The following is a 41,438-nucleotide window of genomic DNA, read 5'->3' as shown; positions in this document are numbered from 1 at the left end:
TCGCTACCTCCCGTGCAGGCACTTCCCCGCCTGCCGGCTCCCCCTCACCGCATCCCATCTCCGCCAAACCCGACCGGCGACAACACCACCGGCATGGAAAGTGCTTGGCACGGGAGGTAGCGAAGAGATCGACCGCCCCCGACCTCCCAGACCTACTACCTCCAGGCCCTGCGCATTGATGCAGGTCGCCTGTAGTATTCGTGAAAGAAACTCCTCATATCCTTTCAAAGTGGTCCACCCACGTTGATGCAGTCCCGATGAAAACCGCCCGTACGCCCTTCACCTTCCTTCACCGCCCGTCCCTGCTGCACCGCCATGGCCGGCTGGCCAGCCGGATGGCCGCATTCACCCGTCGTGCCGCACGACGGCTGGAGTTGCGCTCCTTCCCCCTGCTGCAGGAACAGTTCAGTGCCGAGGAAGGCTGGCGCGCCTGCCTGGCCATCGCGCTGCCGCTGGCGGCGGCCATGATCAGCGGCCAGCACTGGCTGGCCTGGGCCGTGTTCGCCGCCTTCTGGACCTGCCTGTGCGATGCCCCGGGGCCGCATACCCAGCGGCGGCGCCTGCTGGCCGGCTTTGCGGTGGCCGGCACGGCGGTGGCATTCATCGGTTCCTGGAGCGCCTCCTGGAGCAGTCATGCGGCCCTGCTCGCCGCACCGGTGATGGTGCTGCTCAGCGTCACGTTGACCGGTGCGATCCAGTCCGCAGCGCTGCTGGGGACGCTGCTGGCGGTGGTGGCGGTGGTGGCGGCGGGCTTCCCGCATGCGCCGGCGCTGGCGGCGCTGCAGGCCGCATCTTTCCTGATCGGCGCGCTCTGGGCGTGGCTGCTGATCAATCTTTTCTGGCGTATCGACGAACACACTGCCCTGCGCCAGGCCGCGCAGGCGGCGCTGCTACGCATGCTCGACATGAGCCGCGACCTGCTCGCCGCGCGCGATGGCCAGCATCGGGAACAGCAATGGCACAGCGAACACGGTGAACACCGCCGCGCCGTGCGATTGGCCCTGGAGCGGCTGCGCACCATGCTGCAGCCTCATGAACGCTCCTCCGGCGACAGCGCCCAGTCCTTTCGGCGCCTGCTGGAGGCCTGCGAAATGATCTTCAGCGCCTTGATCGCGCTGGAACACGCCGCCATCCAGCAACTGGGCTCGCCCGCCGAGCGGCGCATCGTGGCACGGGCGGCGCGTATCGTAGTGCTGCGCACCTACCAGAGGCTGACGCTGCCGCCACAGATCCCGCTGCCATCGAACCAGTCCCGCCCCATCGACATACGGCGCGCAAGCCAGCTGGCCGACCCCTTGATGACCGGCTGCCTGTCGGCCTTGATGCAGGCCCACACGCTGCTGCTGTCCGATCCCGCCTGGGCGCAATACCAGGCCGAGCATGACAGCGATGAGCCCTCCCCCGCCGCTGCGTCACCCGACTGGCGCAACGGCCTGGGCCGGGGCCTGCAACAGGGCGCACGCCAGGCCGCTGGCGTGGCGGCGGTGTTCTATGCGGCCCAGGTGTTCCAGCTTGGCTATCCCTACTGGGCCACGATGGCCGTGGTGGTGGTACTGCAAGGTGCGGCACGCCAGACCTGGACGCGATGCCTGGAACGCATCCTGGGCAGCCTGCTGGGCGGTGCATTGGCACTGAGCCTGCTCCATGTGGCTTCCGGCATGACCTGGGTGCTGCCGCTGGTGGCGGTGATGCTGGCCGGCCTGGCCATCGCCCTGCGGCTGGTGAACTACACGGTGTTCGTGGTGTTCCTGACCATGTTGTTCATCTGCGTGACGGAGATGCTGCAACCTGGTGTCGGCATCGCCTCGGCCCGGGCCTTGGACAACCTGATCGGCAGCGCCGTCGCCCTGCTGGCCGCCCTGGCGCTATGGCCCGAACTCGGAGCCTCGCCGCGCGAGCGCATCGCGCTCGGTCTCAAGGCCAATCGTGACTATCTGGAGGCGGTAGTCGCCCACCAGCCGCCAGCGACCTTGCGTCGCCTGCAGCGCCAGGCCGGGCTGGCCAGCATCGACGCCGAGACCGCCCTGCACGACCTGGGTGGCTTGCGCCGCCACAGCGAACGCCTGTCCCATAGCGAGATGGCCCGCCTGCGCGAAGTGCGCGAACTGGCCGGGCAGGCGTCGGTGGCCTGGCATCTTGATCAAGGCAGCCGGCAGGACCCGGCCACGGCGCGGGAGAGCTGATCCGGTATACTTCCGGTTTTACCGAGTCTGCCTGCCCTGCCCACCGACATGTCCGACCAAGCCCCCGAACCGATCTTCCCGGATGACGCCGTTGCCGGTGCCGATTCCATCCCCGCGCCGCGGCGCTGGATCGTCCTGCAGAACGTCCACGAAGTGGAAACCTGGATCGATACCTACAACCGCGAACTGCAAGCAGTGGTGTTCCGCCACAAGATGAACACCGTCAACGCCGGCCAGGGCATCTGCTTCACGCTGGAACTGGGCGGCGAGATCTATCTGCACACCACACCGGAAGGCCAGATCCTGCTGGATGTCAGCGAGGAAGCTGCCTGGGCGGCCCCGGTCATCAGCGCAGCCGCCAATGTCCCCGCCCCTGCCGGCTCGGTCTGGGTACTGCCGCCCGATACGCTCACGCAACTGATCCTGGGGCTATCCGGTCTGATTGCCACCTCACAGTTCGTGCTGCGTCATGAATATCGCCTGGGCAGGTCGCAGCGCCCATACTGAGCCGCCCCGGATACGAAGAAAGCCACCGATGAAAGAACGCACCCTGATCGCCGCCGGCGCCATCAACATGTTCATCGCCGTCGGCTGCGGCGCCTTTGGCGCGCACGGCCTGAAGCGGATGATTTCGGAAGAGATGCTGGCGATCTGGCATACCGCCGTGACCTACCAGGTCATGCACGCGCTGGGCATGATCGCCATCGCCCTGCTCATGCCGCGCATGGCCGGCGCGGCGATGCGCTGGGCCGGCAATCTGATGCTGGCCGGCATCGTCGTCTTCAGCGGCAGCCTCTACCTGCTGGCGCTGACGGGAACGCGCATCCTGGGCGCCATCACGCCCCTGGGTGGAGCGGCCTTCCTGGCCGCCTGGTTGCTGGTGGCATGGGCTGCCTGCAGGCGCGAAGTGTGATGTCCCGCTGAAACGCGCTGAAGCCCCCTGAGACCCACTCAGGCCGCTGCGCCGCTCAGGGCTTCCTTGACCAGTTCATCGATCTCGCCGGTGATGTTGGAGAGCACGCCGGCCACCACCGAGAATTCCTTGCCCGCCTGCCCCGAACGGGCCGCCACGATGCGCGCATTGAAGGCCACCATCTTGGCTTCACGGGCGATGACCTCGATGTCGGTCATGATCCCGCGCAACTGCTCGCGCATGAGTCGCGCATGCTTCCTGGACTGCGCCTCGTAGACCGCCGTGATCTCGTTGAGCACGCCCAGCAGCGGCGTGGTCTCCTGCACCAGTTGCGCCAGCAGCTCGGGGCCGCTCTTGAGACGGTCTTCGATGGCGTTGAGGGTGCGCTGCGCCAGCGCGGCAAATCCGGTGATGCGGGCGTCGCCGGCTGGCCGCCCGTAATAGACCTCTTCCAGCTCGGGGCAGAACACCCCGGGCAAATCACCCGACCGCTTGAGCAGGGCCGCATGGGCATTGCTGAACAGGGCCAGTGCCTCGCGGGCGGTGGCACAGGCCCCCTGCTGCCCTTGCGAGGCCAGCACTGCGTAGAGCACCAGGCGCTGTGAGGTGAAACGGCGGCGCCCGGAAAGATTGATCATGGCGCCGAAGACTTCTCCGGACAACGGCACGGTGGATGCATCCTCGGCCGCGCGGTCGGGTGCGGTATCGATCAAGGCCAGGGTGGACATGGCAGGCTTCCTTCCAACGATGCAACGAAAAGCGCACAGGTGCGCAACACGCTGCGCATCTGCGCGTCTGCGCGAGGGCCGGGGCCAGGGCGGCTCAGGCCGCCTCGCGTGCCGGATGGGCCTGCTTGCGATACAGGAATTCCAGCACCGCGGTGCGGTACAGGCCATACTGCGCGTCCTGCGCCAGCACCACCCGGTCACGCGGCCAGGCCAGCTTCACCTCCAGCACTTCGCCGATGGTGGCAGCCGGGCCGTTGGTCATCATGACGATGCGATCCGACAGCAGCACCGCTTCGTCCACGTCATGGGTCACCATGACCACGGTGGATTCGGTCTTGGCCACGATCTTGAGCAGTTCATCCTGCAGGTGCGCGCGGGTCAGTGCATCGAGGGCGCCGAAAGGCTCGTCCATCAGCAGGACCTTGGGTTCCATCGCCAGGGCGCGGGCAATGCCTACGCGCTGCTTCATGCCGCCGGAGATTTCATTGGGACGCTTGGTCTCGGCCGCGCCCAGACCCACCAGCGCCAGCGCGGCGCGGGTGCGGTCGCGCAGTTGCGTGCGGTTTTCGCTGACACCGAAGACGCGTTCCACGCCCAGGTAGATGTTTTCATAGCAGGTCAGCCAGGGCAGCAGCGAATGGTTCTGGAACACCACCGCCCGCTCCGGGGCCGGGCCACCGATCTCGCGGTTGGCGCACAGGAGCACGCCGTCGCTGGGCTTGAGCAGGCCGGCGATGAGATTGAGCAGGGTCGACTTGCCGCAGCCGGAGTGGCCGATCAGGGTAATGAACTCGCCCTTGGCCACCGTCAGGTTGATCTCGCGCAGCGCGTGGAAGTCCCCCTTCCTGGTATGGAACACCATCTCCACGCCGTGGATGTCGATGAATTTGCCGTTGATGTTATCCATGATGTGCTCCCGCCTGTTCAGTTGTTGACCTGTTCATAGGTAAAGGCCTTGGCCAGCGCCACCAGCAATTGCTCCAGCACCAGCCCCACTACCCCGATGACGACGATGGCGATGATGATGTGCGGCACGTTCAGGTTGTTCCATTCGTCCCACACCCAGAAGCCGATGCCCACGCCTCCGGTCAGCATCTCGGCGGCCACGATGACCAGCCAGGCGGTGCCGATGGACAGACGCACGCCCGTCAGCATGTAGGGCAAAACCGAGGGGAACAGGATCTTGGTCAGCACCTTCCACTCCGACAGGTTCAGCACGCGCGCCACGTTCATGTAATCCTGCGGCACCCGCTGCACGCCCACGGCGGTGTTGATGATCATCGGCCAGATCGAGCAGATGAAGATCGACCAGATCGCCGCCGGATTGGCCGACTTGAACACCAGCAGCCCGATGGGCAGCCAGGCCAGTGGCGAAACCGGGCGCAACAGGCTGATGATGGGGCCAAACATGCGCGAGAGGAATTCCACCCGGCCGATGGCAAACCCCAGCGGGATGCCCACCAGCGCCGCCAGGCCGAAGCCCATGCCGACCCGCTGCAAGGAGGCCAGCACGTTCCAGCCTATGCCCTGGTCATTGGGGCTGTTGCGATAGAAGGGATCGGAAAACATCACGCCGGCCTCCTTCAGGGTGACCCATGGCGTGGGGAAACTTGCGGTCTTCAGCGCAATGATCTGCCACACCAGTACCAGCAGCGCCACACCCAGGACCGGCGGCACCACCCGCATGAACAGTCCGCCTGCGGCCAGGCGCTTCCTGGCGCTGCGTACCCTGGTCGTGGCAGCAGGTGCTACCGATGCCGGCTGCGCCTGGCTGGCCGCGGCCACTGCTGCGACCTGGCTGTTGCCGGCGGGCTTGGCGTTATCGCCCATGATGTTTTCCATGACTGCACTCATCGCTTTCCCCTTGCTGATGACACTTCACTGTGACGGCCAGCGCTTTGGCTGCACTACCGGCGCTGGCCGCCGAGGCTTACACCTTGATCTTGAACGACTGCGCATAGGCAGCCGGATTCTTGCCGTCCCAGACCACGCCATCGACCAGCTTGGAGCTGCGCATGACTTCCTTGGGCAGGGGCGTCTTGGTCATGGCGGCGGCCTCCTTGTAGAGATCGATCTGGTTCACCGACTTGGCCACGGCGAGGTAGTCCGGATCGGTCTTGAGCAGGCCCCAGCGGCGATGCTGGGTCATGAACCACATGCCGTCCGACAGGAAGGGGAAGTTGACCTGGCCTTCGTCGTAGAACTTCATGTAGTTGGGGTCGTCCCAGGTCTTGCCCCGCCCGTTCTGGTAGCGGCCCAGGATGCGCTGGTCGATCACGTCCTTGCTGGTGTTGACATAGGACTTGTCGGCGATGACCTCGGCCATCTTGTTCTTGTTGGCCAGCGAGGCGTCGATCCATTTGCTGGCGTCCAGGATGGCGGCCATCATGGCGCGGCAGGTGTTTGGGTATTTCTGGACGAACTCCAGCGAGGTACCCAGCACCTTTTCCGGGTGGTCCTTCCAGATGTCCTGGGTGGTGATGGCGGTGATGCCCACGCCGTCGACGATGGCGCGATGGCCCCAGGGCTCGCCCACGCAGAAGCCGTCCATGTTGCCCACCCGCATATTGGCCACCATCTGCGGCGGCGGCACGGTGATCACCTTGGCATCCTTCATCGGATGGATGCCGTTGGCGGCCAGCCAGTAATACAGCCACATGGCGTGGGTGCCGGTGGGGAAGGTCTGGGCAAAGGTGTATTCGCGCTTGTCGGTCTGCATCAGCTTGGCCAGCGAAGCGCCATCGACGGCGCCCTTGTCGGCCAGCTTCTTGGATAGCGTGATGGCCTGGCCGTTGTGGTTCAGGCCCATGAGCACGGCCATGTCCTTCTTCTGCCCGCCGATGCCCATCTGCACGCCATAGATCAGGCCATAGAGCACGTGCGCCGCATCCAGCTCGCCATTGGTCAGCTTGTCGCGCACGCCGGCCCAGGAGGCTTCCTTGCTGGGGACGATCTTGATGCCGTACTTCTTGTCGAAGCCCAGTACCGAGGCCATCACCACCGACGCGCAGTCGGTCAGGGGAATGAAGCCGATCTTGACCTCTTCCTTTTCCGGCTTGTCCGAACCGGCGGCCCAGGCGCCGCCGCTGGCCAGTCCCAGCATGCCGGTCCCGGCCGCCAGGCCTGCACCCTGTATCAGCTTGCGGCGCTTGCCGTCCACCATGTCGACCGTCCCTGCCGGGCCGGCTGGTTCGATATCTGCGAGCTTGCCTGCCTGGTCCGCCTGAGCGTTGAATTCCATAGCACCCTTCCCCTTGCGTTGCGAATTGACATTGACGAAAGCCATCAACAAAAAAAAAGGCGTGTCCCGTCATGGATGACCATGTCGGAAGACGCCTTTGTCCGGGACGATGCGACCGCCGTTGGTCACACCTTCACATCTGTTGCGCACTGGCTGCGCTATGTCGTCAATTCAGCAAAGACTGTGCCAGCACATGATAATCGCCCGCAAAGCCGCACCCGGCCTGCACTGACGGCGCCATGACCAAGACTCACGACCGGTCCGGCGAGGGGGTTCGCGCACCGTCAACATGAGCTCGGGCCGCACTTCATTTGTGCTTTGCACCAAGTTGGCGGCAAGGCGGAGCGATCAGCGGCCCATTGGGGCCACCGGTGGGGACGGCCCGAGGCGCCCGCCTACCCGGCATTGCCGGGTTTTCCTACAGCATATTGCGACGGGCGCTGATCGCGGGGACAGCGGGGCCGGGCCTATGATGGCTCGGCATCAACGAGCAACATCAAGCAACAACGAGCAACAACGAACGACCCAGCGCTTGCACCCTGGCGGGCAAGAACGAATTCAATAACAAAGGAGAAACTCCATGACCCTCGGCACCATCCTGCTCATCGTCCTGATCCTGATCCTGCTCGGCGTGATCCCGGCCTGGCCGCACAGCCGCGGTTGGGGCTATGGTCCCAGCGGTATCGCCGGCACCATCGTCATCATCCTGCTGATCCTGTTGCTGCTCGGGAAGATATAAGACGGGGCGGTAGCATGGCGGTTGACTCCGCCCTGCTGCCAGCGCCCCTGACGCTTTTCCCGCGACCCTCCCCTCCCGGATGCAAGCCTGATACCATCGGCCTGCGGAAGGGAACACGGCGCGGTCGGTGCCCTGTCACCGACCGCGCCGTTTGCATTGTGTCCAGCTGGCTTGTCGTACGCTGCGGGCATGGCAGATGGCCCATCCCCATGAAGTTTTCGCGTTTGCGTGATGAGGCCCATAACAGATGAAGAACAAATTCCTCGCGTCCTCCCTCCCCGTTTGCCTGGCGGCATTGACCCTGCTCGCGGCTGCGTCCAGCCATGCCGGCGAGGACAAGCTGGCCAATGGCGATCCAGCCCGGTGGTATCAGAACGCCGATACTCCCAAGGAACGGCTGCGCAATCTCAACCAGGAGACGGCCGCTGCCTACGCCGAGGCACTGGCCGACTGCAAGGCTCAGCGCGGCAAGCAGGCCAGCGCCTGCCGCAAGGAAGCCGCCGCCGCCCGCAAGGACGATGCGGCGCGCGCCCGGCGCATCTATGACGACTACAAGGCGACCGGGGCCAAGCCCGCCTCCTGAGCCAATGCCGGGTTAGCCTGCTGCCTGGCTGCAGGGGTTGCCCCTGCGCCGGCCCCAAGTGCAAGCCACAAATGGAAAACGCCGCAACGATGGACATCGTTGCGGCGTTTGATGCATTCCGTGCGTGCAGGCCTCGATAGCCCGCACGGTGTGGCTGACAGCGCTGCCAGCCTGGTGTTGGCCCGTCTTACTTGCCGTCTTACTTGCCCACCTGGTTACCGATCACGCCACCCACGGCGGCACCGCCGACGGTACCGATGGCGCTACCGCCAGTGAGCACTGCACCGCCCACCGCACCGGCGCCTGCGCCGATGGCTGTGTTCTTGTCGCGCGCGGACATGTTGCTGCAGCCGGTCATCGCGGAAAAGGCAAAGATGGCTACCGAAGTCACTGCCAGTTTTTGAATTGTTTTCATGACTACTCCTTCCTCATTGTCGAATAGAGTCCAACGAACGGATTGCCGGACCGGCATCAGGTCATCGGACGCATGATCACGCGCGCAGCGGGAGCTTGCGGCGCAGCCTTGGCGGCTTCGCGGGCGACGTCCGGGGTGCATGCACCAGCCTCTTGCCCATAGAGCAGGACAGCTTCGCGCATGAACCTGGAACGGCGGCCTTCGGCCATGTCCATGTACCGGAACTTCTTTTGACCTGCCTTCTGCAGGCGGGTCGCGTCGACCGGCATGTGACGATCCATCGTGGGGGCCGACCAGCGCGCTGCGCTGTCATCAGCCTGACGGGGTGCTGCATAAGCGGAGGAGGCAAGTGCCGAGACGGCTACCAGCATGCAAATACCGACTGTTTTTTTCATGGTCTGCCCTTTCAGGGGTCCCTTCTTGGCGGTGAGCAAAAATTTCATGCGGCAATCCGAGAACTCTTTTGCATTTCCCGGCTCTACCAGCACCATGACCACATGGTCGCGGAAATTGCTGCAACACAAAATCAGCCGTTTCCGATTCTGGCGTAGGAAGATTCCTACACTGCCATCCCGCCGGCCACCGCAAATGCCTTGGGCTCCTCAGAACCCGGGCGGCATTCACGGCGACGGCGCGCCCACTTCACTTAGTTCTTTGCAGCTTCCTTGGCGTCGCCATAGGACTTCTGGACATTGCCTTCCACCTGCTTGGCAGCGCCCTTGACCTGCTGGCTGGTATTGCCAGTCAGTTCACCGGTCTTCTCTTGCACCTTGCCTGCCACTTCCTTCAAGCTACCCTTGACTTGATCCTTGTTCATGATGGCTCCTTTGTGGTTGATTGCCTGATAGGTCCCGGCGCAACGTCAGGACATTCCTGCCTGCTTGCCGGCACCGCCGCCTGGTCCGCCCTTCGGGTCAGACTGCGACGATGAGTCCATGGTATCGATGAGCCTGTGGCAGGCCCATAAGAGAGTCGCCCTTTCGCGCGTAGGAAAAAACGAAAAACCGTGCAGGAAAAGCGGCGCTGAAAAATCCTCACCGAAACGCAGAAAGCCGCCCTGGAGGCGGCTTTCGGAACGGTGACGGATGTGCGGGGAAACGCCTCGGTTCGCGCCGCTCAGGGCTCGCTGGGCGCCAGCTCCGGGCGGATCGGCAGGCTGATGCTGATCAAGGCCCCCTTGCCCGGCGTGGAGCGGATATCGACCTCGCCACCGAAGAAGGTAGCCCGCTCGCGCAGGCCGCGCAGGCCGTAGGTCTTGTGGTTGTCGCGCCGCTCTTCGGGGATGCCCACGCCATCGTCGCGCACGGTCAGGGCCACGTGGTCTTCGTCGATATCGAGGATCACATCCACCTTGCTGGCCTTGGCATGCTTGGTGACGTTGTTGAGCATCTCCTGCAGCATGCGGTAGATGGCAATCTCCATCTCGTGGCCCACATCCACGTCTTCGTCCGGCAGGCTGGCATGGCAGGCGATGCCGGTGCGCTCGTGCAGTTCGTCGAGTTGTTCCGAGATCGCTGCCTTCAGACCGAACAGGTCCAGGGTATTGGGTCGCAGTTCAGTCTGGATGCGTCGGGTGGTGGCCACCAGTGACTTCATCAGGCCCTGCATGCGGGTCTTGCGGTCGGCCCATTTTTCATCCGGCGGCAGGATCTGGTAGACCCCTTCCAGGTGCATCGACAGGGCCGTCAGGGAGGCGCCCATGTTGTCGTGCAGCTCGCGGGCGATAGCGCGCTTCTCTTCTTCGCGCACGGTTTCCAGGTGATTGGTCAGTTCGCGCAGCAGGGCGGTACGCTGGATCACGGTCTTTTCCAGCTGGCTCTCGCGCTGGCGCAGTTCATCCTCGGCCTGCTTGCGCTCGGTGATGTCGGTGCTGATGCCGATGACGCCCTGCACGCTGCCATCCTTGCCGAACCAGGGCACCTTGGCGGTCTGGAAGGTGACCACGCCCTCCGGCAAATGGAGGGTCTGTTCCAGCTTCTCGGGCTTGCCCGAGGCCATGACACGACGGTCATCGCGGTCCACCGTATCGGCCTCTTCCTGCACCAGGAAGAGCTCGCGGCTGGAGCGGTACATGGTCTCTTCCCAGGTCTTGCCGAGCTTGTGCAGGGTGGCCGGGTTGGCGAAGATCATCAGGCCCTGGCGATTCTTCACGAAGATCGGGTCGCTGGTGCTTTCGCTCACGGCATTCAGCAAGGCGCTGGTCTCGGCCAGTTTCTGGGCATTGCGGGTACGTTCGCCGTATTCGCTATCCAGCCGACTGGCCGAGCCCCAGAAGATGAAGAGCACGATCGCGCCATTGATCAGGGTCAGCGTCGGCAAGACCAGCTCCGGCACGATCCAGCCGTGTGCCATGCCCCAGTTCAGCAACAGGCTGAAGGCCAGCAGCAGGAACAGCGTCTGCGGCAACAGATGGCGCAACATCTGGCCGCCCGGCGCGATGCGCATGATCACCGCCATCAGGGCATGTGCCGGGCGTGCCATGAGCAAGGCCGCCCCCAAGAGCGCGAACACCAGCGCCGAGAGCAACGACACCGGCAGGGGGAAATCGAGATAGATGAACTGGCTGACGTCGTACAGATAACCCACCAGCGGAATGGCAGACAGCGCGATCAGGGCAAAGGCCAGGTACTCGGCCGGATAGTAGTCGCCGAGCAGGCGCCAGTCATGCAGCAGCAAGGCTGCAGCCATGAGCACAAAGCCCAGCGACAGCAAGGGCGGGATCGCCAGTGGCGAAATCGTGTCGGCGCCCTCCAGCGGCAGCCAGCCCAGCGCGTACATGACACCGTGCGCCAGCGACGCCAGCCCGCCGACCAGCAGCAGCACGGCCAGCCCGACGGCGATGCGCCGCAGCAGGGGCCGACGTACCGCAGAATTCATGCAATTGAGGTAGAGCGCCAGGGCGCCCACGATGAAACCACCGGCAGTGAGTTCACGCACGGCCAGCAGGCCTGACAGCAGTCGCCGATACTCCTCACCCAGAAAACCGGTCAGCAGCACCACGATGCCCAGCAGGATCACGGCCATGGACAGGCCCATGGCCAGCGTCACCATGCCGCTGTAATTGGCGTGCGATGCCGCGAAATACTCGACCGATGCGCTGTTCTGGATGTCGGCGGAGGACGGACGAAGTCCGTCTTGGTTCTTCTGCATCGTCGGGAATCCCTCGTTCGTGTGCGATCCGTGCTGTCCGCGCTGTCCGTACGTTTCGGACATCAAGCCTGCGTCAGGGTCTTTCGGACTCCGGGCAGGCTGCGTGCCATGATCGGTTCTCGTTGTCTGGTGCACCGCGGTCGCGCCGAACAGCCCTGGCGCCGCGATCGTTGGCTGCACAAATCATGCAGCAAAATCCTGCCTATACCCCGCCCGCCTGGGCCGGCCCTTGCGGCGAATTGTTGCTCGACGAGGTCCGCCCGGACTTGCCCCCCTTCTGCTTGGCCAGCTCCTGCAACAGGTCACACAGCAGCGGCAGTTCGGAGGACTTGTCGAAGAAGTGCTGTACGCCGCATTGCACGCCCACGCGCCGATAGGTCGGGCTGACGTGATTGCTGAAGACCACCTTCACCTCGCTCTGGCGGCGCGTATTGGAGCGCGCCAGCGACTGCAAGAGGCTCATGCCGTTGCCCTGCTTCAACTGGATGTCCAGGATGAGCACGTCATAGCTGTTCTGCTGCAGATGACGCAGGGCTTCCAGCTCGGTCTCGGCGTAGCCCACCAGGCGCACGCCGGCAATTTCGGCCAGACTCTCGACGATCAGGTCCCGCACGTCCTCCGAATCTTCCACCAGGAAGAGCCGCAGGATCGTCCCGTCGCCGTCGCGCTGGGGCCTGATGTTGAGAATGTCGTCCATGATGCGATGTACCACTCTTCCTTGCCTGCGCCCCCGTTTGGTTCATGCAGCCTCTGCAGCCTGTGCTGCCTGGCCGGAACCGCCCGGGTCGCCGGATCTCAGTCGATCAGGTTGTTCTTGATCGCGTAATAAATGATGTCCGCGTTGTTGGTCATGCTCATCTTCTGCAGCACGCGCGAACGATAGGTACTGACCGTCTTTACCGACAGGCACAGCTCGTCGGCGATCTGGGTCACGCCCTGCCCTTGACCCAGCTTGTAGAAAATCTCGTATTCCCGCTGCGAAAGCGTCTCGTGCAACGGCTTTTCGGAATCCACCGGCTCGCTGGTCAGCAGCTCGGCCACGCCGTAGCTGATGTACTTGTGACCGCGCAGGATGGTATTGATGGCGTTGACCAGCTCGGTGGCCAGCGCCTCCTTCTGCACGTAGCCGGAAGCACCGCTGCGCAGCACCTGCACCGCATAGCGGCTCTCAGGGTGCATGGACAGCATAAGCACCGGCAACTCCGGCTTTTCCCGCTTGATCTGCTTCAAGACTTCGACGCCACTCTTGTCGGGCATTGCGATGTCGAGCAGGACGATGTCCCAGTCCTGGGTCCGCACCAGACGGATGGCTTCTTCCGCCGTACTGGCCTCGCCGCCGATTTCCATCGACGGTATTTCCGAAATGAAATGATGTACACCTGCCCGTACGACCGCGTGGTCATCGACTACAAGTATTTTTGTCATGGCAATTTTGAGCAGTGAATTGAAACGCCAGCGCCGTGGGCGCTGCTTGGTACGATTTGTAGTTGTACTCTGGTTTTACGCCGTTTTACGCGGTAATCAAGTCCGCGGGATGGTCCCGCTTTCCCGCCGCGCCGCCCTTCCCTGGCCGGCTTCGCGCATGCCCGGCAGCAACGGATTCCAACTATACCCGACTGCACCTGACCTGTCTTCTTGCGGAACGCACCGGATCGTTCCGAGACGCTCTGCAAGCAGCAAGTCCTTAAGCGGGACAAGCGCGGACCGGTCAACAGACCGGTCGCGCGCTCACAAGTTCCCGACCTTACTGCTTCAGACGCAGGTCGTTACGCACCGAGACCACACCCTTGACGCCACGGGCCAGTTCGGTAGCACGGGCAGCCGAGGTGGAGCTGGAGACGAAACCGGACAGCTGGACCACGCCCTTGTAGGTTTCGACATTGATTTCCGAGGACTTCAGGTTCGGCTCGTTGAAGATGGCAGCCTTCACCTTGGTGGTGATGACGGCGTCATCGACGTATTCGCCAGTGCCTTCCTTGCCCGGGCTGGATGCGCAGCCCACCAGGGAAACCATGAACAGGGCCAGGAAGAAACCGAGGAAACGCTTGGTCAGGGACATTTTGGTCAGCGACATGATGAAACTCCTATGTTGTTGGGGGGGTAAGCTTGGTCTGGCGGCCGCGCCACGGACCATCGACCGGGCGCAAACCACATGATCGTCAATCGATCGTTGATCGACGGTTCATTAGCCGGTACGGCCAAAGAACCCGGATTACTTGCCGTACTTGGCCTTGGCGTTGGCCACGCACTTGTCCTTGGCATCGCCGCTCAGGGCGTCGCACTTTTCCTTGGCGACGTCATAGTTGGCATCGTTCTTGTCCTTGCGCGCATCCTTGTCGGCTTCGCTACCCTTGCGCTTGGCCTTGGCATCCGCGATTGCCGATTCGTGGGCGGCCTTGGCTTCCTTCTCGCACACGTCCTGGTCGTTACCCTTCAAAGGACCACATTTCTTCTTGGCTGCCTTGTAGTCGGCATCGGCGCGCGACTTGTCGGCCTTGTATTGTGCGGCGGCCGGGTCAGCTGCGAAGGCTGCGCCGTGCATGCCGATGGCGGCAGCGCCGAAGATCATGGTTGCGATGATTTTTTTCATTGTGTTGTCCTTCCTCATGGTTTGCTTTGATAGCCTGGGTTGCGGCCTGGGGCCGTATTCTTATGCAGGCCGGGTGAGCGGCCTGCGTACTACGATGTCGATGTTGCGGTCCTGCGGTCTTACTTGCGATTGCTGCTCGCGGTCTCACTCACTCCAGTCACTCTCACTCCAACTCCGGTACGGGCGGGTGCGAGGCAGGCGGCTTACTGACGCCAGTCCTTGTTGCGATCCTCGAAATCGCGGACCTGCTTCTCGGCTTCGTCCTTGCTCACGCCATAGGCCTCCTGCACGCGGCCGGCCAGTTGGTCACGCTTGCCGGCGATGACGTCGAGGTCATCGTCGGTCAGCTTGCCCCACTGCTCCTTGGCCTTGCCCTTGAATTGCTTCCAGTTTCCTTCCACGATGTCCCAGTTCATGGTGATCTCCTCGTTGTGGGTTGGGGTTCAGATCGAGGGGCATGGCCCCTCGTTACGTTCTCATTACGTTCTCGCTTGCGCTCTCGCGCCCATGCCTGCCAACGACGCCCGGATCTACAGACCCAGCAGATCGCTCATGTCATCGGCGTGTTCTTCTTCCTGCGCCATGATCTGGATCAGCATGTGCTTGGTGGTCGGATCGTCGTCGCCGATGCGCTCGATCATCTGGCGGTAGGCCTCGATAGCCACACGCTCTTCCACCAGGTTGGCGCGGATCATGTCCTTGATGTCCGAGGACTCGTCATACTGCGCATGGCTGCGTTCGGCGATGGTCTTCGGGTTGAAATCTGGCTCGCCATTGAGCTGCACGATGCGCTCGGCAATCTGGTCAGCGTGGCTCTGCTCTTCCTGCGCATGCTGCAGGAACTCGCCCTTGATGGACTCGATTTCCAGGCCCTTGGCGGTGTAGTAGTGACGCTTGTAGCGCATCACGCACAGCAGCTCGGTGGCCAGCGCGTCGTTGAGCATGGCGACGACTTCCTCGCGGTTGCCGCGATAGCCTTCGGTAACCGCGCCGTCATCGATCTTCTTGGCGGCGGCGCGAATGGCTTCCTTGTCCAGGTGGAAATCGGCTTTTTTCTTGACGTCTGTCTTCGGGGGATTCTTGGTCATGGTGGTCATTCCTTTTCTCCGGTTTCTTGACTAATGCGCTGGGCGTCGGGCGTGTTGTGCTATGTCCCGCATGCAGAGCGCCTGGCTGCAGCCGTGATGCCGCGCGGGCATCGCCACGGCGTGCGGAAATCAGTCATGGTCGGCGCAGCGACCGACGGCCAGACCGACCAGGAGGCCGATACCGGTGCCGATGGCAATGGCACGCCACGGATTGGACTGGACGTAGTCATCGGTGCTGGTGACGATCTGACGACCGGTTTCCACCACGGCGGCCTGTGCATCCTGGGCGGTGCTCAGGGCCTGCTCCAGCAGATCCTGGGCGGTGGCACGCAGGTCATCGGCCTTCTTGCCGGTGGTGTTGGCCGCTTCGGCGAACAGGTCCTGGGCTTGCTGCAGCAGCGATTGCACATCGCTACGGACGGTCTTGAATTTGTTGGCTTGCATACTTGCCCTCCATGTATTCGTTTCGGGTTCAATGGCACGCGCTGATAGCATCGCCAGCGTCGTTCGCGCCTTCAGAATCTGCTCACATCAGGTACTGCAGAACGATCAGCATCAGCACCGGCACACCCAGAAGCCATCCGAGCACGAGCTTGTCCATGATCTCCTCCTCCGTTGTTCTTCATCGTGCCGGCGACTTTCCTGGTGATTGCGATAGTGCGACGCAGTCTCCGGCGCCTTCGTTGCTTGTGAGTTCTTGTGAGCCTTCACTTATCGTTTTCTTACCGTTTTCAATGCATCCGCATTGCTTGCTTTCGTTACGTCTTTCATCACGTCAGCGAGTAGGTTCAAGATACTGAGCCCCTGTTGCGCTCGCTATCGGCGCCAGCCCGATTGCCTTGTAGGACAAAGAGCCAGCCGCCCGGGTGCTGCACTACCGCACGGCGCGGCTACCGCGGCTACCGCGGCTGCCGCGGTTATCGGCGCCACGGCGGCCACGTTGGGCCACGGTGCGGGCGCTGCCGCCCTCGTCTTCCCAGCGCTGCAGTGCCAGGCTCTGCTGGCGCTGGTCACGACGCGCTGCATCACGGGCCAGTACACGCAGGGTGGCGCAGACGGCGACCCCGGCCATGCCGGCAGCCCACAACAATTTTCTGGCAATACTCATCTCGTCTCCCGCAGGTAATAGCTGATGGCTGACACCCGATACCTGATACCTGATGCCTGGTTCACGCAGCCTTCACACCGAACCCGCGCGCTGGCGCAGGGAACGCTTGATCAGATCCTGCGCCTCGCCGACCGCGTGCATGATGCGACCATCCATCTGGCGGCGCTGGGCGGCGCGTTGCAGCTGCACATTGCCCAGCACGCTACCGACGCCTTCCTGGACTTTGCCCAGGGCAAACTGGAATTGGCCGGTGATGGTCTTCTTGTTCATGGTGCGTCTCCTCGTGGTCAGGGTGGTCGGGGATCACATCTTTGGTCCGGACCCGGATCACCCGGGCCTGCGGATCACCGGTCGGGGCAGGCCATCAGGCCTTGCACTGTTGCGCCGGGAAACCTGTACAACATGGGAAAAATGATAGCGAGGCCCTACTGTCGGGCTCTATAGGACGCCTGCCGATTGTCTTGTAGGACAAAGCGCAAAGTCTTGTCGGCATTGGGATTGCGGCATTCCGGCATATTCCGGATACAGGCTTGCGAGCGGATTTTTGCCGGGATGCTTGCGGAAGGGAAAGCAGGGCTGTTTCCTACATGCGCTTGCGCCGCCGTCCGATGGAAATCAGGGGAGTGGGCTCATAGGATGACAGCATGCAATCGAAAAGCAGCGCCGACTCCCAGGCTCCCAGAATCCTCCATCGGGAGCGGCGTCCACCAAACTGAATCCGATAAACAAGAAGGAGAACATCATGGGCAAGTATTTCCTGGCATGGCTGTGTGGCGTTCCGGCTTTCCTGCTGGTGCTGATCTATCTGTTCGTCCACTGACCCATCTGTACCGGCAGCGCCGCCTGCGGGCTGCGGGCCGGTATCGATTGGCGTAAAACAAGCGAGAAAGGAGAGCAACATGACCAACGAACACCTGATTTCCACGCTCAATGACCTGATCCAGATTTCCATCGACGGCGAAAAGGGTTTCCGCGCCTGTGCCGACGACGCACAGGAGCGCTACATCCCCTACAAGGACACCTTCATGGTGCGTGCCACCGAATGTGCGCAGACGGCGCTGGACCTGCAGGACCTGGTACGCCGGCTGGGCGGTGAACCGGCCAGCCACAGCACGCTGGGCGGCACTCTGCACCGCCAGTGGGTGAATCTGAAGAGCGCCATCACCGGGCGCGATGACGAGAGCATCCTGGACGAATGCGAACGCGGCGAGGATGCCGCCGTCAACGCCTACCGCAAGGCCTTGAGCGAAGACCTGCCCACCGATATCCGCCTGATCGTGGAGCGCCAGTATCAAGGTGTGCTGGCCAATCACGACAAGGTGCGCAGCCTGCGCAATCAGGTGAAGGCACGCAAGGCAGCCTGATACCGCACCCGGCCGCTCACTGCCGTGTCATCGGCATGCCGAGCGGATGGATGAAAAAAAAGCGCAGCCAGGCTGCGCTTTTTTTCGTCTACGTTGCCTGCATCTCATGAAGGACGCAGTCAATCATCTCTCGCATCGTCGCCAATGCCAATGATCAACCCTCACCCAGGTAAGCCGCCTTGACCCGGGGATCATCCAGCATCTGTTTGGCCTCGCCTTCCATGGTGATCAGGCCGGACTCCATCACGTAACCGCGATGCGCCGCTTCCAGCGCCAGCTTGGCGTTCTGCTCCACCAGCAGGATGGTGATGCCCTGGGCCGACACATTGCGGATCACTTCAAAGATCTTCTCCACCATGATCGGCGACAGGCCCATCGAGGGCTCGTCCAGCAACAGCAGCTTGGGGTGGCTCATCAGCGCACGCGCCATGGCCAGCATCTGCTGTTCACCGCCCGACAAGGTGCCGGCCATCTGCGCCGCACGCTCCTTCAGTCGCGGGAAGACCTCGAACCAGCGGTCGATGTCGGCCTGGATCTGGCCCTTGTCATTGCTGGTGTAGGCGCCCATCAGCAGGTTTTCCTGAATGCTCATGCGGGTGAAGACGCCCCGCCCTTCCGGCACCATCGCCAGCTTGTCCTTGACCAGCTCGAAGGACTTCTTGCCCTTCAGCGGATTGCCCATGTAATACACGTGGCCATCTACCTTGCTGCTGGGTAGCGTGCCGGTGATGGCCTTCAGGGTGGTGGTCTTGCCGGCGCCGTTGGCACCGATCAGGGTCACCAGTTCGCCTTCGTTGACTTCCAGCGCAATACCCTTGACGGCCTGGATGCCGCCATAGGCCACGCTCAGTTGTTCGACTTTGAGGATGTTCGTTGTCATGTTTTTTGCTCTCGCTAGCTGCTTGGAGGCTGTACTGAAATCAATCCACTACCGTTCGGGCTGAGTAGGCCATTCATGGCCGTATCGAAGACGCGCCTGAGCGCCTTCGATACGCGGCTGCGCCGCTACTCAGGACGAACGGCAAGTGCCAGCACAACCGGTTCAGACCATCTCTTAGTGGCCGGCACCCAGGTAGGCTTCGATCACCGCCGGGTTCTTCTGTACGTCGGCCGGTACGCCCTCGGCAATCGGCTTGCCGTAGTCCAGCACCGTGATGCGGTTGCACAGGCCCATCATCAGCTTCACATCGTGTTCGATGAGCAGGATGGTCCGGCCATCGGCCTGGATCTTCACCAGCAGCTCGCGCAGGCCCAGTTTCTCGGTGGCGTTCATGCCGGCTGCCGGTTCGTCCAGCGCCAGCAGTTGCGGGTCGGTCGCCAGCGCACGGGCAATTTCCAGGCGACGCTGGTCACCATACGAAAGGTGACGCGCCGTGCGCTTGGCGAACTGGCCGATGCCCACGAAGTCCAGCAGTTGCTGCGACTTGGCGCGGATCGCCGCTTCTTCGTCACGGGCTGCCTTGTGGCGGAAGACCGCACCAAACACGTTCTGCTTGGTGCGCACGTGGCAACCGACCATCACGTTTTCCAGCACGGTCATCTCGCCGAAGAGGCGGATGTTCTGGAAGGTGCGGGCGATGCCGGCCTTGGCTACTTCGTGCGGCGCGCTGGGGCTATAGGGCTTGCCGTCCAGTTCGAATCTGCCGGTGTCCGGTTGGTACAGGCCCGTGATGACGTTGAAGAAGGTGGTCTTGCCGGCACCGTTGGGGCCGATCAGGCCATAGATCTGGCCGCGCTCGATGGTGATGCCCACGCCGTTCAAGGCTTGCAGGCCGCCGAAACGCTTGCTGACGTCGCGGATCTTGAGCAGTGTCTGTGTCATGTTCTGTGCTCCAGCTTAGGCTTTGACTTCGCCGGTCGTGCCGACTTTGGTATGGTCCACTTCGGGACGGTCTTCATGGCGCGGCGAGGGCCACAGGCCAGCCGGACGGGTCAGCATGATGATCACCATGGCCAGGCCGTAGAGCAGCTGGCGCAGCACTTCGGCATCGATCCAGACACGGCCGAAAATGGCCATCTGCAGCGGCTCCACCACGTGGCGCAGTACTTCCGGCAATGCGGCCAGGATCACGCCACCCAGCACCACGCCGGGGATGTGACCGATGCCGCCCAGCACCACCATGGCCAGCACGGCGATGGATTCGGTCAGGGAGAAGGATTCCGGCGAGACGAAACCCTGGAAGGCGCCGAACATGGCACCGGCCACGCCACCGAAGGAGGCGCCCATGGCGAAGGCCAGCAGCTTGACGTTGCGGGTGTTGATGCCCATCGCCTTGGCGGCGATCTCGTCTTCGCGGATGGCGACCCAGGCACGGCCCAGGCGCGAGTCCTGCAGGCGCACCGAGAAGAAGATCACGAAGATGCACAGCACCAGGAACAGGTAGTAGTAGGCATTGACCGAGGGCAGGCTCATGCCGAAGACCTTCACCATCGAGCCCGAACCGGGTTCACCGGCCAGCGACACGCCAAAGACGCGGATCGGGTCGATCAGGTTGATCCCCTGCGGGCCGTTGGTGATGTTGACCGGGGCGTTCAGGTTGTTCATGAAGATACGGATGATCTCGCCGAAGCCCAGGGTCACGATGGCCAGGTAATCACCGCGCAGCTTCAGGGTCGGTGCCCCCAGCAGCGCACCGAAGAGGGCCGCCAGCACGCCCGAGATCGGCACGATCAGCCACAGCGAGAGGTGGATGCCGTTCTGCACGATCTGCGGACCATACAGCCAGACCAGGAAGTTGCCGACGTCGGGATAGGTATTGACGAAGGACTCGATCACCGCCGCGAACTGCGGCGAGGCCAACAGGCCTGCGGTATAGGCGCCGATGGCATAGAAGGCGATGTAGCCCAGGTCCAGGAGGCCGGCGAAGCCCACCACCACGTTCAGGCCCAGGGCCAGCATGATGTAGAGCAGTGCCATATCCATGATGCGCACCCAGGAATTGCCGAAATGCTGGGCAATCATGGGGAAGATGATCATCAGCGCCAACAGCGCCAGCAGGCTGATGCGCGCCTGCTGCGGGTTGCGCTTCATGTCGAAGGTCATGAGAGCCATAGTGTTCTCTTCCGATTCTCTAAGTTCTGTTTTTAACTTTTAAGTCTTGAGTCTTAAGTCTTAAGCCCGATCCGCCACGCGCTCGCCCATGATCCCGGAGGGGCGCAGGGTCAGCACGATGATCAGCACGATGAAGGCGAAGATGTCCTGGTAGTTGCTGCCCAGGAAGTTGCCGGTCAGGTCGCCGATGTAGCCGGCGCCCAGGCTTTCGATCAGGCCCAGCAGGATGCCGCCCAGCATGGCGCCGTAGATGTTGCCGATACCGCCCAGCACCGCCGCCGAGAAGGCCTTCAGGCCCGGCACGAAGCCCATGGCGAACTGTGCGGTGGAATAGTTGGCGGCCCACATTACGCCGGCAATGGCGGCCAGCGCAGCACCGATGGCGAAGGTGACGATGATGACGCGGTTGGCGTCCACGCCCATCAAGCCGGCGATGCGCGGGTTCTCGGCGGTGGCGCGCATGGCGCGGCCCATCTTGGTCTTTTCCACGATCAGCACCAGGCCGATCATGGCGGCCAGCGCCAGGATCAGCAACATGATCTGGGTCGGCGAGATCAGGGCACCGGCGATGTGCACCGGGTCGGAGGGCATGACCTGCGGGAATGGCAGGGGGCTACGGCCCCAGATCATCATGGCGAAGGTCTGCAGCAGGATCGACACGCCGATGGCGGTGATCAGCGGCGCCAGGCGCGGCGCATTGCGCAGCGGGCGATAGGCGATGCGTTCGATCAGCAGACTGACCACGATACACACCGGGATCGCCCCGACGATGGCGATGATCAGCTTGACGATGCCCGGCAGGTCCGGTGCCACATGCTGCACCAGTTTGAGCAGCGACAGGCCCACCATGGCCCCCACCATCAGGATGTCGCCGTGGGCAAAGTTGATCAGGTTCAGCACCCCGTACACCATGGTGTAGCCCAGGGCGATCAGTGCGTACATGCTGCCTAGCACCAATCCGTTGATGATCTGCTGGATGAAAATGTCCATGAATAACTCTTCGATCTAAATTGAAACAATAAAAACACGCAGGTCTGCACCAAAGCGGACACCGCGCGAAAGCATGTCGATTAGCAAAATCCGTTCCCGGCGTTCGGGATAGCGTTATCACCCTTCCTATAAAAGGCGATAGCGCACCGTCGAAACAGTCGTCGGATTCGGGAGGAAATGAAGTGGGGATCAGCTGCTGTCGCCGCCAGGGCGGCGGGGGCAGGACCAGGAAGCGCCACGGGAGCGGCAACTGGGCGGCCGGGACCGGATGCACCGGCGCGCGCCGGTAGGCAGATGGACGTGCATGGTGGTGTCTCCCTGTCTCTGGTTGCGCCGCATTTGCGGCGCTCCGCCCTCTTTGGAGAGGGCTTGCGCGGGAGCCGCCTTTTGGGCGGCGTGTCGATAATGGTGCGGAATTATACGCAGAAGCGGCCAACAATCGCGCACAAACAATCGGCTGTTACACAAGAAATCGCGGTAAGACCATTGAACCATGGGGCAAATCTGCCACAGGCTCCGGCAAGGCACATTCCCAATAAAAAAGGCTTGCGTCAGCAAGCCTGGGAGCGGTTGGAGCGGTTGGAGCGATTGTGGCGGCCGCAACAGTCGATACGGCCGCCAGCTCGCAGGTACTCAGTGGGTCTCGGCAGCAGTACCGCGCGCGCCCAGGCCCTTGGGCAGGGGGAAGGTGACGTTTTCCTCGATCCCCTCCAGCACGCGGACGCTGCGGGCACCGATTTCCTTGATGCGATCGATCACGGCCTGCACCAGCACTTCCGGCGCAGAGGCGCCGGCAGTGACGCCGATGCGCTGGCGGCCGCTGATCCATTGCGGATCGATCAGGGCAGCGTTGTCGACCATGAAGGCCGGTACGCCCTTCTTTTCGGCCAGTTCACGCAGGCGGTTGGAGTTGGAGCTGTTGGGACTGCCCACCACGATCACCACATCCACTTGCGGCGCCATGAACTTCACGGCTTCCTGGCGGTTGGTGGTGGCGTAGCAGATATCGCCCTTCTTGGGTTCGGAGATGGCCGGGAAGCGCTCGCGCAGGGCGGCGATGATCTCGGCCGTGTCGTCCACCGATAGCGTGGTCTGGGAGACATAGGCCAGCAGCGCCGGGTCGGCCACCTGCAGGCGCGCGACGTCGTCCACCGTTTCCACCAGATGCATGCCGGCTTCGGTCTGGCCCATGGTGCCTTCGACTTCGGGGTGGCCGGCGTGGCCGATCATGATGATCTCGCGCCCTTCGCGGCGCATCTTGGCCACTTCCATGTGCACCTTGGTGACCAGGGGACAGGTGGCGTCGAACACGGTCAGGCCGCGTTCGGCCGCCTCGGCCTGGATCGCCTTGGACACGCCGTGTGCCGAGAAGATGACAGTGCTGCCGGCCGGCACGTCGGCCAGTTCCTCGATGAACACTGCGCCCTTGGCGCGCAGGTCGCTGACCACATAGGCATTGTGCACGATCTCATGGCGCACATAGATGGGGGCGCCGAACTGCGCCAGGGCGCGTTCGACGATCTCGATGGCGCGGTCCACTCCCGCGCAGAAACCACGGGGCTGGGCCAGCAGGATTTCGGATTCGGCTTTAGCCATGGTCATGGTAATTCCCTTGATTCTTCAAAACATCGCGAGCGCAGTATCGCCAATTATCGAGGCGCTTACAGGATTCCTATGATTTTCACCTCGAACTTCAACGTCTGCCCGGCCAGCGGGTGATTGAAGTCGAAAATTGCGCCATCATCATCCATTGCACGCAGGATGCCGGCGAAGCGGCCGCCACCGGGGGCGGCGAAATCCACCAGGTCACCGATGCGGTACTGCTCGTCCATGGACGAGTTCTCGTCCAGCGTGGCACGCGAGATGCGCTGGACCAGTTCATCGCTGCGCTCGCCGAAGGCCTGGGCCGGCGCCAGTTCGAAGGTCTGGTGCGCACCTTCCGGCAGGCCCAGCAGGCAGGCTTCCAGGAAAGGGGCCAGTTGGCCCTGGCCGAATTGCAGCGTGGCCGGGTTTTCGTTGAAGGTGCTGACGATATCTTCCCCCTCCAGCGAAGCCAGGCGGTAATGCAGTGTGAGGTAGGCGTTTTCGGTGACGACGGGGACGGATGGGCTGGACATGACAGGTATTCGAAGGTGCACAGGAACCCGCTATTGTAAGCCACGTTGGACCGGCGCGCCGCTGGAGGCTTCACGGCGCTGAGGTTCCACATGCAGTTCCCTGCCCTGTCCTTGCGCCTGCGCAAATCCTCTCCCCCGTGATCTTCATTTCATCTTCTTAGAGGAGCACAACGACATGAGCATGACCCTGACAGCCTGGCCCAAGGAACAACGGCCACGCGAACGCCTGATCCAGCATGGGCCGACAGCCCTGTCGGACGCCGAACTGCTGGCGATCATCCTGCAGGTGGGCATCCCCGGCAAGAACGTGATGGACCTGTCCCATGGGCTGCTGCAGCGTTTCGGCACCCTCGATGAACTCTTCGATGCCGCCCACAAGAACAGCGACCTGGGCGACGGCCTGGGTCCGGCCAAATGCAGCCAGTTGCGGGCGGCGCTGGAACTGTCACGGCGGGTGATCCACGAACAGCTGAAGAAACGATCGGTCATGAACTCCAGCCGCGCCGTGGGCGACTACCTGAAGCTGATGTTCAAGGGCAAGGAATATGAATGTTTCGTCGCCCTCTTCCTCAATATACGCGGTCACCTGATCGGTACCGAGGAATTGTTTCGCGGCACGCTCAATCATACGGCGGTGTATCCGCGTGAAGTGGTCAAGGCGGCGCTGCGGCACAATGCGGCCTCGGTGATCGTGGCCCACAACCATCCATCTGGCGATCCCGAGCCCAGCACGCCCGACCTGGAACTCACCAAGGCGCTGGATGAGGCGTTGGACATCATCGGCGTGGATCTGCTGGACCATTTCGTGGTGGCCGAGACACGTCTGTACTCCTTCGCCGACCACGGCCAACTGTGAGCCAAACCGGCCTCATCAGCCGCAAACCCGCATGGAGCAAGGCCGGCAGCCCGATGCTCCAGGCCTGCGCAGCCATGCTGCCGCAAATTGTTAAATAAACACCCAAGATCAAGACACAATTGTTTTATGCAAGTCATTGAAAAACCTGAGTTTTTTCCATATACTCTCGTTTTTCCCAAATTCGGAAATTTTTAAGGAGTCTCACATGGCACGTGTCTGCCAAGTCACCGGGAAGGGGCCGATGGTCGGCAACAACGTTTCCCATGCAAACAACAAGACCAAGCGTCGTTTCCTGCCCAACCTGCAGAATCGCCGCATTTTCGTCGAATCCGAGAACCGTTGGGTTTCGCTGCGTTTGTCCAACGCCGGCCTGCGCGTGATCGACAAGATCGGCATCGATGCCGTTCTGGCCGATCTGCGTGCTCGTGGCGAAAAAGTCTAATTAGCAGAGTAAAGGAAATCTATCATGGCGAAATCCGGCCGCGACAAAATCAAACTGGAGTCGACCGCAGGTACTGGTCACTTCTACACCACCACCAAGAACAAGCGTACTACGCCCGAAAAGATCAGCATCATGAAGTTCGATCCCAAGGCGCGCAAGCACGTCGAATACAAGGAAACCAAGATCAAGTAATTGATCCCGGTCTCTGGATATTCCAGTAAAAAACCCGCAGAGCGATCTGCGGGTTTTTTATTGCCTGGCGCCGGTCGCCCTCCTCCACTTTCTGGAAGGGAGCACCGCTCTTTCTGCTCGGCAGCGGGCGCAAGGCTGCGGGATCAGCCGGCCATCCGTCATTGGACGCTACGTCCACGCTCCCACCTTGCCGGGCTTACCGGCGCGAGCGCCGCTGCAGCCCCTGACCCGGCGCGGACGATTGTTCATATCCCTGACCGGCGCCCAAAGAAAAAATCCCCGCAGATCGCTCTGCGGGGATTTTTCATTCACATCCCGGCCTGACCGGGCTGGAAAATCATGCGTAGCTGCGCAGGCGCAGGGCGAAGTCGCGCAGAGCCTTCACGCCCGAGGCTTCGGCACGTGCACACCAGTCCTGCAGTTGCTGCAGCAGCTGTTCGCGGGTCGAATGCGAACGCTCCCAGATGGCGCTCAGTTCGATGCGCATTTCATGCATGGTCTGCAGCGCCTTGCTGTGGGCGAAGAGCTCGGACAATTGCTGCTTCTGACCATCTTCCAGGCGGCCCGGCTCACGCTGCAGCAGCTTCTTGGAGGATTTCAGGAAGCGCGATTCCAGCTTGGCCTTCTCGATCAAGTGGTCCAGCTCGTCCTGCCAGGCGGTCTTCAGCGAACGGGCATACTTGGCCGTCACGTCGTAACGGTTGGAAATGACCGATTGCAGCGTATCCAGGTCGATCACGGACTTCTGACGATCAAACTTGGGCACCGGAGCCACCTTCTTGACCTTGGCCAGGCCGAAGGTTTCCAGGATGCGGATGTACATCCAGCCGATGTCGAACTCGTACCACTTGGCCGAGAACTTGGCCGAGGTGCCGAAGGTGTGGTGGTTGTTGTGCATTTCCTCGCCGCCGATGATGATGCCGATCGGGAACAGGTTGGTGGCTGCATCATTGCAATCGTAGTTGCGGTAGCCCCAGAAGTGACCCAAGCCGTTGACCACACCGGCTGCCCAGAAGGGAATCCAGGCCATCTGCACGGCCCAGACCGTCAGGCCGATGGCGCCGAAGAGCAGCACGTCGATGATCAGCATGATGCCCACACCCTGCCAGCCGTACTTGCTGTAGATGTTGTGTTCAATCCAGTCGTCCGGAGTGCCGTGACCGAACTTTTCCATGGTCTCGGCATTCTTGGACTCATTGCGGTAGAGCTCGGCACCCTGCCACATCACCTTGTTGATGCCGCGGGTCTGCGGGCTGTGCGGGTCCTCTTCGGTCTCGCACTTGGCGTGGTGCTTGCGGTGGATGGCAGCCCATTCCTTGGTCACCATGCCAGTGGTCATCCACAGCCACAGACGGAAGAAGTGGCTGGGGATCGCGTGCAGTTCGAGCGCGCGGTGCGCCTGGCAACGATGCAGGTAGAGAGTCACGCCCACGATGGTGATGTGGGTCATCACCAGTGTGTAGATGACAATCTGCCAACCGGATGCATGCAGCAGGCCGTTGGCAACAAAGTCGAGGATCGCATCAAGGGTCATCAGTACAACTCCAAATAGAAAACAACTATCGGACTACAAATCGGGATATTACTTGTTCCGTGAAAATGGTTTTATTTTCTTTTAAGTGCCGGGTATTGTACGCGAATTCTTCGGCTCCGGACCATCAGGATTTTCCCGGGGCGTACTTTGGCGGAAGCTCCGCTCATCCATGATGCGAATGTCGCGCTTGGCATGGGCCACCTGGATGCCATGTTGCTTGAAGGCTTTCCAGATCGCACGATTGACGTCGGAAAGGACATTCAGGCGCCCGTTTTCAGGATCGGTGATCCAGAACCCCAGCTCCAGATCCAGCCCATCGACGCCGATCTTGATCAGCAGCGCATGCGGCGCGGTCTGCTGGGAGACTCTCTCTACCCCAAGTGCGGCCTGCTCCATGATGGACAAGACCGTTTCCACATCATCCTGGTACAGAATTGTAACTTGTGTAGACAAACGTACAATGCGATGCGTCAAGGAATAGTTCTGTACTGCATTGGAGACAAAGAGCTCATTGGGCAACACCGTCTCGATACCGTCCAGCCCTTCCAGGATGGTGTAGCGGGAGTTGATCTGGGTGACCCTGCCAAAATATTTCTCCACTGCAACCATATCGCCGATGACCATGCTGCGTTCCAGCAGGATCACGAAACCGGAGACATAACTGCTGGCGATCTTCTGCAGGCCCAGACCGATACCCACGCCGAGCGCACCGCCGAAGACCGACAGCACGGTCAGGTCGATCCCCACCAGCGACAGGCTGACCAGGAAGGCGATCAGGATCAGCAGCGCACGCGCCATGCGAGCCACCACCGTGCGCAGCGAAGAGTGCATGCCGCTGAACTTCATCAGCCGGTTTTCCACCACCGTGCCTATCCAGAGGGCGATGATCAGCGTCACCAGTACCGAGGCCGCGCCCTGCAGCATGGTCAGCAGCGACACCTTGTGGCGCGCCAGCGGCAGCGTGGTGGTATCGAGATAATCGACGAAGTCCGGCCACAGGCCGGTGATCCACAGCACCACGCACAGCCAGACCAGCAGCGCGATCAGCTTTTCCGACAGGTGCAGCAGCGCGCCCACGGTGGCGTCCTTGACGAAGATCCCTCGCAATACATAGAACACGAAGCGCATCGCCACCTGCGCGACGGCCAGCGGGAACATGATTTCCCACAGCGAGACCCCGTGGCCACCGCGCTTGAGGATGAAGTACGCGGCCGTCAGCAGGCCTAGTGCCAGCAGCGGCGAGAGCACACGGGCGAAGCTCTTGACGCCGATCTGCATCACCAGGGATTGCTCTTCCTGGTCGGAGGGCAGCACGAAACGCGCGCGCAGCCAGCGCGACAGGCAGATACCGCCCAGCAGCGAGAGGACGATCACCACCAGCTGGCGCAACAGGTCAACCGGGCTGGGATCAGTGAAAAGGGAGAAGAAATGGTCGGTCATGGGGTCATGAAAGGCCGCTGTCGACGGTCAGCTCAGGCTCGACGCTTCAAGGCGCCGCTTCGGCATCCTGCCGGTGGCGTTGCCAGTTGGCGGCGTAGCGCGCGGCCAGTGGCGGATTCTTGCCCAGGACCAGGATGTTCTCGGCGTTCTTGTGCTGGGCCGACCAGGTGAAGTTATAGCTACCGGTGATCACCGTGGCCGAGGCCAGGCTGGCATCGATGACGATCACCTTGTTATGGGCACTGCGGTAGGCAGTCTCCAGCCAGACCGGGATGCCGGCACCGCGCAGCTGGCGCAGGCGGTCGTTGGCGTTCTTGTCCAGCTGCCCGCCATCCATGAGCACGCGCACATCGATGCCGCGCTTGCGGGCGGCCACCAGGGCATCGGTGATGGGCCGGCTGGTCAGCAGATAGGCTTGCACCAGGATCTGGCGCCGGGCGCTGTCGAGCTGGCTGACGATCAGGGCTTCAATGTCGTCCCAGGGAGCGAAGGCCGACTGGATCGTGCCCTGCGCGGCCACCACCGGCGGTGGCGGCAGGGATTCCCTGGCCTGGGCGCAGGGGATGGCGGCCAGGCCAAGCAGCAGCCCGACCGTCAGGACCGGCACAGAAGCCAGGCGCATCAGGCGCTTCATGCCGCGCGGCGCTCCAGCACGGCCGCAAAGAAGCCGTCGGTCTGATGCAGGTGCGGCAGCAACTTCAGGTAGTCGCCCATGTCCAGCGCAATCTTCTGCTCGGCCAGGACCTCGCTCATCGGACGCAGGATGAAATCCGGGTGCGACTGCAGGAAGTCGGCGATGACTTCGTCGTTCTCTTCTTCCAGGATGCTGCAGGTGCCATACACCAGGCGACCGCCCGGGCGCACCAGGCGGGCCGCGCTGGCCAGGATGGAGCCCTGCTTGGCGCGCATCTCGCCCAGGGTTTCCACGGACTGGCGCCATTTCATGTCGGGGTTGCGACGCAGGGTGCCCAGGCCGCTGCAGGGCGCATCGACCAGCACGCGATCGAGCTTGCCGGCCAGGCGCTTGACCTTGGCGTCGTTCTCGTGGGCGATCACCACCGGGTGCACGTTGGACAGGCCGCTGCGCGCCAGGCGCGGCTTGAGCTTGGCCAGGCGCTTTTCGGACACGTCGAAGGCATACAGGCGACCGGTATTGCGCATCAGCGCACCCAGGGCCAGGGTCTTGCCACCGGCGCCGGCACAGAAATCGACCACCATCTCACCGCGCTTGGCGCCGACGATCTGGGCCAGCAACTGGCTGCCTTCATCCTGTACTTCGATGGCGCCTTCCTTGAACACCGGGATGTTCTGCAGCGCCGGTTTCTTGAACACGCGCAGGCCCAGTGGTGAATACGGGGTCGGCTCACAGGCCACCGGGGCCTTGGCCAGTTCGGCGATGACGGTGTCGCGGTCCGACTTGATGGTGTTCACGCGAAGGTCCAGCGGGGCCGGGCGGTTCATGGCGTCGGCCAGTTCCAGGGTAGCCGCCTCGCCCATGCGGGCCACCAGCTTGTCCCACAGCCAGGGCGGCAGGTTGCTGCGCATCTGCGGCGCCAGCTGGGTACGATCGATCTGGGCCACACGCTCCAGCCATTCGGCCTCGCCTTCCTGCAGGCCGGCGATGGATTCGGCACCGACAGCATCGGCCAGGCCCAGCAGGGCCAGGCGGCGCATCATCGGACCGATGCCGGACTCGGCGAAGTTGGTCAGCACCGTCTTGTTGCGCAGCAGGCCATAGACGGCCTCGGCGATGACGCCGCGTTCGCGGCTGCCCAGACGCGGGTTGTCGCGGAAATAACGCGACAGCGTCACGTCGGCCGGGCCGGTGAAGCGCAGCACTTCGCGCAGCAGTTCTTCGGTATGGGGAATGATCGCGGGAGGCAATCTCATGCTAGGTCCTTCAGTTTCAATTCAAGATAAGTGATGCGCAGGCCGCCACGGCCGGCAGGCAATTCAGGCCGCGCCCGTCAGGCGCACGCGGGCGCCCTCCAGTATCAGGCGGCCGTCGATGAACCAGCGCACGGCGCGCGGGTAGATCGCATGTTCCTGTTCCAGCACGCGCTGGGCCAGCGTTTCCTCGCTGTCCTCTTCCAGCACCGGCACGGCCGCCTGGGCCACGATGGGGCCGTGGTCGAGATCGGGCGTGACGAAATGCACCGTGGCGCCATGCAGCTTCACGCCGGCGGCCAAGGCCTGCCGGTGCGTCGCCAGGCCCGGAAAACTGGGCAGCAGGGACGGATGGATGTTGAGCATGCGGCCCTGGTAATGGTCCACGAAAGGCGCCGTCAAGATGCGCATGAAGCCGGCCAGGACCACCAGGTCAGGGGCAAACGCATCGATGCGATCGCGCAGTGCGGCGTCGAACAGATCACGCGTGGGATAGTCGCGATTGGCGATGACGGCGGTGGCAATACCGTGCCGGGCGGCGAATTCCAGGCCACTGGCATCAGCGCGGTTGCTGATGACGGCGGCGATTCTGGCAGGCCACCGCTCGGCCTGTGCGGCACGGACGATGGCTTCCATATTGCTGCCCCGTCCGGAAATCAGGATGACGATGCTTCTCATGGGGTCGCATTGTACCTGCTGCCGGCCCGGCTGCCGCCGTTTTTCACAATGCGAAAGGCTGAGCGTGGCGTAAATGGTTTATCCGGATGTACCCCGAATGTGCCGGGATGTGCCCGGATTGCTGCGCAATTTACTGGAAGGAATAGAAAACCCGGAACGGCACCTTCTTTTCGGCCCAGTAATCGGCGGCATCGCGGAACACGTCCAGCAGGGTCTCCCGGGCTTCCTTGTCGAACTTCTGGGTATTGGGCAGTTGCTCCAGCACCACGACGAAGCCGATCTGCTTGCCGGCCTTGTGGGTCAGGTCGGTCAGGCAATCATGCAAAGCGTCAAAATTCTTGCCGAAATGCCGGGGAAAATGGAAGGCGCTGGCGATGGTGCTCAACACCTGCTGCTTGGTGACGGCCTCGGCACAATAGGCATAGAGAAAATGCTGCTCCAGATGCGCGGCCTCCTGCTGCAGCTCGTTCACGCGGAAGGCGCGAATGGACTGCACGATATTGGGCGGCACCGTTTTAAACAAACTCATTCTCCCTTCAGTATCCATAGGCGGGGCTGTGTGGCTGTCGTGGTTGATCTGGCTGACCTGGGCTGACACGCGTGCTGCGACAGGGCCCGGTGCCCTGCCCTGCTGCCTGACCGCGATCAATCGCGGATCCGGCGGAAGCTCTTGTAGTGATCGCTCGTGTAATAGTATTCGCCGGAAGACTTGGGATCCCCGCCACTGATGATGCGTCGGGCGCCCCGGTTGCGGGCGCGCGGCGTCTTGACAGTGTATTCGCGATAATACCCGCGCTTCTGCCTGGGTAAAACCCCTTCGTAATTGCCGAAGACGGCACCATCCTTTTCATACGGGAAAGGCCCGCCCTCGCGGATCAGGGCCATGGTCTGCTGGGCCTCGCGCGGCAGCTGGTCGAGGTTCACTTCGGGCAGACCGCCCGGCTCCGGGCCACGTGCATGCACGGGCGCGGCCAGCATCAGGGCGGTGAGCAGCACCAGCCAAAGCTTCATGAATATCGAAGAAATGAATCGAGCTCGCATCTGCGTGGTCCGTGGTTATTCTATGAATTGCAATTTTGTCAATTAAAAACAACAGCACCCGGTAGATTAACTTGTTGCTTTCAGCTAGGCAACCACGGCAGGGCCAGGGCTTGACCGGCAGCAAATCAGGCAGAGGCTTGGAGCAATTGCACCGTGTCCGGTTCAAAAAAGGCCAGCACTTCCTCGCGCTTGGCGTAGGTGTCGCTCTCGCCCAGGGCGATCAACTCGTTGGTGAAGCTCTGTTCGAACAACAGGTAGGACGCCAATGCCGAACCACGGGCCTCGGTCGCGCCGATGCCGCCCAGCATGGTGCGGATCGGGCGCGGCAGGCTGCTCACGTGACGGCTGGCGATGCTGTCGATGCGGTGCGAGGGCGAGATCACCAGGGTGCGGATGGGTTTCAAGGGCGTGTGGCGACGCTGCTCCTCGTTCAACACCGAGAGGGTCTGGTTGACCCGGTTGATGCGTTCGATGTCGGCCGACAGGCCATCCAGGAAGATGCCCGACATCGCATGCCCCGCCACCTGCGCCAGGCTGGGATAGTGGGGCGTATTGGTGGGCGCCTGCTCGCCTTTCTCGCCCATGCGGCCGGCGCCGATGATGAGCACCTTGGTCGCGCCCAGGTGGATGGCCGGCGAGATCGGTGCGATCTGGCGCATGGAACCATCGCCGCAGTATTCGCAGCGCCCGTCGATATACACGGGAATGGCCGGGAAGATGAAGGGAATCGCCGACGAGGCCAACAGATGGTCGATGCCGATCTGGTCGCGGATGGCCAGACGCTGCGTGCGCCGCCAGGGCTCGATTTCCTCGGCGCATTGATAGAAGGTGATGTGCTGGCCGCTGGTATAGGACGAGGCGGTCACCGCCAGCGCATGCAGCTGTCCTTCCGCCAGCGCGGCATCCAGACGCGGCAAGTCCAGCAGGCGATGCAGCATGCTCACCAGGGGCGTGTTGTCCAGCAGGGAGTTGGGCGGGTTGGCGCGCCACTTGCGCAGCAGCCAGCCGAACGAGAACAACGACAGCCAGCGCGCCCCGGAGCGGATCACGCCCAGTGAATCGGCGCGGTAGACCTGCTCCACCTGGAAGTTGCTCCATACCGCCATCAGCTCGCGCACGGCCTCGCCGAAATCATCGGCGCGGCAGGCCAGCGCGGTACCGTTGATGGCACCGGCCGACGTGCCGCAGATGATGGGGAAGGGATTGCTGTGTACCGGCCAGCCGGCTTCGAGCAGGATCATCGAGAGCGCATTGAGCACCCCCACCTGATAGGCCGCCCGTGCGCCGCCGCCGGTCAGGATCAAGCCTGTTTTATGTTCCATTGTCTCCATGCGGGCAGCTTATCAGCAGCGCCCGCGCTGTGGACAAGAGAATTGGCAGGGAAATGCGGCCTATTTGGGGGGCATGCGGATGGCCCCATCCAGACGGATGGTCTCGCCGTTCAACATCACGTTCTCGATGATGCTCCTGGCCAGTTGCGCGTATTCGGTGGCGCGCCCCAGACGCGGCGGGAAGGGTACGGCCTGGCCCAGCGAGTCCAGCACTTCCTGCGGCATGGCCAGCATCATCGGCGTTTCGAAGATGCCGGGGGCAATGGTCATGACCCGGATACCGCTGCGCGACAGATCACGCGCCATCGGCAAGGTCATCGCCACGATGGCGCCCTTGGAGGCCGAATAGGCGGTCTGCCCGATCTGGCCGTCATACGCCGCCACCGAGGCGGTGTGGATGATGATGCCGCGCTCGCCCTCCGCCAGCGCCTCGCCCTTGGCCATGGCATCGGCCGCGAAGCGCGCCATGTTGAAGCTGCCGACCAGGTTGATGTTGAGCGTCTTCATGAACAGCGCCATGGTATGCGGACCGTTCTTGCCGATCAGCTTTTCGGCCGGGGCGATACCGGCACAATTGATCAGGCCGCGCAGGCTGCCCAGCCCTTGCGCGGCCTGCACCACCGCCTGCGCATCGTCCTCGGAACTGACATCGCAGCGCACGAAGACGCCGCCCAGTTCCTGCGCCAGCGCGCTGCCGGTTTCCTGGTTCAGGTCGGCCAGCACCGGCTTGCCGCCGGCGGCGGCGATCATGCGCGCAGTGGCCGCGCCCAGACCGGATGCTGCGCCGGTGACGATGAAAACATTTCCTTCGATACGCATGGAGTCTCCTGTTTTTTATCTCGCTGACCCGGACGGATGGCCCGGGTCGCCGTGGCCTGATGATGAGGTGATGCCTCAGGCCGCATTATTTGACGGATCGGCCGGCCTGGCAATGTCTGCCGGGCATGGCGATTCCGTGGTGGCGGAGATTATGCGCAGGCCGCCGCGCCCCGACTATCGGCGCGGCGACAATTGCACGACTGCAGACCGGCTCAGTTAGGGATGTTCGGCAACAGCGGCACCAGCAGCAGCGCTACGATGTTGATGATCTTGATCAGCGGATTGACCGCCGGTCCCGCCGTGTCCTTGTAGGGATCGCCCACGGTGTCACCCGTGACCGCCGCCTTGTGGGCATCGGAACCCTTGCCGCCGTGATGACCGTCTTCGATGTATTTCTTGGCGTTGTCCCAGGCGCCGCCACCGGTGGTCATCGAGATCGCCACGAACAGGCCGGTGACGATGGTGCCCATCAGCAGGCCGCCCAGCGCCGAGGCCCCCAGCAGCAGGCCCACCAGGATCGGCACGATCACCGGCAGGAGTGACGGCAGGATCATCTCGCGGATGGCCGAGGAGGTCAGCATGTCGACCGCTTTGTCGTATTCCGGCCGTCCGCTGCCATCCATGATGCCCTTGATCTCGCAGAACTGGCGCCGCACCTCGACCACCACCGCGCCGGCCGCCCGCCCCACCGCTTCCATCGCCATCGCGCCGAACAGGTAGGGAATCAGGCCGCCGATGAACAGCCCGATGATCACCGCCGGACTGGAGAGGTCGAAGCTGGCCGTCTTGCCCACCGATTCCAGCGCATGCGTGTAATCGGCGAACAGCACCAGCGCCGCCAGCCCGGCCGAACCGATGGCATAGCCCTTGGTAACGGCCTTGGTGGTATTGCCCACCGCATCCAGCGGATCGGTGATGGCCCGCACCGAGTCAGGCAGGCCGGACATCTCGGCAATGCCGCCGGCATTGTCGGTGATGGGGCCATAGGCATCCAGCGCCACCACGATGCCGGCCATGGACAGCATGGCGGTTGCCGCGATGGCGATGCCATACAGGCCCGCCAGCCAGTACGACACCAGGATCGCCGCGCACACCGCCAGCACCGGATAGGCGGTCGACTTCATCGACACACCCAGCCCGGCGATGATGTTGGTGCCATGACCGGTGGTGGAGGCCTCGGCGATATGGCGCACCGGCTTGAAGTCGGTGCCGGTGTAGTACTCGGTGATATAGACCATCAGGCCGGTCAGCACGATGCCAACCACCGCCGCGCCCATCAGCGGCACGCGCAATTCGGGCGGCAGCAGCAGCCAGGTGACCAGCGCGAAGCCTACCAGCGACAGCCCGGCCGACCACCACAAGCCGGTATAGAGCGCCGACATGATCTTCTTGCCCGGCTGCGCCTTGACCATCGCGCAGCCGACGATGGAGGCCAGGATCGACACCCCGCCCAGCGCCAGCGGATACAGCACGGCCAGCGTCTCCATGCCCTGCAGCACCAGGGTACCCAGCAGCATGGTGGCGATCAGCGTGACCACGTAGGTCTCGAACAGATCGGCCGCCATCCCGGCACAGTCGCCCACGTTGTCGCCGACGTTATCGGCGATCACCGCCGGATTGCGCGGATCGTCCTCGGGAATGCCGGCCTCGACCTTGCCCACCAGGTCGGCGCCCACATCGGCACCCTTGGTGAAGATCCCCCCGCCCAGGCGGGCAAAGATGGAAATGAGCGAGGCCCCGAAAGCCAGCCCGATCAACGGCTGGATGGCGTCGTGCAGACTGGCCGCGCGCCCCTGTCCATAGACATACAGGACCCAGAAGAACAGCGACACTCCCAGCAGCCCCAGTCCCACCACCAGCATCCCGGTGATCGCCCCGCCACGAAATGCCACGGCGAGCGCCTCGTTCATGCCCCGCGTGGCTGCCTGGGCGGTGCGCACATTGGCCCGCACCGAGACATTCATGCCGATGAAACCGCAGGCGCCCGACAGCACCGCCCCCAGCAGGAAGCCGACGGCGGTCAGCCAGCCCAGTCCGGGGATGAGGGCAATGACGATCAGCAGCACCACGCCGACCATGGCGATGGTGCGGTACTGCCGCGCCAGATAGGCCGCCGCGCCCTGCTGGATGGCCAGTGCGATTTCCTGCATGCGGGGGTTGCCGGGGTCCTGCTTGAGAATCCAGCTACGCGAGACGAGGCCATAGATCACCGCGACAATGCCGCAGGCAATGGCAAACCACAGGGCAAGTGCCATCTTTATCTCCTTTTGTTATCACGACTCATCAACAATCACGAACATCCGCCGTGGCGCCCGGGTCGGGCATCGCTGCCCTGTCACCCACGCATCACCGCCGATACTGCGCCTGCAAATTACGTCGCCCTTCTTATTGGAGTTGTTGTGCTTGCCGGGGCTGCGACCGCCACACCCTCGGGCGGGTGCGGACGGCGACCAATTCCGATTGACCTCGCCGATTGACCGCGATCTGCCGCGATCTATCGATTTATTAGTTTTCGAGCTCTTCCGCTCTTTGTGTCAGCCTTCAAAAGGCTAAAAAAAAAGCGGACCGTAGTCCGCTTTACTTTACTCCGCCAGGGCGGCAAATGCACGATCCCTGATTTCTTCCACCGGACCCACGCCGGCGATCTTGCGATACTTCGGCGCACCCGGCTGGCCCGATTCGGCCCACTTGCCGTAGTAGCCCAGCAGCACTTCGGTCTGGTCATGGTAGACCGACAGGCGCTTCTTGACGGTTTCTTCCTTGTCGTCGTCGCGCTGGACGAGCGCTTCGCCGGTGATGTCATCCTTGCCCTCGACCTTGGGCGGGTTGAACTTGACGTGGTAGCTGCGGCCCGAACCCGGGTGCACGCGACGGCCGCTCATGCGCTCGACGATGGCGCTGTCGGGGACGTCGATTTCCAGCACGTAGTCGATGGCCACGCCGGCTTCCTTCATGGCGTCAGCCTGACGGGTGGTGCGCGGGAAGCCGTCGAACAGGTAGCCATTGGCGCAATCCGGCTGTTGCAGACGGTCCTTGACCAGGCCGATGATGATGTCGTCGGAAACCAGACCACCCGCATCCATCACCTTCTTGGCGGCGATACCCAGCTCGGTACCCGCCGCCACCGCAGCACGCAGCATGTCGCCGGTGGAGATCTGCGGAATGTTGAATTTTTCCTTGATAAAAGTGGCTTGCGTGCCTTTACCGGCACCAGGCGCTCCTAAAAGGATGAGGCGCATAGGGTTTCCTAAATTGAGGTTTTTGAAAATTTGAATGCTTGAATTCTTTTGCGACGGGATGACAGAGGATGCCTGCCATCTACACGGTTATGCAGCTTGTTTGCGCGCCGTTTGCGTCAGCTCCGGGACGAAACTTACCACAAAATCTTACCGAACCATGACAAACGCCTGATTTTTAAGCAGTCTCCTGGCCCTGATTGTGTCCTGTCAGCTTGACAGGGAACTTACAGCAAGCGGCACCGGCCGGCCTTGCGCCGGATCATGCCAGGATGGCTGCCCATCTGCCTATCAGAGTGCGGAGATGCTTTGCACCAGGGCACTGTCGGGCGGGGCCTCGAAATGCTTGCGCACGCGCAACAGGTCCTCGAGCGTATCGACACCGGCTTCCGGCACCAGCGAAGTGACATGCACGGCAATCGCATGGCCGTGCCACAGTACGCGCAGCTGTTCCAGCGCCTCGATGCGTTCCAGCGGGGCCGGCGTGAGCGTGGGATAGAGCTGCAGGAAACGGTTGCTGTAGGCATACAGTCCGATATGGCGCAGCGGTACGTATTCGTTGGCGTGATCGGGGCCACTGGCGTCCGGCAACACCTCGCGTGATTGGGCGAAGGCATCGCGATGCCAGGGAATGGTGGCCCGCGAAAAATACATGGCGCAGCCTTCCTTGTTCAGCACCACCTTGACCACATTGGGATTGAAGGCATCGGCCGCGCTCTCGATGGCATGCGCAGCCGTTGCCATGGGCACGCCGGACTTGATGTGAGCGGCGGTGGCGGCGATCAGGCCGGGGTCGATCAGCGGTTCGTCACCCTGCACGTTGACCACCACGGCATCCTCGGCCAGATCCATGGCGGCGGCCACCTCGGCGATGCGGTCGGTGCCGGAGGGATGGTCGGCGCGGGTCATGGCCACCTCCACGCCATGCGCCTGGCAGGCGGCATGGATGTCGTGGTGATCGGTGGCCACGATGATGCGTGCGGCACCGGACAGGGCCGCACGCTCGGCCACCCGCACGATCATCGGCTTGCCGCCGAGGTCGGCCAGGGGCTTGTTGGGCAGGCGCGTGGAAGCCAGGCGCGCCGGGATGATGACGGTGAAGGTCATGGGATCAGCCGCAGCAGGAAGGGAAAATCGGGGTCAGGCTGCCGGAGCCGGCGGCACGGAAGTACCTGAAGCAGCCGCAGGCGCAGCGCCCAGTTCACGGGCTTCATCGGCCCACATGATGGGGATGCCGTCACGGATGGGGTAGGCCAGCTTGTCTGCCTTGCAGATCAGTTCCTGGGCTTTCTTGTCGTAGTCCAGGGGACCTTTGCAGATGGGGCAAACCAGGATATCAAGCAGTCGGGCGTTCACGGAGTTTCTCCACTATATGTTCAGCCAGCGCGCCGTCGATGCGCGCTGTTACGGGCACGACCCAGATGCGCGGGTCGTTTCGGATGGCCTCGATAGCCCTGCATTTTACTGCATCCTTTTCCGTGATCAGGATGACATCGGCGGCAAGGCCTGCAAAGGGATCGATGGCGAAGTCGTAATGGTCGGGCAAGGGGTGGCGGGCAAAGCTCAGGCCGGCCCCTTCCAGCGTGGCGAAAAAGCGCTCGGGATGGCCGATGCCGGCCACCGCCGCCAGGCGCACGCCGCCCTCGCCCATCTGCGCCAATGGCTTGCGCGCCTGCGGTGGCGCCAGTTGCACGGCCTCGTCAGCCTGCAGGCGCATGGCATGCACGCCGGCCGGAGCCTTACCCTGCAAGCCAACATTGAGCACCGAGAAATCACGCCGGCGCGAAGCCGGCTCGCGCAAGGGGCCGGCCGGCAACAGCCAGCCATTGCCCACGCCCCGTGCATCGGAGAGGACGATCTCGATATCGCGCCCCAATGCGTAATGCTGCAGCCCGTCGTCGGAGATGATCACATCCACCTCTGGGTGCGCCGCCAGCAGGCTGCGCGCCGCAGCAACCCGGCGCCGCCCCACCACCAGCGGCACGCCGGTACGCTGGGCGATCAGCAGCGGCTCATCACCGACCTGCGCTGCCGCAGCCTCGGGGCTGACCTCCAGGGTCTGCCCGGCACCGTTGCCTCCTCCATAGCCACGCGAAATCACGCCCGGATGCAAACCGGCCGCCCGCAGCGCCTCGATCAGCCAGATCGCAAAAGGCGTCTTGCCGGTCCCGCCGACGAAGACATTACCCACCACGATCACCGGTACCGGCAGGCGCTCGGCGCGCTTGATGCCCAACGCAAAGAGCAGCCGGCGCAACGCCGCCAGGGCGCCGAACAGCAGCGACAGCGGCCACAGCGCGCAGGCCAGCACGCCACGGGATTGCCAGGCGCGGCTCAGGATGGCTTCGGCAGTGGTCCTGGAATCGGCCATGGTTTCAATCCGTCATCAAGAAAAAGCGTGGCGCCAAGGCCAAGGCCCTGACGCCACGTCGAAAAACAAAAGCCTGTGGATAAATCACTTGCTGCTGGACTGCGCTGCAAAGGTCAGCTTGGGATACCCCGCCAGGCGCGCCGCCTCCATCACGTTGACCACGGTCTGGTGCGTGGCCAGTGCGTCGGCATTGATGATGATGACCGGGTCGCGCTGGCTGCCGCTGGCCTGCACGGCGGCCTGCATTTCCTCGGCGAGCCCCTGCGCATCACGCGCCGGGATGCGCTTGTTGTTGATCGCATAGCGCCCGCTGGCATCGATGGCGATGTTGATCTCGAAGGGCTGCTCCAGCGCCTTCTGGGCATCGGCCGTGGGCAGCGTGACCTGCAACGCGGTGAACTTGCTGTAGGTGGTGGTCACCATCAGGAAGATCACGATCACCAGCAGCACATCGATGAAGGGGATCAGGTTGATCTCCAGGTCTTCGCGGGGACGGCCCTTGCGGAAGTTCATGGTCGGCTCCGCGCAATCAACGGCGCACGTCGTGCACGATGTCCACGAACTTCACGGCCTGCTGCTCCATGTCCACCACGAAGCCATCCACCTGGGCGCGGAAGTGGCGGTAGAACACCAGCGCCGGCATGGCGATGGCCAGACCAAACCCGGTGTTGTAGAGCGCAATGGAGATACCGTGCGCCAGTTGCGCCGGGTTGGTGCCGACCGCATTCTGCGAGGCGAAGATCTCGATCATGCCCACCACGGTACCGAACAGGCCCATCAGCGGTGCCAGCGAGGCGATGGTACCCAGCGTGGTCAGGAAGCGCTCCAGCCGGTGCGCGGCGGCCTGGCCGGCTTCCTCGATGGCTTCCTTCATGACTTCGCGCGGGGCGTCGACATTGCGCAGGCCGGCAGCCAGCACCTGGCCCAGCGGCGAATTCTGTTCCAGCTTGTCGATCACGTCGTCGTTGACGCGACCGCTCTGATAGACCCGTACCACCTCCCCCAGCAGGTCCGGCGGCAGGATGCGCGGGCGGCGCAGATAGACCAGTCTTTCGATGACCAGCGCCAGGCCGATGATGGAAGCGATCAGCAAAGGCCAGATCGGCCAGCCGGCGGCGAGGATGATGGCGAGCAAAACGTACTCCTGTTGAGATGCGGTGAAGATTTGATTCTGTGGCAAAGAGACGACCCGCCGGGCAGGCCTTCTTCTGCGGTGCAGAATGTAGCCGGTTGCGTGCGCCTCGGCAAGCGCCGTCGGCTTGGCCTTACAATGCGGCATTGTATCGCCCCTGGATCACCTGCGCCCTCATGCCCACCGACAAGTTCCCACCCTTCCCCACCGCCCGCCCC

General features: G+C 62.9%; 48 protein-coding genes. 9 read left to right on the top strand and 39 right to left on the bottom strand.

The window, feature by feature from the left end; all coding sequences use genetic code 11:
• The first annotated feature begins 257 nt into the window (after positions 1–257).
• From HBH1_RS23130 to HBH1_RS23120, 3 genes are read left to right on the top strand one after another with little or no spacing between them, the layout of a single operon-like run.
• Positions 258–2,183, top strand: a complete 1,926-nt coding sequence (locus HBH1_RS23130) for an FUSC family protein (RefSeq protein WP_199181645.1) — start codon at positions 258–260, stop codon at positions 2,181–2,183.
• A 48-nt stretch (positions 2,184–2,231) separates the two neighbouring features.
• Positions 2,232–2,690, top strand: a complete 459-nt coding sequence (locus tag HBH1_RS23125; RefSeq protein ID WP_006464728.1) for a hypothetical protein — start codon at positions 2,232–2,234, stop codon at positions 2,688–2,690.
• A 28-nt stretch (positions 2,691–2,718) separates the two neighbouring features.
• On the top strand, positions 2,719–3,096 hold the full coding sequence (locus HBH1_RS23120) for a DUF423 domain-containing protein (RefSeq protein ID WP_006464727.1): 378 nt from the start codon (positions 2,719–2,721) through the stop codon (positions 3,094–3,096).
• A gap of 38 nt (positions 3,097–3,134) precedes the next feature.
• Here HBH1_RS23120 and HBH1_RS23115 read toward each other — a convergent pair whose 3' ends face one another.
• From HBH1_RS23115 to HBH1_RS23100, 4 genes are all read right to left on the bottom strand, one after another.
• Positions 3,135–3,824, bottom strand: a complete 690-nt coding sequence (locus HBH1_RS23115; protein WP_102664537.1) for a methyl-accepting chemotaxis protein — start codon at positions 3,822–3,824, stop codon at positions 3,135–3,137.
• Positions 3,825–3,918: 94 nt separating this feature from the next.
• Positions 3,919–4,731: an ABC transporter ATP-binding protein gene (locus tag HBH1_RS23110; RefSeq protein ID WP_102664536.1), complete on the bottom strand. Its 813-nt coding sequence runs from the start codon at positions 4,729–4,731 to the stop codon at positions 3,919–3,921.
• Positions 4,732–4,748: 17 nt separating this feature from the next.
• Positions 4,749–5,678, bottom strand: a complete 930-nt coding sequence (ntrB, locus tag HBH1_RS23105; protein ID WP_102664535.1) for a nitrate ABC transporter permease — start codon at positions 5,676–5,678, stop codon at positions 4,749–4,751.
• 76 nt (positions 5,679–5,754) lie between these two features.
• A complete protein-coding gene (locus HBH1_RS23100) occupies positions 5,755–7,065 on the bottom strand; it encodes a CmpA/NrtA family ABC transporter substrate-binding protein (RefSeq protein ID WP_369878646.1) in 1,311 nt (436 codons plus the stop codon).
• Between the two features lie 580 nt (positions 7,066–7,645).
• Between HBH1_RS23100 and HBH1_RS23095 the strand changes: the two genes are divergently transcribed.
• Positions 7,646–7,804 carry a DUF3309 family protein gene (locus tag HBH1_RS23095; protein ID WP_006464722.1) on the top strand — a complete coding sequence of 53 codons (159 nt, stop codon included), beginning with the start codon at positions 7,646–7,648 and terminating at the stop codon, positions 7,802–7,804.
• 247 nt (positions 7,805–8,051) lie between these two features.
• Positions 8,052–8,387, top strand: coding sequence for a hypothetical protein (locus tag HBH1_RS23090; RefSeq protein ID WP_102664534.1), 336 nt, complete (start codon positions 8,052–8,054; stop codon positions 8,385–8,387).
• 199 nt (positions 8,388–8,586) lie between these two features.
• On the opposite strand, the gene HBH1_RS23085 is transcribed toward HBH1_RS23090, so the two are convergent.
• The 13 genes from HBH1_RS23085 to HBH1_RS23025 all read right to left on the bottom strand — a co-directional run bounded on the left by HBH1_RS23085 (position 8,587) and on the right by HBH1_RS23025 (position 17,008).
• The gene (locus tag HBH1_RS23085) at positions 8,587–8,802 is read right to left on the bottom strand and encodes a glycine zipper 2TM domain-containing protein (RefSeq protein ID WP_006464720.1); all 216 of its coding nucleotides are present in this window, start codon (positions 8,800–8,802) and stop codon (positions 8,587–8,589) included.
• Positions 8,803–8,858: 56 nt separating this feature from the next.
• Complete coding sequence (locus HBH1_RS23080; RefSeq protein ID WP_102664533.1) at positions 8,859–9,293, bottom strand: hypothetical protein; 435 nt, start codon at positions 9,291–9,293, stop codon at positions 8,859–8,861.
• Positions 9,294–9,448: 155 nt separating this feature from the next.
• The gene (locus HBH1_RS23075; RefSeq protein ID WP_006464718.1) at positions 9,449–9,619 is read right to left on the bottom strand and encodes a CsbD family protein; all 171 of its coding nucleotides are present in this window, start codon (positions 9,617–9,619) and stop codon (positions 9,449–9,451) included.
• A 299-nt stretch (positions 9,620–9,918) separates the two neighbouring features.
• The gene (locus HBH1_RS23070) at positions 9,919–11,952 is read right to left on the bottom strand and encodes a PAS domain-containing sensor histidine kinase (protein WP_102664532.1); all 2,034 of its coding nucleotides are present in this window, start codon (positions 11,950–11,952) and stop codon (positions 9,919–9,921) included.
• 202 nt (positions 11,953–12,154) lie between these two features.
• Positions 12,155–12,649 carry a response regulator gene (locus HBH1_RS23065; RefSeq protein WP_208399268.1) on the bottom strand — a complete coding sequence of 165 codons (495 nt, stop codon included), beginning with the start codon at positions 12,647–12,649 and terminating at the stop codon, positions 12,155–12,157.
• 98 nt (positions 12,650–12,747) lie between these two features.
• Complete coding sequence (locus tag HBH1_RS23060; protein WP_006464715.1) at positions 12,748–13,377, bottom strand: response regulator; 630 nt, start codon at positions 13,375–13,377, stop codon at positions 12,748–12,750.
• Between the two features lie 319 nt (positions 13,378–13,696).
• Positions 13,697–14,026 carry a BON domain-containing protein gene (locus HBH1_RS23055; RefSeq protein WP_006464714.1) on the bottom strand — a complete coding sequence of 110 codons (330 nt, stop codon included), beginning with the start codon at positions 14,024–14,026 and terminating at the stop codon, positions 13,697–13,699.
• Positions 14,027–14,164: 138 nt separating this feature from the next.
• Positions 14,165–14,542 (bottom strand): cell envelope biogenesis protein TolA, encoded by a 378-nt coding sequence (locus HBH1_RS23050; protein WP_102664530.1) that lies wholly within the window; start codon positions 14,540–14,542, stop codon positions 14,165–14,167.
• Positions 14,543–14,745: 203 nt separating this feature from the next.
• Positions 14,746–14,958 (bottom strand): CsbD family protein, encoded by a 213-nt coding sequence (locus HBH1_RS23045; protein WP_077237644.1) that lies wholly within the window; start codon positions 14,956–14,958, stop codon positions 14,746–14,748.
• Positions 14,959–15,072: 114 nt separating this feature from the next.
• Positions 15,073–15,639 carry a ferritin-like domain-containing protein gene (locus HBH1_RS23040; RefSeq protein WP_102664529.1) on the bottom strand — a complete coding sequence of 189 codons (567 nt, stop codon included), beginning with the start codon at positions 15,637–15,639 and terminating at the stop codon, positions 15,073–15,075.
• Between the two features lie 120 nt (positions 15,640–15,759).
• On the bottom strand, positions 15,760–16,074 hold the full coding sequence (locus tag HBH1_RS23035) for an ElaB/YgaM/YqjD family protein (protein ID WP_006464710.1): 315 nt from the start codon (positions 16,072–16,074) through the stop codon (positions 15,760–15,762).
• 430 nt (positions 16,075–16,504) lie between these two features.
• Complete coding sequence (locus HBH1_RS23030; protein ID WP_233207688.1) at positions 16,505–16,738, bottom strand: hypothetical protein; 234 nt, start codon at positions 16,736–16,738, stop codon at positions 16,505–16,507.
• Between the two features lie 72 nt (positions 16,739–16,810).
• Positions 16,811–17,008 (bottom strand): CsbD family protein, encoded by a 198-nt coding sequence (locus tag HBH1_RS23025; protein WP_006464708.1) that lies wholly within the window; start codon positions 17,006–17,008, stop codon positions 16,811–16,813.
• A gap of 629 nt (positions 17,009–17,637) precedes the next feature.
• Here HBH1_RS23025 and HBH1_RS23015 point away from each other — a divergent pair.
• On the top strand, positions 17,638–18,102 hold the full coding sequence (locus HBH1_RS23015; protein WP_006464707.1) for a PA2169 family four-helix-bundle protein: 465 nt from the start codon (positions 17,638–17,640) through the stop codon (positions 18,100–18,102).
• Between the two features lie 154 nt (positions 18,103–18,256).
• On the opposite strand, the gene HBH1_RS23010 is transcribed toward HBH1_RS23015, so the two are convergent.
• From HBH1_RS23010 to HBH1_RS22985, 6 genes are all read right to left on the bottom strand, one after another.
• Positions 18,257–18,982, bottom strand: a complete 726-nt coding sequence (locus HBH1_RS23010; protein WP_006464706.1) for an ABC transporter ATP-binding protein — start codon at positions 18,980–18,982, stop codon at positions 18,257–18,259.
• A 174-nt stretch (positions 18,983–19,156) separates the two neighbouring features.
• Positions 19,157–19,924: an ABC transporter ATP-binding protein gene (locus HBH1_RS23005; RefSeq protein WP_102664526.1), complete on the bottom strand. Its 768-nt coding sequence runs from the start codon at positions 19,922–19,924 to the stop codon at positions 19,157–19,159.
• A 15-nt stretch (positions 19,925–19,939) separates the two neighbouring features.
• Positions 19,940–21,154, bottom strand: coding sequence for an ABC transporter permease subunit (locus tag HBH1_RS23000; RefSeq protein ID WP_102663198.1), 1,215 nt, complete (start codon positions 21,152–21,154; stop codon positions 19,940–19,942).
• Positions 21,155–21,214: 60 nt separating this feature from the next.
• Positions 21,215–22,144: a branched-chain amino acid ABC transporter permease gene (locus HBH1_RS22995; protein ID WP_039877283.1), complete on the bottom strand. Its 930-nt coding sequence runs from the start codon at positions 22,142–22,144 to the stop codon at positions 21,215–21,217.
• Positions 22,145–22,777: 633 nt separating this feature from the next.
• On the bottom strand, positions 22,778–23,746 hold the full coding sequence (ispH, locus tag HBH1_RS22990) for a 4-hydroxy-3-methylbut-2-enyl diphosphate reductase (protein ID WP_077236528.1): 969 nt from the start codon (positions 23,744–23,746) through the stop codon (positions 22,778–22,780).
• A gap of 59 nt (positions 23,747–23,805) precedes the next feature.
• Positions 23,806–24,261, bottom strand: a complete 456-nt coding sequence (locus HBH1_RS22985; protein ID WP_006463728.1) for an FKBP-type peptidyl-prolyl cis-trans isomerase — start codon at positions 24,259–24,261, stop codon at positions 23,806–23,808.
• 181 nt (positions 24,262–24,442) lie between these two features.
• On the opposite strand from HBH1_RS22985, the gene radC reads away from it, so the two are divergent.
• From radC to rpmG, 3 genes are all read left to right on the top strand, one after another.
• Positions 24,443–25,117 (top strand): RadC family protein, encoded by a 675-nt coding sequence (gene radC, locus HBH1_RS22980; RefSeq protein WP_199181646.1) that lies wholly within the window; start codon positions 24,443–24,445, stop codon positions 25,115–25,117.
• A gap of 205 nt (positions 25,118–25,322) precedes the next feature.
• Positions 25,323–25,559 (top strand): 50S ribosomal protein L28, encoded by a 237-nt coding sequence (gene rpmB / locus HBH1_RS22975; RefSeq protein WP_006463730.1) that lies wholly within the window; start codon positions 25,323–25,325, stop codon positions 25,557–25,559.
• Between the two features lie 24 nt (positions 25,560–25,583).
• Positions 25,584–25,751 carry a 50S ribosomal protein L33 gene (rpmG, locus tag HBH1_RS22970; RefSeq protein ID WP_006463731.1) on the top strand — a complete coding sequence of 56 codons (168 nt, stop codon included), beginning with the start codon at positions 25,584–25,586 and terminating at the stop codon, positions 25,749–25,751.
• Positions 25,752–26,088: 337 nt separating this feature from the next.
• On the opposite strand, the gene HBH1_RS22965 is transcribed toward rpmG, so the two are convergent.
• The 16 genes from HBH1_RS22965 to HBH1_RS22885 all read right to left on the bottom strand — a co-directional run bounded on the left by HBH1_RS22965 (position 26,089) and on the right by HBH1_RS22885 (position 41,223).
• Entirely contained in the window at positions 26,089–27,285 is a 1,197-nt protein-coding gene (locus tag HBH1_RS22965) for a DesA family fatty acid desaturase (protein WP_006463732.1), read from the bottom strand.
• Positions 27,286–27,366: 81 nt separating this feature from the next.
• Positions 27,367–28,725: a mechanosensitive ion channel family protein gene (locus HBH1_RS22960; protein WP_102664524.1), complete on the bottom strand. Its 1,359-nt coding sequence runs from the start codon at positions 28,723–28,725 to the stop codon at positions 27,367–27,369.
• Positions 28,726–28,771: 46 nt separating this feature from the next.
• On the bottom strand, positions 28,772–29,347 hold the full coding sequence (locus HBH1_RS22955) for a phospholipase D family nuclease (RefSeq protein ID WP_233207687.1): 576 nt from the start codon (positions 29,345–29,347) through the stop codon (positions 28,772–28,774).
• 8 nt (positions 29,348–29,355) lie between these two features.
• Positions 29,356–30,615, bottom strand: a complete 1,260-nt coding sequence (locus HBH1_RS22950; RefSeq protein WP_077236531.1) for an RsmB/NOP family class I SAM-dependent RNA methyltransferase — start codon at positions 30,613–30,615, stop codon at positions 29,356–29,358.
• A gap of 63 nt (positions 30,616–30,678) precedes the next feature.
• The gene (gene purN / locus HBH1_RS22945) at positions 30,679–31,290 is read right to left on the bottom strand and encodes a phosphoribosylglycinamide formyltransferase (RefSeq protein WP_102664522.1); all 612 of its coding nucleotides are present in this window, start codon (positions 31,288–31,290) and stop codon (positions 30,679–30,681) included.
• A 130-nt stretch (positions 31,291–31,420) separates the two neighbouring features.
• Positions 31,421–31,888 carry a barstar family protein gene (locus HBH1_RS22940; protein WP_233207686.1) on the bottom strand — a complete coding sequence of 156 codons (468 nt, stop codon included), beginning with the start codon at positions 31,886–31,888 and terminating at the stop codon, positions 31,421–31,423.
• 47 nt (positions 31,889–31,935) lie between these two features.
• Entirely contained in the window at positions 31,936–32,331 is a 396-nt protein-coding gene (locus HBH1_RS22935) for a guanyl-specific ribonuclease (RefSeq protein ID WP_102664521.1), read from the bottom strand.
• A 125-nt stretch (positions 32,332–32,456) separates the two neighbouring features.
• A complete protein-coding gene (locus tag HBH1_RS22930) occupies positions 32,457–33,662 on the bottom strand; it encodes a patatin-like phospholipase family protein (protein ID WP_102664520.1) in 1,206 nt (401 codons plus the stop codon).
• Positions 33,663–33,722: 60 nt separating this feature from the next.
• Positions 33,723–34,481 (bottom strand): SDR family NAD(P)-dependent oxidoreductase, encoded by a 759-nt coding sequence (locus HBH1_RS22925; protein WP_102664519.1) that lies wholly within the window; start codon positions 34,479–34,481, stop codon positions 33,723–33,725.
• A gap of 212 nt (positions 34,482–34,693) precedes the next feature.
• A complete protein-coding gene (locus HBH1_RS22915; protein WP_199181644.1) occupies positions 34,694–36,736 on the bottom strand; it encodes a sodium-translocating pyrophosphatase in 2,043 nt (680 codons plus the stop codon).
• 327 nt (positions 36,737–37,063) lie between these two features.
• Positions 37,064–37,720: an adenylate kinase gene (gene adk, locus HBH1_RS22910; RefSeq protein ID WP_006463742.1), complete on the bottom strand. Its 657-nt coding sequence runs from the start codon at positions 37,718–37,720 to the stop codon at positions 37,064–37,066.
• A 288-nt stretch (positions 37,721–38,008) separates the two neighbouring features.
• Positions 38,009–38,824 (bottom strand): 3-deoxy-manno-octulosonate cytidylyltransferase, encoded by an 816-nt coding sequence (gene kdsB, locus HBH1_RS22905; protein ID WP_102664516.1) that lies wholly within the window; start codon positions 38,822–38,824, stop codon positions 38,009–38,011.
• A 33-nt stretch (positions 38,825–38,857) separates the two neighbouring features.
• Positions 38,858–39,073, bottom strand: coding sequence for a Trm112 family protein (locus HBH1_RS22900; protein WP_077236536.1), 216 nt, complete (start codon positions 39,071–39,073; stop codon positions 38,858–38,860).
• On the bottom strand, positions 39,054–40,088 hold the full coding sequence (gene lpxK, locus HBH1_RS22895) for a tetraacyldisaccharide 4'-kinase (RefSeq protein WP_102664515.1): 1,035 nt from the start codon (positions 40,086–40,088) through the stop codon (positions 39,054–39,056). The genes HBH1_RS22900 and lpxK overlap by 20 nt, the downstream gene beginning before the upstream one ends.
• Before the next feature lie 84 nt (positions 40,089–40,172).
• On the bottom strand, positions 40,173–40,601 hold the full coding sequence (locus HBH1_RS22890; protein WP_006463746.1) for an ExbD/TolR family protein: 429 nt from the start codon (positions 40,599–40,601) through the stop codon (positions 40,173–40,175).
• Positions 40,602–40,617: 16 nt separating this feature from the next.
• The gene (locus tag HBH1_RS22885; protein WP_006463747.1) at positions 40,618–41,223 is read right to left on the bottom strand and encodes a MotA/TolQ/ExbB proton channel family protein; all 606 of its coding nucleotides are present in this window, start codon (positions 41,221–41,223) and stop codon (positions 40,618–40,620) included.
• Positions 41,224–41,438 lie beyond the last annotated feature (215 nt).

This window comes from Herbaspirillum sp. BH-1 (assembly GCF_002870055.1).
Taxonomy (GTDB): domain Bacteria; phylum Pseudomonadota; class Gammaproteobacteria; order Burkholderiales; family Burkholderiaceae_D; genus Herbaspirillum; species Herbaspirillum frisingense.
This window is presented reverse-complemented; position numbering and strand designations above follow the sequence as displayed.

Bases quoted from the DNA above. Each gene is read 5' to 3' on its own strand.
- HBH1_RS23065 (WP_208399268.1), bottom strand. From the start codon at position 12,649: ATGGACGACATTCTCAACATCAGGCCCCAGCGCGACGGCGACGGGACG.
- HBH1_RS22995 (WP_039877283.1), bottom strand. From the start codon at position 22,144: ATGGACATTTTCATCCAGCAGATCATCAACGGATTGGTGCTAGGCAGC.
- HBH1_RS22915 (WP_199181644.1), bottom strand. From the start codon at position 36,736: ATGGCACTTGCCCTGTGGTTTGCCATTGCCTGCGGCATTGTCGCGGTG.
- ntrB (WP_102664535.1), bottom strand. From the start codon at position 5,678: ATGAGTGCAGTCATGGAAAACATCATGGGCGATAACGCCAAGCCCGCC.
- HBH1_RS23005 (WP_102664526.1), bottom strand. From the start codon at position 19,924: ATGACACAGACACTGCTCAAGATCCGCGACGTCAGCAAGCGTTTCGGC.
- HBH1_RS23085 (WP_006464720.1), bottom strand. From the start codon at position 8,802: ATGAAAACAATTCAAAAACTGGCAGTGACTTCGGTAGCCATCTTTGCC.
- HBH1_RS23110 (WP_102664536.1), bottom strand. From the start codon at position 4,731: ATGGATAACATCAACGGCAAATTCATCGACATCCACGGCGTGGAGATG.
- adk (WP_006463742.1), bottom strand. From the start codon at position 37,720: ATGCGCCTCATCCTTTTAGGAGCGCCTGGTGCCGGTAAAGGCACGCAA.
- HBH1_RS23010 (WP_006464706.1), bottom strand. From the start codon at position 18,982: ATGACAACGAACATCCTCAAAGTCGAACAACTGAGCGTGGCCTATGGC.
- HBH1_RS23035 (WP_006464710.1), bottom strand. From the start codon at position 16,074: ATGCAAGCCAACAAATTCAAGACCGTCCGTAGCGATGTGCAATCGCTG.
- HBH1_RS23090 (WP_102664534.1), top strand. From the start codon at position 8,052: ATGAAGAACAAATTCCTCGCGTCCTCCCTCCCCGTTTGCCTGGCGGCA.
- ispH (WP_077236528.1), bottom strand. From the start codon at position 23,746: ATGACCATGGCTAAAGCCGAATCCGAAATCCTGCTGGCCCAGCCCCGT.
- HBH1_RS23025 (WP_006464708.1), bottom strand. From the start codon at position 17,008: ATGAACAAGAAGACCATCACCGGCCAATTCCAGTTTGCCCTGGGCAAA.
- HBH1_RS22950 (WP_077236531.1), bottom strand. From the start codon at position 30,615: ATGAGATTGCCTCCCGCGATCATTCCCCATACCGAAGAACTGCTGCGC.
- HBH1_RS23100 (WP_369878646.1), bottom strand. From the start codon at position 7,065: ATGGAATTCAACGCTCAGGCGGACCAGGCAGGCAAGCTCGCAGATATC.
- HBH1_RS22955 (WP_233207687.1), bottom strand. From the start codon at position 29,347: ATGCGCCTGGCTTCTGTGCCGGTCCTGACGGTCGGGCTGCTGCTTGGC.
- HBH1_RS23060 (WP_006464715.1), bottom strand. From the start codon at position 13,377: ATGACAAAAATACTTGTAGTCGATGACCACGCGGTCGTACGGGCAGGT.
- HBH1_RS22935 (WP_102664521.1), bottom strand. From the start codon at position 32,331: ATGCGAGCTCGATTCATTTCTTCGATATTCATGAAGCTTTGGCTGGTG.
- HBH1_RS23120 (WP_006464727.1), top strand. From the start codon at position 2,719: ATGAAAGAACGCACCCTGATCGCCGCCGGCGCCATCAACATGTTCATC.
- HBH1_RS22890 (WP_006463746.1), bottom strand. From the start codon at position 40,601: ATGAACTTCCGCAAGGGCCGTCCCCGCGAAGACCTGGAGATCAACCTG.
- radC (WP_199181646.1), top strand. From the start codon at position 24,443: ATGACCCTGACAGCCTGGCCCAAGGAACAACGGCCACGCGAACGCCTG.
- HBH1_RS22925 (WP_102664519.1), bottom strand. From the start codon at position 34,481: ATGCGTATCGAAGGAAATGTTTTCATCGTCACCGGCGCAGCATCCGGT.
- HBH1_RS22965 (WP_006463732.1), bottom strand. From the start codon at position 27,285: ATGACCCTTGATGCGATCCTCGACTTTGTTGCCAACGGCCTGCTGCAT.
- HBH1_RS23050 (WP_102664530.1), bottom strand. From the start codon at position 14,542: ATGAAAAAAATCATCGCAACCATGATCTTCGGCGCTGCCGCCATCGGC.
- HBH1_RS22985 (WP_006463728.1), bottom strand. From the start codon at position 24,261: ATGTCCAGCCCATCCGTCCCCGTCGTCACCGAAAACGCCTACCTCACA.
- kdsB (WP_102664516.1), bottom strand. From the start codon at position 38,824: ATGACCTTCACCGTCATCATCCCGGCGCGCCTGGCTTCCACGCGCCTG.
- HBH1_RS23130 (WP_199181645.1), top strand. From the start codon at position 258: ATGAAAACCGCCCGTACGCCCTTCACCTTCCTTCACCGCCCGTCCCTG.
- HBH1_RS23000 (WP_102663198.1), bottom strand. From the start codon at position 21,154: ATGGCTCTCATGACCTTCGACATGAAGCGCAACCCGCAGCAGGCGCGC.
- HBH1_RS22930 (WP_102664520.1), bottom strand. From the start codon at position 33,662: ATGGAGACAATGGAACATAAAACAGGCTTGATCCTGACCGGCGGCGGC.
- purN (WP_102664522.1), bottom strand. From the start codon at position 31,290: ATGAGAAGCATCGTCATCCTGATTTCCGGACGGGGCAGCAATATGGAA.
- HBH1_RS23045 (WP_077237644.1), bottom strand. From the start codon at position 14,958: ATGAACTGGGACATCGTGGAAGGAAACTGGAAGCAATTCAAGGGCAAG.
- HBH1_RS23080 (WP_102664533.1), bottom strand. From the start codon at position 9,293: ATGGTGCTGGTAGAGCCGGGAAATGCAAAAGAGTTCTCGGATTGCCGC.
- HBH1_RS23095 (WP_006464722.1), top strand. From the start codon at position 7,646: ATGACCCTCGGCACCATCCTGCTCATCGTCCTGATCCTGATCCTGCTC.
- rpmG (WP_006463731.1), top strand. From the start codon at position 25,584: ATGGCGAAATCCGGCCGCGACAAAATCAAACTGGAGTCGACCGCAGGT.
- HBH1_RS23055 (WP_006464714.1), bottom strand. From the start codon at position 14,026: ATGTCGCTGACCAAAATGTCCCTGACCAAGCGTTTCCTCGGTTTCTTC.
- HBH1_RS23015 (WP_006464707.1), top strand. From the start codon at position 17,638: ATGACCAACGAACACCTGATTTCCACGCTCAATGACCTGATCCAGATT.
- HBH1_RS23030 (WP_233207688.1), bottom strand. From the start codon at position 16,738: ATGAGTATTGCCAGAAAATTGTTGTGGGCTGCCGGCATGGCCGGGGTC.
- lpxK (WP_102664515.1), bottom strand. From the start codon at position 40,088: ATGGCCGATTCCAGGACCACTGCCGAAGCCATCCTGAGCCGCGCCTGG.
- HBH1_RS23040 (WP_102664529.1), bottom strand. From the start codon at position 15,639: ATGACCACCATGACCAAGAATCCCCCGAAGACAGACGTCAAGAAAAAA.
- HBH1_RS22960 (WP_102664524.1), bottom strand. From the start codon at position 28,725: ATGACCGACCATTTCTTCTCCCTTTTCACTGATCCCAGCCCGGTTGAC.
- HBH1_RS23115 (WP_102664537.1), bottom strand. From the start codon at position 3,824: ATGTCCACCCTGGCCTTGATCGATACCGCACCCGACCGCGCGGCCGAG.
- HBH1_RS23075 (WP_006464718.1), bottom strand. From the start codon at position 9,619: ATGAACAAGGATCAAGTCAAGGGTAGCTTGAAGGAAGTGGCAGGCAAG.
- HBH1_RS23070 (WP_102664532.1), bottom strand. From the start codon at position 11,952: ATGCAGAAGAACCAAGACGGACTTCGTCCGTCCTCCGCCGACATCCAG.
- rpmB (WP_006463730.1), top strand. From the start codon at position 25,323: ATGGCACGTGTCTGCCAAGTCACCGGGAAGGGGCCGATGGTCGGCAAC.
- HBH1_RS23125 (WP_006464728.1), top strand. From the start codon at position 2,232: ATGTCCGACCAAGCCCCCGAACCGATCTTCCCGGATGACGCCGTTGCC.